Annotated in this window: 50 protein-coding genes and 1 riboswitch (1 of these 51 running past the window's edge); of the genes, 29 read left to right on the top strand and 21 right to left on the bottom strand. The window is 64.2% G+C overall.

Translation table 11 applies throughout. The annotated features are described in order from the left end of the window. Positions 1-172: 172 nt before the first annotated feature. The gene (gene acs, locus C7451_RS15180; RefSeq protein ID WP_110299815.1) at positions 173-2,131 is read left to right on the top strand and encodes an acetate--CoA ligase; all 1,959 of its coding nucleotides are present in this window, start codon (positions 173-175) and stop codon (positions 2,129-2,131) included. A 106-nt stretch (positions 2,132-2,237) separates the two neighbouring features. Beyond that, entirely contained in the window at positions 2,238-2,462 is a 225-nt protein-coding gene (locus tag C7451_RS15185) for a hypothetical protein (RefSeq protein WP_110299816.1), read from the top strand. 3 nt (positions 2,463-2,465) lie between these two features. On the opposite strand, the gene C7451_RS15190 is transcribed toward C7451_RS15185, so the two are convergent. Beyond that, the gene (locus C7451_RS15190) at positions 2,466-3,230 is read right to left on the bottom strand and encodes a prepilin peptidase (protein WP_208625230.1); all 765 of its coding nucleotides are present in this window, start codon (positions 3,228-3,230) and stop codon (positions 2,466-2,468) included. 152 nt (positions 3,231-3,382) lie between these two features. On the opposite strand from C7451_RS15190, the gene C7451_RS15195 reads away from it, so the two are divergent. From C7451_RS15195 to C7451_RS15215, 5 genes are all read left to right on the top strand, one after another. Beyond that, complete coding sequence (locus C7451_RS15195) at positions 3,383-4,579, top strand: thiolase family protein (RefSeq protein ID WP_110299817.1); 1,197 nt, start codon at positions 3,383-3,385, stop codon at positions 4,577-4,579. Between the two features lie 77 nt (positions 4,580-4,656). Beyond that, positions 4,657-4,846: riboswitch (cobalamin riboswitch) on the top strand. Between the two features lie 150 nt (positions 4,847-4,996). Next, complete coding sequence (locus tag C7451_RS15200) at positions 4,997-6,889, top strand: TonB-dependent receptor plug domain-containing protein (protein WP_167398571.1); 1,893 nt, start codon at positions 4,997-4,999, stop codon at positions 6,887-6,889. 86 nt (positions 6,890-6,975) lie between these two features. Then, the gene (locus tag C7451_RS15205) at positions 6,976-7,998 is read left to right on the top strand and encodes an ABC transporter substrate-binding protein (protein ID WP_244181949.1); all 1,023 of its coding nucleotides are present in this window, start codon (positions 6,976-6,978) and stop codon (positions 7,996-7,998) included. Next, a complete protein-coding gene (locus tag C7451_RS15210; RefSeq protein WP_110299819.1) occupies positions 7,995-8,984 on the top strand; it encodes a FecCD family ABC transporter permease in 990 nt (329 codons plus the stop codon). Before C7451_RS15205 ends, C7451_RS15210 begins: the two co-directional genes overlap by 4 nt. Next, positions 8,981-9,754, top strand: coding sequence for an ABC transporter ATP-binding protein (locus C7451_RS15215; protein ID WP_110299820.1), 774 nt, complete (start codon positions 8,981-8,983; stop codon positions 9,752-9,754). Before C7451_RS15210 ends, C7451_RS15215 begins: the two co-directional genes overlap by 4 nt. Before the next feature lie 6 nt (positions 9,755-9,760). Here C7451_RS15215 and C7451_RS15220 read toward each other — a convergent pair whose 3' ends face one another. The 7 genes from C7451_RS15220 to hisG all read right to left on the bottom strand — a co-directional run bounded on the left by C7451_RS15220 (position 9,761) and on the right by hisG (position 17,785). Next, a complete protein-coding gene (locus tag C7451_RS15220) occupies positions 9,761-10,648 on the bottom strand; it encodes a cupin-like domain-containing protein (RefSeq protein WP_110299898.1) in 888 nt (295 codons plus the stop codon). Next, the gene (locus C7451_RS15225; protein WP_208625231.1) at positions 10,641-11,843 is read right to left on the bottom strand and encodes a GNAT family N-acetyltransferase; all 1,203 of its coding nucleotides are present in this window, start codon (positions 11,841-11,843) and stop codon (positions 10,641-10,643) included. Before C7451_RS15225 ends, C7451_RS15220 begins: the two co-directional genes overlap by 8 nt. 203 nt (positions 11,844-12,046) lie before the next feature. Further along, a complete protein-coding gene (locus C7451_RS15230; RefSeq protein ID WP_110299822.1) occupies positions 12,047-14,179 on the bottom strand; it encodes a sodium-translocating pyrophosphatase in 2,133 nt (710 codons plus the stop codon). Between the two features lie 143 nt (positions 14,180-14,322). Further along, positions 14,323-15,246: a thiamine-phosphate kinase gene (gene thiL / locus C7451_RS15235; RefSeq protein WP_110299823.1), complete on the bottom strand. Its 924-nt coding sequence runs from the start codon at positions 15,244-15,246 to the stop codon at positions 14,323-14,325. A gap of 130 nt (positions 15,247-15,376) precedes the next feature. Further along, positions 15,377-15,823: a transcription antitermination factor NusB gene (gene nusB / locus C7451_RS15240; RefSeq protein ID WP_110299824.1), complete on the bottom strand. Its 447-nt coding sequence runs from the start codon at positions 15,821-15,823 to the stop codon at positions 15,377-15,379. A 10-nt stretch (positions 15,824-15,833) separates the two neighbouring features. Further along, positions 15,834-17,123 (bottom strand): histidinol dehydrogenase, encoded by a 1,290-nt coding sequence (gene hisD / locus C7451_RS15245; RefSeq protein ID WP_110299825.1) that lies wholly within the window; start codon positions 17,121-17,123, stop codon positions 15,834-15,836. Next, positions 17,120-17,785, bottom strand: a complete 666-nt coding sequence (hisG, locus tag C7451_RS15250; protein WP_023836982.1) for an ATP phosphoribosyltransferase — start codon at positions 17,783-17,785, stop codon at positions 17,120-17,122. The genes hisD and hisG overlap by 4 nt, the downstream gene beginning before the upstream one ends. 38 nt (positions 17,786-17,823) lie before the next feature. Between hisG and C7451_RS15255 the strand changes: the two genes are divergently transcribed. Beyond that, the gene (locus C7451_RS15255) at positions 17,824-18,870 is read left to right on the top strand and encodes a DUF2332 domain-containing protein (RefSeq protein WP_110299826.1); all 1,047 of its coding nucleotides are present in this window, start codon (positions 17,824-17,826) and stop codon (positions 18,868-18,870) included. 85 nt (positions 18,871-18,955) lie between these two features. Here C7451_RS15255 and C7451_RS15260 read toward each other — a convergent pair whose 3' ends face one another. Both C7451_RS15260 and C7451_RS15265 read right to left on the bottom strand, forming a co-directional pair. Beyond that, positions 18,956-19,579 (bottom strand): hypothetical protein, encoded by a 624-nt coding sequence (locus C7451_RS15260; RefSeq protein WP_146215388.1) that lies wholly within the window; start codon positions 19,577-19,579, stop codon positions 18,956-18,958. A 271-nt stretch (positions 19,580-19,850) separates the two neighbouring features. Continuing rightward, a complete protein-coding gene (locus tag C7451_RS15265) occupies positions 19,851-20,231 on the bottom strand; it encodes a VOC family protein (protein WP_110299828.1) in 381 nt (126 codons plus the stop codon). A gap of 157 nt (positions 20,232-20,388) precedes the next feature. Here C7451_RS15265 and C7451_RS15270 point away from each other — a divergent pair, with 157 nt between their 5' ends. Next, on the top strand, positions 20,389-21,522 hold the full coding sequence (locus C7451_RS15270) for a hypothetical protein (RefSeq protein ID WP_110299829.1): 1,134 nt from the start codon (positions 20,389-20,391) through the stop codon (positions 21,520-21,522). Here C7451_RS15270 and C7451_RS15275 read toward each other — a convergent pair. The 3 genes from C7451_RS15275 to C7451_RS15285 all read right to left on the bottom strand — a co-directional run bounded on the left by C7451_RS15275 (position 21,519) and on the right by C7451_RS15285 (position 23,750). Further along, the gene (locus tag C7451_RS15275; RefSeq protein WP_110299830.1) at positions 21,519-22,409 is read right to left on the bottom strand and encodes an alpha/beta fold hydrolase; all 891 of its coding nucleotides are present in this window, start codon (positions 22,407-22,409) and stop codon (positions 21,519-21,521) included. The genes C7451_RS15270 and C7451_RS15275 overlap by 4 nt on opposite strands. Before the next feature lie 160 nt (positions 22,410-22,569). Then, on the bottom strand, positions 22,570-23,466 hold the full coding sequence (locus C7451_RS15280) for a pirin family protein (RefSeq protein WP_110299831.1): 897 nt from the start codon (positions 23,464-23,466) through the stop codon (positions 22,570-22,572). Then, the gene (locus C7451_RS15285; RefSeq protein WP_110299832.1) at positions 23,463-23,750 is read right to left on the bottom strand and encodes a BolA family protein; all 288 of its coding nucleotides are present in this window, start codon (positions 23,748-23,750) and stop codon (positions 23,463-23,465) included. The genes C7451_RS15280 and C7451_RS15285 overlap by 4 nt, the downstream gene beginning before the upstream one ends. 66 nt (positions 23,751-23,816) lie before the next feature. Between C7451_RS15285 and C7451_RS15290 the strand changes: the two genes are divergently transcribed. From C7451_RS15290 to C7451_RS15340, 11 genes are all read left to right on the top strand, one after another. After that, positions 23,817-24,467, top strand: a complete 651-nt coding sequence (locus tag C7451_RS15290) for a DnaJ domain-containing protein (RefSeq protein ID WP_110299833.1) — start codon at positions 23,817-23,819, stop codon at positions 24,465-24,467. A gap of 44 nt (positions 24,468-24,511) precedes the next feature. After that, positions 24,512-25,504 carry a cobaltochelatase subunit CobS gene (gene cobS, locus C7451_RS15295; RefSeq protein ID WP_110299834.1) on the top strand — a complete coding sequence of 331 codons (993 nt, stop codon included), beginning with the start codon at positions 24,512-24,514 and terminating at the stop codon, positions 25,502-25,504. Positions 25,505-25,518: 14 nt separating this feature from the next. Further along, positions 25,519-25,815, top strand: a complete 297-nt coding sequence (locus C7451_RS15300; RefSeq protein ID WP_110299835.1) for a nucleotidyltransferase family protein — start codon at positions 25,519-25,521, stop codon at positions 25,813-25,815. A gap of 192 nt (positions 25,816-26,007) precedes the next feature. After that, the gene (locus C7451_RS20430; protein ID WP_279629502.1) at positions 26,008-26,145 is read left to right on the top strand and encodes a HepT-like ribonuclease domain-containing protein; all 138 of its coding nucleotides are present in this window, start codon (positions 26,008-26,010) and stop codon (positions 26,143-26,145) included. Positions 26,146-26,201: 56 nt separating this feature from the next. After that, positions 26,202-28,298, top strand: coding sequence for a transglycosylase domain-containing protein (locus C7451_RS15310; RefSeq protein ID WP_110299899.1), 2,097 nt, complete (start codon positions 26,202-26,204; stop codon positions 28,296-28,298). A 47-nt stretch (positions 28,299-28,345) separates the two neighbouring features. Then, positions 28,346-30,169: a cobaltochelatase subunit CobT gene (gene cobT, locus C7451_RS15315; protein ID WP_110299836.1), complete on the top strand. Its 1,824-nt coding sequence runs from the start codon at positions 28,346-28,348 to the stop codon at positions 30,167-30,169. A 307-nt stretch (positions 30,170-30,476) separates the two neighbouring features. After that, the gene (locus C7451_RS15320) at positions 30,477-31,148 is read left to right on the top strand and encodes a nitroreductase (protein WP_110299837.1); all 672 of its coding nucleotides are present in this window, start codon (positions 30,477-30,479) and stop codon (positions 31,146-31,148) included. Positions 31,149-31,466: 318 nt separating this feature from the next. After that, positions 31,467-33,503: an adenylate/guanylate cyclase domain-containing protein gene (locus tag C7451_RS15325; RefSeq protein WP_110299838.1), complete on the top strand. Its 2,037-nt coding sequence runs from the start codon at positions 31,467-31,469 to the stop codon at positions 33,501-33,503. Then, positions 33,490-34,278 (top strand): hypothetical protein, encoded by a 789-nt coding sequence (locus C7451_RS15330; protein ID WP_146215389.1) that lies wholly within the window; start codon positions 33,490-33,492, stop codon positions 34,276-34,278. Before C7451_RS15325 ends, C7451_RS15330 begins: the two co-directional genes overlap by 14 nt. A 115-nt stretch (positions 34,279-34,393) precedes the next feature. Beyond that, positions 34,394-35,845, top strand: a complete 1,452-nt coding sequence (cysS, locus tag C7451_RS15335) for a cysteine--tRNA ligase (protein WP_110299840.1) — start codon at positions 34,394-34,396, stop codon at positions 35,843-35,845. 275 nt (positions 35,846-36,120) lie between these two features. Continuing rightward, positions 36,121-37,065 carry a D-2-hydroxyacid dehydrogenase gene (locus tag C7451_RS15340; RefSeq protein WP_110299900.1) on the top strand — a complete coding sequence of 315 codons (945 nt, stop codon included), beginning with the start codon at positions 36,121-36,123 and terminating at the stop codon, positions 37,063-37,065. Positions 37,066-37,077: 12 nt separating this feature from the next. Here C7451_RS15340 and C7451_RS15345 read toward each other — a convergent pair whose 3' ends face one another. After that, positions 37,078-37,845: an N-acetylmuramidase family protein gene (locus C7451_RS15345; RefSeq protein WP_110299841.1), complete on the bottom strand. Its 768-nt coding sequence runs from the start codon at positions 37,843-37,845 to the stop codon at positions 37,078-37,080. A 385-nt stretch (positions 37,846-38,230) separates the two neighbouring features. Here C7451_RS15345 and C7451_RS15350 point away from each other — a divergent pair, with 385 nt between their 5' ends. Both C7451_RS15350 and C7451_RS15355 read left to right on the top strand, forming a co-directional pair. Further along, positions 38,231-39,877 (top strand): acetolactate synthase large subunit, encoded by a 1,647-nt coding sequence (locus tag C7451_RS15350; protein WP_110299842.1) that lies wholly within the window; start codon positions 38,231-38,233, stop codon positions 39,875-39,877. A gap of 108 nt (positions 39,878-39,985) precedes the next feature. Next, the gene (locus tag C7451_RS15355; protein ID WP_110299843.1) at positions 39,986-41,419 is read left to right on the top strand and encodes an aldehyde dehydrogenase family protein; all 1,434 of its coding nucleotides are present in this window, start codon (positions 39,986-39,988) and stop codon (positions 41,417-41,419) included. A 10-nt stretch (positions 41,420-41,429) separates the two neighbouring features. On the opposite strand, the gene C7451_RS15360 is transcribed toward C7451_RS15355, so the two are convergent. The 3 genes from C7451_RS15360 to C7451_RS15370 form a co-directional block, all read right to left on the bottom strand. Beyond that, positions 41,430-42,128: a hypothetical protein gene (locus C7451_RS15360; protein ID WP_110299844.1), complete on the bottom strand. Its 699-nt coding sequence runs from the start codon at positions 42,126-42,128 to the stop codon at positions 41,430-41,432. Positions 42,129-42,202: 74 nt separating this feature from the next. Continuing rightward, positions 42,203-42,682: a GreA/GreB family elongation factor gene (locus C7451_RS15365; protein ID WP_110299845.1), complete on the bottom strand. Its 480-nt coding sequence runs from the start codon at positions 42,680-42,682 to the stop codon at positions 42,203-42,205. A 155-nt stretch (positions 42,683-42,837) separates the two neighbouring features. Beyond that, positions 42,838-44,883, bottom strand: coding sequence for a lytic transglycosylase domain-containing protein (locus tag C7451_RS15370; protein WP_425266498.1), 2,046 nt, complete (start codon positions 44,881-44,883; stop codon positions 42,838-42,840). A gap of 106 nt (positions 44,884-44,989) precedes the next feature. On the opposite strand from C7451_RS15370, the gene dapA reads away from it, so the two are divergent. From dapA to alaS, 7 genes are all read left to right on the top strand, one after another. Continuing rightward, complete coding sequence (dapA, locus tag C7451_RS15375) at positions 44,990-45,865, top strand: 4-hydroxy-tetrahydrodipicolinate synthase (protein WP_110299847.1); 876 nt, start codon at positions 44,990-44,992, stop codon at positions 45,863-45,865. Continuing rightward, complete coding sequence (gene smpB / locus C7451_RS15380) at positions 45,865-46,347, top strand: SsrA-binding protein SmpB (protein ID WP_060978456.1); 483 nt, start codon at positions 45,865-45,867, stop codon at positions 46,345-46,347. Before dapA ends, smpB begins: the two co-directional genes overlap by 1 nt. 270 nt (positions 46,348-46,617) lie before the next feature. After that, positions 46,618-47,133, top strand: coding sequence for a DUF2062 domain-containing protein (locus tag C7451_RS15385; RefSeq protein WP_110299848.1), 516 nt, complete (start codon positions 46,618-46,620; stop codon positions 47,131-47,133). Between the two features lie 145 nt (positions 47,134-47,278). Further along, positions 47,279-49,699 carry a hybrid sensor histidine kinase/response regulator gene (locus tag C7451_RS15390; RefSeq protein ID WP_208625233.1) on the top strand — a complete coding sequence of 807 codons (2,421 nt, stop codon included), beginning with the start codon at positions 47,279-47,281 and terminating at the stop codon, positions 49,697-49,699. 15 nt (positions 49,700-49,714) lie between these two features. After that, entirely contained in the window at positions 49,715-50,059 is a 345-nt protein-coding gene (locus C7451_RS15395; RefSeq protein WP_110299849.1) for a response regulator, read from the top strand. 122 nt (positions 50,060-50,181) lie between these two features. Beyond that, on the top strand, positions 50,182-51,267 hold the full coding sequence (gene recA / locus C7451_RS15400; protein WP_110299850.1) for a recombinase RecA: 1,086 nt from the start codon (positions 50,182-50,184) through the stop codon (positions 51,265-51,267). Positions 51,268-51,422: 155 nt separating this feature from the next. Further along, the gene (gene alaS, locus C7451_RS15405) at positions 51,423-54,083 is read left to right on the top strand and encodes an alanine--tRNA ligase (RefSeq protein ID WP_110299851.1); all 2,661 of its coding nucleotides are present in this window, start codon (positions 51,423-51,425) and stop codon (positions 54,081-54,083) included. Positions 54,084-54,392: 309 nt separating this feature from the next. Here the strand turns inward: alaS and rpmE are convergent, their stop codons facing one another. From rpmE to bamA, 4 genes are all read right to left on the bottom strand, one after another. Then, on the bottom strand, positions 54,393-54,623 hold the full coding sequence (rpmE, locus tag C7451_RS15410) for a 50S ribosomal protein L31 (RefSeq protein ID WP_110299852.1): 231 nt from the start codon (positions 54,621-54,623) through the stop codon (positions 54,393-54,395). Positions 54,624-54,732: 109 nt separating this feature from the next. Further along, positions 54,733-55,191 (bottom strand): 3-hydroxyacyl-ACP dehydratase FabZ, encoded by a 459-nt coding sequence (gene fabZ / locus C7451_RS15415; protein WP_023836949.1) that lies wholly within the window; start codon positions 55,189-55,191, stop codon positions 54,733-54,735. 9 nt (positions 55,192-55,200) lie between these two features. Then, a complete protein-coding gene (locus tag C7451_RS15420) occupies positions 55,201-55,887 on the bottom strand; it encodes an OmpH family outer membrane protein (protein WP_110299853.1) in 687 nt (228 codons plus the stop codon). After that, positions 55,887-57,671: the 3' portion of an outer membrane protein assembly factor BamA gene (gene bamA, locus C7451_RS15425; RefSeq protein ID WP_110299854.1), read on the bottom strand. It continues 897 nt past the right edge of the window; the window shows 1,785 of its 2,682 coding nt (coding positions 898-2,682); its start codon lies off the right edge, out of view; the stop codon is at positions 55,887-55,889. The genes C7451_RS15420 and bamA overlap by 1 nt, the downstream gene beginning before the upstream one ends.

The raw sequence follows: 57,671 nt of genomic DNA on the forward strand, positions 1-57,671 counted from the left end.
CACCGAGATCGAAATCGCGCGGGGTGGGGCATGCCCCACCCCGCGCGATCACCTCAATCTACACCAGAAATTACACCACGAGCGCGGACGCTAACTTGCTCCGCAACGCCTGGTGCGGCACAACAGACGGACGAAATAGCTGACAAAGCCAAGTTTTTCGAGGATGCGAACAATGAGCCAAGATGCCGCGACCGATGCTCAGGCCGAGCCCCTGATCGCACCTCCCGAAGATGCCCAGACCTGGTGCACGCCGACCCAATATGCGGAGCTTTATGCGGCATCGCTACGTGATCCCGACGGCTTCTGGGCGCTGCAGGCAGACCGGATCGACTGGAGCTCAAAGCCAACCCATGTCGACCGATCGAGCTTCGACCCGGTCAATATCCGCTGGTATGACGATGGCGAACTGAACCTCTGCCATAATTGCGTCGACCGGCATGTGCTGGCCGGTCACGGTGGGGACACGGCGTTCATCTGGGAGGGCGATGCGCCCGGCGACGTCCGGTCGCTGACCTATGATGCGCTGCTGGCCGAGGTGCAGCGTTTTGCCAGCACGCTGGTCGAGATGGGCGTCAGGAAGGGTGATCGGGTCACCATCTACATGCCGATGGTGCTGGAAGGCGCGATCGCCATGCTCGCCTGCGCGCGGATCGGCGCGATCCATTCGGTGGTGTTCGGCGGCTTTTCTCCCGAAGCGCTCGCAGGGCGGATCGAGGATTGCGCCAGCCGTTTCATCGTCACCGCCGATGCCGGAATGCGCGGAGGCAAGACGGTGCCGCTCAAGGCCAATGTCGATGCGGCGCTGGATCAGCATGGCATCAGCGTCGATGCGGTGCTGGTCGTGCGGCATACCGGCGCGGACATCGCGATGACGCAAGGCCGCGACCATTGGTATCACGAGCTGGCCCAAACGGTCCCCGCGACCTGCCCGTGCGAGCCAATGGGCGCAGAGGACCCGCTGTTCATCCTCTACACCTCTGGCTCGACCGGCAAGCCCAAGGGCGTGCTGCACACCACCGGCGGCTATGCGGTCTGGGTCGCGACGACCTTCCATTACGCCTTCGATTACCGGCCTGGTGAGGTCTATTGGTGCACCGCCGATATCGGATGGGTTACCGGGCACAGCTATTCGGTCTATGGCCCGCTGCTCAACCGCGCGACCAGCCTGCTGTTCGAAGGCGTGCCCAACCATCCCGACCATAGCCGATTCTGGGACATGTGCGAGCGACATGGTGTGAACATCTTCTACACCGCGCCGACCGCAATCCGCGCGCTGATGCGCGAAGGCGAGGCGCCGGTCGAGAAGCACGACCTCAGCGCGCTGCGGCTGATCGGGTCGGTGGGCGAGCCGATCAATCCCGAAGCCTGGCGCTGGTACCGGCGCACCGTCGGCAAGGACGCCATTCCGGTGATCGACACCTGGTGGCAGACCGAGACTGGCGGCATCATGATCACCACGCTGCCTTATGCCCATGCGATGCGCCCGGGCAGCGCGGGCATGCCGTTCTTCGGCATCCAGCCCGAACTGGTCGATGCCGATGGCAACATCCTGGATGGCGCGACCGAGGGCAATCTTTGCATTGCAGCCTCCTGGCCTGGCCAGGCGCGCACCGTCTATGGCGATCACGACCGCTTCGTGCAGACCTATTTCAGCACCTACAAGGGCAAGTATTTCACCGGCGATGGCTGCAAGCGCGACGAGCAGGGCTATTATCGCATTACCGGCCGGGTCGATGACGTGATCAACGTATCGGGGCATCGCATGGGCACGGCGGAGGTGGAAAGCGCACTCGTCCTGCACCCCCGGGTTGCTGAAGCCGCAGTGGTCGGCTTCCCGCACGATATCAAGGGGCAGGGCATCTACTGCTATGTCACGCTCAATGTCGGCGAAGCGGCGGACCAGGCGCTTGCGGGCGAGCTGAAGGCGCTGGTGCGCAAGGAGATCGGCCCGATCGCGACGCCCGACCATCTCCACTTCACGCCTGCACTGCCCAAGACGCGCAGCGGCAAGATCATGCGGCGGATATTGCGCAAGATTGCGGAGAATGATTTCGGTTCGCTCGGCGATACCAGCACGCTGGCTGATCCTTCGGTGGTCGATGCGCTGATCGCGGGACGGCGGGCGGTCTGAAACTGCTGGTCAACGGGCCAGCATGCTGCCATGGTGAGCCATCGGCTTGGCTATTTCGTCGTTCGATTTCTGCGCGACCGCAGCCTTGACCGAAAGCATTCCCATCATGTTGCATCACTTCAAGGCGACTCTGGTCGTCGCTGGCCTGTTCGGCCTCGTTGCCTTGCCCTTCGTCGGGGTGATGCTCATCCTGCTCGCCGTCGGCGCGTCGTCCGGGCTCGTGATCGGTCTGGGTTTCATGACGCTGCTCGCCAGCTGCGCGATCGCCGTCTCACAGCGCGGACAGACTTTTCTGGGCGACAATATGCGCAGGGCCACGCAGCGCCGTTGATCCTCAGGCGAGCGGCCCGGCCAGCGCTACGGGCCATGCTGCGAGTGCCAGCAGGGTGCCGAGCGGAAAGCGTGTGGCGCTGTCGATCGCAAGGCCGCGCCGTTGCATGACCAGCGCGGCTGCCAGGCCAAGACCGCTGGCGATCATCAGCACAATGGGCAGCGCCTGCCAGCCGAGCCACAAGCCGATAGCGCCAAGCAGCAACGGATCGCCGCCGCCCAGCCCTTCGCGTCCGCGCATCAGCCGGTAGAGCAGGGCGACCAGCGACAGTCCGCCAAGGCCCGCACCGGCACCAATGATCCGGCTGGTCCAGTCGGGCGGCAGGCCAAGCGCTGCACTGGCGAGGCCGCCCAGCGCCAGCGCAGCCGTGAGCGGGTGCGGCAGCCAGTAATGCTGCCAGTCGAGCAGCGCGAGCGGGAGCAGCAGCCAGCCGAGGAACGCGATCGCCAGCCCCTCGATGCCTGGATGCAGGGCCAGCGAAACCGCTCCGATCAACGCAGCAGCCAGCTCGATCAGCAGGCTGGAGCGTCCGATTGCAGCACCGCATGCTGCACATCTTCCGCGCAGCACAATGTAGGATACGAGTGGAATCAGCTGCCAGGCTTTCAGCACGGTACCGCAGCTGTCGCATTGCGATCGCCCGGTCGAAATCGGTCGCCCTGCGGGCCAGCGCACCACAAGCGCACCGATGAAGCTGCCGAAGATCGCACCCAGCATCGCCGCTGCGATGGGCGCGATCACGGGATGCTGGAGCAGAGGCGCATACATGGCAAAACGGGCCCGTTGCCGGGGATCGGCACAGCGTCTGCGCATAACCGCTGGTCGTGCATCAGGCCAAGCGCTTTGTCGCCCGATTGCCTTGCCAGCGCAGGGGCACTAGGGGAGGGCGCATATATCACTGCTGACAAGGGATTTATGCCATGACCGCATTTTCCGCTTCCGATCCTGTCGTTATCGTTTCGTACGCGCGTACGCCGATGGGCAGCTTCCAGGGTTCGCTTTCGGGCGCCAGCGCCACCGATCTCGGCGCGACTGCCGTCAAGGCTGCGGTCGAGCGTGCCGGAGTTGCCGGCGAAGCCATCGAGCGGATCTATATGGGCTGCGTACTGCCTGCAGGTCTTGGTCAGGCACCTGCGCGCCAGGCGGCCTTGAAGGCCGGCCTGCCGCAATCGGTCGAGGCGACCACCGTCAACAAGATGTGCGGCAGCGGCATGCAGGCAGCGATCATGGGGGCGGAGGCACTGGCCTCGGGCTCGGTCGACCTGCTGGTAGCAGGTGGCATGGAAAGCATGACCAACGCACCGTACCTCCTCACCAAGCATCGCGGCGGGGCGCGCATCGGCCATGACCGCGTGATGGATCACATGTTCCTTGATGGCCTGGAAGACGCCTATGAGCCGGGCCGCGCGATGGGCAGCTTTGCCGAGGAAACGGCAGGCGAATATCAGTTCACTCGCCAGGATCAGGACGATTACGCGATCGCCTCGCTGACCCGCGCGCAAAAGGCGCAGAGTTCTGGCGGCTTCGACCGTGAGATCGTTCCCGTCGAGATCACCGGACGCAAGGGCACGGAGACGATCGACAAGGACGAACAGCCGCTCAAGGGCGATGCCTCCAAGATTCCCAGCCTGAAGCCCGCGTTCGCCAAGGATGGCACGATCACGGCGGCGAACGCCTCGTCAATCTCCGACGGCGCGGCGGCTCTGGTGCTGACCCGGCAGAGCGTCGCCGACAAGATGGGCCTCAAGCCCGTCGCGCGGATCGTCTCGCATGCCGCGCACGCGCATGCACCGGCCAGGTTCACCACCGCGCCGGTCGATGCCAGCCGCAAGGCACTCGAAAAGGCGGGCTGGAGCGTCGATGATGTCGATCTGTTCGAGGTCAACGAGGCTTTCGCCTGCGTCTCGATGATCGCGATGCGTGATCTCGGCATCCCGCACGAGAAGATCAACGTGCATGGGGGGGCCACAGCGCTGGGTCACCCGATCGGTGCGAGCGGCGCGCGAATCATCGCGACTCTGGTTTCCGCGTTGCAGACACATGGCGGAAAGCGCGGCCTCGCTTCGCTGTGCATCGGCGGCGGCGAGGCAACGGCCGTCGCGGTCGAGCTGGTCTGATGCAACATTCCCCCGGTCTGTCAGCACGGCAGGCCGGGGCACTTGTCAGGCCGGATTGACAAGCCTGGCCAAATCCAGCAATTGCCCAACCAGATGGTTCCTCCCTTGACCGGGGGGCGAAGAGGGAAGCCGGTGAAAATCCGGCGCTGTGCCCGCAACTGTCAGTCGGGAGCCGACGGCCACTCAAGTCACTGGGAGAAATCCCGGGAAGACGGCCCGGGGCGATGATCGACGAGCCAGGAGACCTGCCATCGCGTCGTTCATCCGGGGGCCGGGTCCAGCCTGTTCGGATGGGAAAGTCCTTTCCTTCGTAACGACATGCCACAGGCCGCAGTCGCGCCAGGAATGTTCCTGGGGGGCCTTGATGTCGTTCATCTGCCTTCCCGCTTCGGCAGCGGCAAGGGCCGGGGGAAAACCGTGTCCAGAATTCTGCGCTCCATCGCCATTTCTGCGCTCGCGCTGGCAGCGGCGACGCCGCTCCATGCCCAAATCACCAGCGACGATGATCTCGACAATATCGTCGTCTCTGCCAGCCGCATCATCCAGAAGCGCTACGAGACCGGCCAGTCGATCACCGTTGTCGAAAAGGAAGAGCTCGACCGCCGCCAGAACCAGGTGTTGAGCGACGTGCTGCAGACGCTGCCCGGCGTCAGCGTGGCGCGCAATGGCGGCCCCGGCGGCACGACCAGCGTGTTCATCCGCGGCGGCGACAGCTCGCAGACGCTGGTGCTGGTCGACGGCGTGCGCATCAACGATCCCAGCTCGCCCTCGGGCGCGTTCGACTTCAGCTCTATCCTCACCGGCAATGTCGGCTCGGTCGAACTGCTGCGCGGGCCCAATTCGGTGATCTGGGGCAGCCAGGCGATCGGCGGCGTCATCAATATAACAACGATCGAGCCGAAAGAGCATTTCCGCGCCAATGTTCGCGGCGAATATGGCTATCGCGATACCGGGCAGCTGGTCGCCAATGTCTCGGGGATGAGCGGCATCGTCTCGGGCGGTGTCGGCGCAAGCTGGTTCCGCAGCGACGGCATCAGCGCCTGGGATGAGCGCAGCGGCGCCACCGAGACGGACGGGTTCGAGAACCTGACCCTGAATGGCAAGCTGCAGGTGCAGTTCAGCGACGCAATCATGCTCGACCTGCGCGGCTTCTATACCGATGGCGAGACCGAGTTCGACAATCCGCCTGCGGACACGCTGCCAGTGACGGACAACCGACAGTTCGTCGGCTATGTGGGGGTGAATGTCTTCCTGTTCGATGGCCGTCTCAACAACCGCATCGCTTATACCCGCACCGACGTCAGGCGGATCACCACCGACCCGACCCCTGGATCGTTCAACCCCGCGCGCGCCAGGGGCACGATCGACCGGTTCGAATATCAGGGCACGGCGGAAATCGCCGATCCGCTGACCCTGGTTTTCGGGGTGGAGCACGAGCAGAGCGAGGCGAGCACTTTCTTCCCCTCGTTCAACACCGAGCCGGATGTCAGCGATGTGCACATGACCAGCTATTACGGTCAGGCGATCGTGCGTCCGCTCAGGGGGCTGACGGTCACCGGCGGCGTCCGCGTCGACGACCAGCAGGTCTTCGGCAGCAAGACCAGCCTGGGCGGCAATATCGCCTATACGCCCAATGGCGGTGGGACGGTGTTTCGCGCGACCTATGCCGAAGGGTTCCGTGCTCCGGCGCTCAGCGAGCAGCTTGCGGCGTTCGGCAATCCGAACCTGCGCCCGGAAACTGCACGCAGCTATGATGCCGGGGTCGAGCATTCGCTGATCGAAGGCAAATTGCGGGCGCAGGCGACCTGGTTCCGGCGCAATACCGAGGACCTGATCGTGTTCTCCTCCGCGACATTCAGCCTCGAGAACATCGCGGCTGCACGGGCCGAGGGCGTCGAACTGGGTCTCTGGATCCAGCCTGCGCGCAATTTCACCGTGCAGGCGCAATACAGCCTGGTCGATACCGAGAACCGCTCGCGCGAGCTCGACTTCTTCGGTCGCTCCAATTTCGGCAACCGGCTGGCGCGGCGCGCCAAGGACAGTGCCTCGGTGCTGGTCGACTGGACATCGCCCTGGGGGCCGGCGCTGGGCGCGACCTTCCTGATGCAGGGTGACACGTTCGACGATGTCGCCAACACCATCCGGCTTGACGGCCATGTCCGCGTCGATCTGCGCGCGAGCTGGAGCCTTTCGGACACTCTGGAAGTCTATGGCCGGGTCGAAAACCTGTTTGACGAGGCCTATCAGACCGCGTTCAACTATGGCGTGCCGGGCCGGGCGGGCTATGCGGGGATCAGGTTGAAGATGTGACCGACAGCAGCTCTTCTCGTCATTCCCGCGAAGGCGGGAATCCCGCTTGCTTTTTTGCAGGTAGCGGGACCCCCGCGTTCGCGGGGGTGACGGGATGGCTGCGCAAATCGTTCCTCGTGCTTCCGCTGGCTCTCGCCGCCTGCTCGCTTGGCAAGGCGGCCACCCCCGCACCACTCGAAACCCCGGTGCGGGCGATGCGGATCGTCAGCCTCGATTATTGCGCGGACCAATATGTGCTCAAGCTGGTGGACAAGAGCCGCATCCTCGCGCTGTCCCCCGATGCGACGCGCAGCTTTTCGTACATGCGCGGTGCAGCCAGCGGCATGCCCAAGGTCGCCCCGCGTGCCGAGGACGTGCTGGTGCTCAAGCCCGATCTGGTATTGCGCAGCTATGGTGGCGGCGCGGATGCAGGTGCGTTCTTTGCGCGCGCCGGGGTGCCGGTGCTGCAGCTGGGCTATGCCGAGGATCTGGCAGGGGTGCGGCGCGTGCTGGTCGAGACGGCAGATGCGCTGGGCGAGCGGGTGCGCGGGGAGCGGATCGCGCGCGAGATGGATGCGCGGGTGGCGAGGCTGTCGGAAAGCAAATTTTCTCCGTTTGTCCCGAGCGTGTCGAGGGACCTTGCACAACCGCTGCGAACACGTCCCTCGACTTCCCGGCATGGCCGGGAAGTTTATCCCGAGCGGCTGGCTTACCAGCCAGACGAGGGGCTCGGGACAAACCGGGGGGAGAGCGATACTGGCTTGGTGTCCACAAACGCCAGCAAGCCAACCCTTCTTTACGCCACCCCCGGCGGGGTCACTTCCGGGCCAGGATCGCTGATCCACGAACTGATCGAGCTGGCCGGATACCGCAACTTCCAGACTGCGCCCGGCTGGCAACCCCTGCCGCTCGAGCGGCTGGCTTATGAGAAGCCCGATCGCGTTGCCATGGCATGGTTCGGGCGGCGTGATTACAATCCCGATCAGTGGAGCGCGGCACGGCATCCGCTGATGCGCAGCGCCAGCGAGCATCCGGTGATCGGCCTGGAAGGCGCCTGGACCGCCTGTGGCGGCTGGTTCGTGCTCGATGCCGCCGAGGCCATGGCGCGGGCCAGGGGCACGCAGCCGTGACGCGCGCCCGCTGGCTGATCCCGGGATTGTGCCTCGGCATCCTGGTCGCGCTGGTTGCGGCCTGCCTACTGGGATCGGTTCCGCTGCCGCCCGCGCGCATGGCGGCGGCGCTGCTGGGTCAGGGTGAGCCGGGCGACATGCTGGTCGTGTGGCAGGTGCGTCTGCCCCGGGCGCTCGCGGCGATGGTCGCCGGTGCAGCCCTTGGTATCAGCGGTGCAGCGCTGCAGGGTCTGCTCCGCAATCCGCTGGCAGAGCCGGGCGTGCTCGGCGTGTCTGCCATGTCGGCTCTGTTCGCCACGGTGGCGCTCTTCTATGGCTTTGCGGCTGCGATTCCGTTCGCACTGCCGCTGGCGGCGATTGCGGGCGCGCTGGCGGCGACCGCGATCATTGCCTGGGCCGCGCCGCGCACGCGGTCGGTGGTGACCCTGATCCTGGTCGGCGTCGGAATTTCCAGCTTCTCAGGCGCTATCATGGCGCTGCTCATGAACCTCGCACCGAACCCGTTCACGCTCGCCGATATGGTCACCTGGATGATGGGGTCGGTCGCCAACCGCAGCCTCGACGATCTCGCGCTCAGTGCTCCGTTCATTGGCGCCGGTGCAGTTCTGCTGGTCGCGGCGCGGCGGGGCCTTACGGCACTCGCCCTGGGTGAGGAAGCGGCGGCAGGCGTCGGGCTCGACGTTGCGCGACAGCGGGTGCTGGTGGTCCTCGGTGCTGGCTTCGCGACCGGCGGCGCTGTGGCGCTGGCAGGGGCGATCGGCTTTGTCGGGATCGTGGCGCCACATCTGGTACGTCCCTGGGTCGGCTATGATCCGGCACGCGTCCTCGTGCCGAGCGCCCTGCTTTCTGGTCTCATCCTCGTGCTGGCCGATATCGCGGTCCGGATCATTCCCGGCGATACCGAGCTGAAGCTGGGCGTGGTCGCCGCACTGATCGGTGCGCCGATCTTCGTCATGATCGCCATCCGGCGAGGATCGGCACGATGAGCGAGGCGGGGTTGCTGGTTGAGGCCGCGAGCCTCTCGATCAAGCGGGCGGTGCTGCTCGACCGTGCGTCGCTGAACCTGCGGCCCGGCGAACTGGTGGTGCTGCTTGGCCCCAATGGTGCAGGCAAGACCAGCCTGCTGCGTGTTGCGCTGGGGCTGGCCAGGCCTGACATCGGCACGGCGCTGCTCGATGGCGCGGACCCTGCCACAATGACCGCCGGTCAGCGGGCCCGGCTCGTCACTTACCTTCCCCAGATGCGCGATCTCGCCTGGCCGATCCGGGTGCGCGATGTCGTGGCGCTGGGGCGGTTCGCGTTCGGGGCTGCCCCAGCGCGGCTGGCCGATGCGGACCAGCTGGCGGTCGCCCACGCCCTGGCTGCCTGCGACCTTGGCGATCTGGCCGACCGGGCCACCGACACGCTGTCAGGCGGCGAACTCGCTCGGGTGCATATTGCCCGCGCGCTGGCATCGCAGGCACCGCTGATCGTTGCGGACGAGCCCGTCGCTTCGCTCGACCCTCGGCATCAGCACCAGGTCATGCGGCTGATCCGGAGCTTCGTGAATCGCGGAGGCGGCGCGCTTGTCGTGCTGCACGATCTCGATCTGGCCGCGCTTTATGCGGACCGACTGGTCTGGATGAACGAGGGGCGCACCCTCGTCGGTGGCAGCGTTGCCGAGACGATGACGCCGCACTGGATCGAGGCGGTCTATGGCATCGAGGCGAGCGTCACCCGGACCAATGGTGCAACCCGCGTGCTGGTCGGCCGCTGACCCCGTTCAGTCAAGGCCGAGCTTGCGCAGGGCGCGATAGCCGTAGGATTTTACCAGGTTGTTGACCGGATATCGGCGCGGCGGCGAGGGGCGCAAGCCGTATTTGCGCAGCACGCTGTTCATCGCATGGGCGTCGGTCTCGGCATAGCTCCATTCCGAGCGCCATGTGATCGACAGCGAGATCGATGGCTTGTCGCCGTTGCGCACATAATGCGGCGCCATCACCGGCACGAAGATAGCTTGGCCAGGTTCGAGCCTGTAGCCGGTGCCGTGCAACGCGAACGCGTCGTCCCAGGGCAGGTTGCGCGGACCGCCGCCCGAATGATAGGCCTCATGCGCTTCCGGAGCGGCAAAGCGGGGATCGCCAGCCGGAAACACGGTCATCGTCTTGGTTCCACGCAGCTGCAGCAGGATGTTGTGTTCGGGATCGAAATGATAGGGCGTCATCGAGCCCGGCGAGGACACGAAGATGAAGCCTTCGGGGCGCAACATCGCGCCGGTGGTCTTGGCCGTGACATCCTGCAGCTCGGCGAGCAGGCTCATCAGCAGGTCGCGATAGGCGGGGACCTGCTCGATATTCTTGAGCACGCACCAGCTGTTGGCGCTGTCGATGTTCCGGATGGTTTCGCCGATGGTGAGGCCGGTCTTGGGCACATCCTCGGGGCGGATACCGATCGGCAGGTCGCCGCGATTATACTCCAGCGACTTTTCCGGCAGGCTCTCGCCCAATTGCGCAAGCGCTTCCAGTTCGATCAGCGGATGCCGCAGGAGACCGTGGGTCAGGATATGCGCCGTTTCCGGATAGCACAGGGCAAAGCGCGCCTTGGCATCGGCGGTGAACGTGTCGCTCTTGCCGGGCCGGGAAAAGTCGGTGCGGTGGGGCTGGTCAGTCATCATCGGTCTCCAGGGGAGCAGAAGGTAGCAGGCCGGGGGAGCGCCTCGCGCGACGGCGGTCCATGAATCGCTCGCCCTGACGAAAGGCGGCAAACAGCGCTGGGCGGCCGAAGCCCTTGAGCCCGACCGAAACGCGGCCGACATGGCGCCGCTCGGCCCACAGGCTGTCGATCATCGGATGTCCTTCGGCGGCGCAGCTGTCCATCCAGGCAAGACCATGTTCGCGCAATATGCCGAGATTGTCGATCTGGAGCAGGACGCCGGGCGAAAAGCGCGCATAGGCCTCGTCAAATGCGGTCTTGAACGAGAAGCCACCGGGCGGACTGAGAAAATTGACCAGCATCGCCAGCGGCTTGCCATCGAGGCGCATCGCCACAAGGTGCAGCTTGCCCGAGGCGTACGCCTGATGCGTCGCGGCGAGGAAGAGGGCGCGCGTTTCCGCATGATCTGCGAGCGCGGATCCGTTTCGGCCTTTCCAGCCGGCCTGTTCCAGCGCAAGGAATTCGGCCAGCCAGGCATCAAGGCCCGCATCGCCAAAGCCGTGTAAGGTCTCGATCGTGCCCAGGTCGGCAAGACGGTTGCGAAGCCGGGCGATTTCCTTGCGCTTCTTCTTCCGCACCACGGCTTCGTAATAGGCCTGCCCTGCCATCGTCGTGGCCAGCATCGCGCGTTCTTCGGCCAGGACGATGTCGCAGACCCGGCGCTGGTCGGTACACAACTGGGCTAGCGCGGCAAAGACCGGCCCGTCCGTTGCGATGCCGTACAGATGCAGAAACACGCCGCTGTCCATCCGGCGGTCGAGATCGGCCAGAAGCGCCTGCCAGAAGGCGCGTTCGTGCCCGGCCTTGATCAGTGGCGTGCCCAGAAAGCAGTTGGGATGTCGCCAGTTCTGGCTGTGCGAAACCGGCCAGCGCCCGTAATATCGCTCGACGGCCATCGGCATCAACCCGACAAGCGTTGATCCGTCGGATACGGTGATCAGGCGTGCCCGCTGCAACGGGTCGCAATGATCGATGGCGGGCGCGAGATATTCGGGGGCATGGAAGACATTGGGTTCGCTGGCGTGATCGGCCAGCCGATGCCAGGCGGCCATGAAGGCGGCGTCGAGCCTTTTCGGGTCGAGCAGAGCGAGTCGCATGGCATCTGCCACCTGCGCGGTGGCGTTCGATCCAGCCATGAGCAGGCCCTGATCCATGCCGTATCTGCGTCCTGCCTTTGCCCGCGACATTCGCGGCCCCCCGCAGGTTTTATAGGGGCGGAATGCAAAACAACAGCTTAAGTGGAATGGTTAACCCGTTAAGTGCGCCGGTTCTGCAGGATTTTGCGCAAGAAAATGCCCCGCCAGGCGCAAGGTCGGCGGGGCAAGTTGTCGTTCAAGCCGCGAGGCTATCGCATAGGTCAGCCTGCTGCAAGCGCCGCGAGCAGCAACAGCGCAACAATATTGGTGATCTTGATCATCGGATTGACCGCCGGGCCTGCGGTATCCTTGTACGGATCGCCCACGGTATCGCCGGTCACTGCCGCCTTGTGTGCGTCTGAACCCTTGCCGCCATGGTGTCCGTCCTCGATATATTTCTTGGCATTGTCCCACGCGCCGCCGCCGCTGGTCATCGACAGCGCGACGAACAGGCCCGAGACGATCACGCCCAGCAGCAGCGCGCCAAGCGCGGCAAAGCCATTGGCCTGGCCCGCCACCGCCGTGATGACGAAATAGACCACGATCGGTGCCAGCACCGGCAGCAGTGAGGGGATGATCATTTCCTTGATCGCGGCCTTGGTGACGAGATCGACCGTCCGGGCGTAATTCGGCTTTGACGTGCCTGCCATGATGCCGGGATTGGTGCGGAACTGCTCGCGCACTTCTTCCACAACCGACCCTGCGGCACGACCGACAGCGGTCATGCCCATCGCGCCGAACAGATAGGGCAGCAGCGCCCCGAGCAGCAGGCCGACGATGACATATGGGTTGGACAGCGAGAAATCGACCGGCACGTCAGGGAAGAACTCCTTGAGGTCGGTCGTGTACGCACCGAACAGCACCAGCGCGGCAAGCCCCGCCGAACCGATGGCATAGCCCTTGGTCACCGCCTTGGTGGTGTTGCCCACCGCATCGAGCGCATCGGTCTTCTCGCGCACGCTGTCGTCCAGCCCCGCCATTTCGGCGATGCCGCCCGCATTGTCGGTGACCGGACCATAAGCGTCCAGCGCCACGACCATGCCGGCCAGCGCCAGCATCGCGGTCGCCGCAAAGGCGATGCCGACGATCCCGGCGAGCTGATAGGCGATGATCACCGCAACCACGATCAGCAGCGTCGGCAGCGCGGTCGCCTCGAGGCTGATCGCCAGACCCTGGATGACGTTGGTGCCATGCCCGGTTTCCGACGCCTTGGCGATGGACTTGACCGGACGATAGTTGGTGCCGGTATAATATTCGGTGATCCAGATGATGATGCCGGTCACCGCCAGTCCGATCAGCATGGTGAGATACAGGTCCATGCCGGTAAAGGTTTCCGGTCCCGCCGCGTCAGCGGTCTTCATCGCATAGGCGGTGTTCATGCCGACCACGGCATCGGTGACGAAATACAGGCCGATGGCAGAGAGGATCGCGGTCACCGCAAAGCCCTTGTACATTGCACCCATGATCGAGCCGCCCGAGCCGAGCCGGACGAAATAGGTGCCGATGATCGAAGTGATGATGCAGAGGCCACACAGGCCGAGCGGCAGCCCGACCAGCGGAAGCAGCGCGGCATCATCGCCCGCCACCAGTAGCGCGATGGCCACCATGGTCACGCCGATGGTGACGACATAGGTTTCGAACAGGTCGGCGGCCATGCCGGCGCAATCGCCGACATTGTCGCCCACGTTATCCGCGATCACCGCCGGATTGCGTGGGTCATCCTCGGGAATGCCTGCCTCGACCTTGCCGACCAGGTCCGCGCCGACATCGGCCGCCTTGGTGAAGATGCCGCCGCCCAGGCGCGCGAAGATCGAGATCAGCGACGCCCCGAAGGCCAGCGCGACCAGGCCGTTGACGATGTTGCGGTCCTCGGGGTCGCTGAGGCCATGGCCCGCTATGGCGTAGAGATAATAGAAATAGCCCGCGGTCGCGAGCAGGCCGAGGCCCGCCACCAGCATGCCGGTGATGGCCCCTGCGCGAAAGGCGAGGGTGAGGCCCGCCTGAAGCGAGGTGCTGGCCGCCTGCGCGGTGCGCATGTTCGCGCGCACAGAGATGTTCATGCCGATATAGCCCGCCACGCCCGAAAGCACCGCGCCGAGCACGAAGCCGATGGCGGACACGGGGTTGCCGAACTTGTCGAGAAGCGCCCAGACGAGTGCCAGCATCACGATGCCGACAATGGCGATGGTACGATATTGGCGGCCGAGATAGGCCTGTGCCCCCTCCTGGATTGCCGCGCCGATTTCCTGCATCCGGGCATTGCCGGGCGATTGGCTCAAAACCTGTCTGCTGGTGAATATGCCATAAAGGACTGCAACCACCCCGCAAAGGATGGCAATCAAGACCACGTTCATGCGTCGCTCTCCCAAAAAGCGATGGCCTCTCGGCCGAACAGGCGATCACCGCGCCCTTCATGAACGTCAGCGTCCCCCGCGCATAGGTATAAGCGGGTGTTGCAAGCGTGCAACTTAATAAAGTTAGGGGGTGTGGCAGCCCCTCAGCCGTGCAGCCAGCCGAGTTTTTCTGGGGTTTCGATCGGCATGCCGTTCCAGCTGAGCGTAAGCCCTTCGCCTTGGGTAAAGCCGCCAATGCGGCGCGCAGGCACGGGCAGATGCGCCTCGGCATCGGCGGCGAACAGCAGCTGATAATCGTCGCCACCGGTGGCCGCAGCGATCGCTGCGGCCTGGTCGCTGCCGATCGTGGCGACGAAATCGGGCGAGAGCGGAACCTGCGCCAGGTCGATCCGCACCGCCAGGCCCGAGGCCCGCGCCATGCGGGCGGCATCGATCAGCAAACCGTCGGACACGTCCATCACCGCGTGCGCGACCTGCGCCAGCGCTGCGCCGTCGGCGATCCGCGCCTTTGGGCGGCGATAGGCCGCGATCAGCGTTGCAGGCTCGGTCTTGCCGGTCTGCAGCAGCGTCAGCCCCGCCCAGCCATCGCCGATCGTGCCGGTGACGAACAGCCCGTCGGTAACCAGCGCGCCTGAGCGCGAGGGCGGGACGGGCACCGAGGGCAGGCCGATCGCGGTCAGCGACAGCACCCTCGCCTGGCCGGGCGGAACGCTGACTGTATCGCCGCCGATCAGCAGCAGGCCATGATGGTCGAGCGCAGCTTTGAGTCCTTGCACGAAAGCCGCGTCCCAGTCGGCATCGCGCGACAGGCTGTGCCCGGTGAGGCAGGCGAGCGGAGTCGCGCCCTTGGCGGCGAGATCGGACGCGTTCACCGCGACCAGCTTCCACGCGATGTCTGCGGGTGGATCATCGGGCAGGAAATGCACGCCTTCGACCAGCATGTCCTTGGTCAGGACCAGCGTCTGCTTGTCGATCGTCAGCACCGCCGCATCGTCATCGAGCCCGCGCGCCGACGGATCGGTGGCGATGGTGCGGAGCAGGTCGATAAAGGCGGGTTCGGTGGTCATCCTGCATTGGCCCTTGCGCCTTACGTCCCTCGACTGCGCTCGGGACAAACGGGAGAAGTTAACAGCGAGTCGCACCCCTATCCGTTTGTCCCGAGCGAAGTCGAGGGACGTTTTCGCGACCTGGCCTCAATTAGCGCCGCACATCCTTGGCGATCCCGTCGAGCAGACCGTTGGCAAAGCGCGTGTCCTTGGCATCGAAGAACGCGTGCGCGACATCGAGATATTCGTTGATCACGCTACCCACCGGCACGTCGGGCCGCGCGAGCAACTCGTAAGTCCCTGCGCGCAGAATCTGGTGCAGCGTGCGGTCGATCCGGCCCAGCGACCAGCCATCGGCCAGCTTGGCCTCGATCAGCCCGTCGATTTCCTCGAGCCGCGCCGCCGTGCCCTTCACGACATCGTCGAAGAACGCGACGTCGGCTTCGGCATATTGCTCGTCCTCGATTTCCGCGCCCAGCCGGTGCTGGTGGAATTCGTGGAGCAGCTGCGCGACCGGAGTCTTTTCCATCGCGTGCTGGTAGAGCGCCTGGACGGCGGCGAGCCGTGCGGCGGAGCGGGAGCGGGATTTCTCGTTCATGTCGTTTCCATCAGGTCAGCCGGCGCCGGACGCTCTCGGCATGGGCGGGCAGGCCCTCCATCTCGGCGAGCGCGACGGCGGCGGGGCCGATCGCGGCAAGGCTGTCGGGATCGAGCTGGATGAAGCTGGTGCGCTTCATGAAGTCGAGCACCGAAAGGCCCGAGGAGAAGCGCGCGCGTCGTCCTGTGGGGAGCACGTGGTTCGGCCCGGCAACATAGTCGCCCACAGCCTCGGGCGTGTGGCGACCGAGGAACACCGAGCCTGCGTGGCGCACCCTGGCGAACAGCGCTTCAGGATCATCGACCGCAAGCTCGAGATGCTCGGCGGCGAGGCGGTTCACCAGCGGCATCGCGTCTTCGAGGCTGTCGACCACGATGATCGCGCCATTGTCTTCCCACGCCTTGGTCGCGACCTTGCGCGTCGAGAGCGCGGCGAGCTGCACGCCGACCGTGTCTGCGACAATATCGGCAAAGCTCGCGTCGTCGGTGAACAGGATCGACTGGCTGGTCGGGTCATGCTCGGACTGGCTGAGCAGATCGGCGGCGATCCATTCGGGATCGTTCTTGCCGTCCGCAACGACGACGATCTCCGACGGTCCGGCAACCATGTCGATGCCGACCACGCCATAGAGCTGGCGCTTGGCCTCTGCGACCCAGGCGTTGCCGGGGCCGGTGATGACATCGACCGCGCGGATCTTCTGCGTGCCATAAGCGAGCGCGGCGACTGCGTGCGCGCCGCCTATGCGCCAGATCTCGTCGACACCGGCAAGATGCGCGGCGGCGAGCACCAGCGGATTGACCTGGCCCTTGGGCGTCGGCGTCACCACGACCAGCCGCTCGACCCCTGCGACCTTGGCGGGGATCGCGTTCATCAGCAGCGAGGAGGGATAGGCTGCGCGGCCACCGGGCACGTACAGCCCCGCCGCATCGACCGCGCTCCAGCGCGCGCCGAGGCGTACGCCCGCAGCGTCGGTATAGTCGCGATCCTCGGGCAGCTGCGCTTCGTGATAGGTGCGGATGCGGCTTGCTGCGAGATCGAGCGCGGCGCGCAGATCATCGGAGAGCGCGGCATAGGCGGCGGCGCACGCGTCCTTGCCGATGCTCCAGCCATTGCCGTCGAGGCTGTGGTCGTCGAAGCGCGCGGTATAGTCGGCCAACGCCGCATCGCCGCGCGCCTTCACATCGGCGATGATCGCGGTGACGTCGCGGCTGACCTCGATATCGCTCTCGCGCCGACCGCGCACCAGCCTGTCGAAGGCCTGGGCGAAATCCTTGTCGCTTGTGGAAAGACGGTGGGTCATGCGGCCTGCCTGCGTTCTGCGGCCAGATCGCGGAAAGCGGACATCAGCGGTCCCAGCCGCGCATGATCCTTTTTGAGCGCGGCGCGGTTGACGATGAGGCGCGCCGAGACCTGGGTGATGACTTCGGTTTCCACGAGGCCGTTGTCCTTCAATGTGCGACCCGATTCCACCAGATCGACGATCCGCCGCGACAGGCCGAGCGAGGGGGCCAGTTCCATCGCACCGTTCAGCTTCACGCATTCGGCCTGCACGCCCTGGCGCTCGAAATAGCGGCGGGTGATGTTGGGATATTTGGTTGCGACGCGGATATGCGACGGGCGCGGCTGGTTGCTCGCGGCCTCGTCTGCAGGCTCTGCGACCGACAGACGGCAATGGCCGAAATTGAGGTCGACCGGCGCGTAGAGGTCCGAATAATCGAACTCGTCGATCACGTCGGAACCGACAATACCGATCTGCGCTGCGCCATGCGCCACGAACGTCGCGACATCGAACGCGCGCACGCGGATGATGTCCATGTCCGCGCGGTTGGTGCCGAAACGCAGCGAACGGTTCTTCGGATCGTGAAATTCGGCGGCCGGCATGATACCCACCCGTTCGAGCACGGGCAGGGCATCGTCGAGGATGCGCCCCTTGGGCACGGCAAAGATCAGCGTATCGGCCATGGCCGCGGCATGTAGGGCCAAGCAGGGCAAAGGGCAATATGAACCGGACAGAGGGAATCATCAGCGGTATCGCGGTTCAGGCCGAACATGCCGAACAGAACGGCGCACCCGCCACTGCCCGGCTGTGCCGCGCGCAGATTGCGCTGATGCAGGGGGACAGCGCCTGCGGTCGCCGGATCGCGGCCTGGCCGGGCCATGTGCTGACCGATGCCATGCCGCTCAGGTTCACCGGCGGGCTGCACCATCTGTTCCGCAAGGGGGAGGCGCCCGAACTCGGGCCGGTCTATGCCTGCGAGGAGACCCGGCAGGACGCGGTGGACGCGATCGTCGCTTGTGTCGTCGCGCGCCACGATGCCGAATTGCTCCCCTGGTTCGATGGCCCGCCGCAGACCAACGAGGCGGGGCGCTCGGCAAGCTTCGTCGCGGCGCTGCACTGGCTGGCGAGCCGCACCACGGACCGGTTCGAGCTCAACGAGATCGGATCGAGCGCGGGGATGAACCTGCTGATCGACCGCTATGGCTATGATCTGGGCGGGGTGTGTTCCGGCCCCGCTGACGCGCCGTGCGTGATCGCGCCCGAATGGCAGGGACCGCCGCCGCCCGCAACGCCCTTCAGCATCGAGGCGGTGCGCGGGTGCGACGTTAACCCCATCGACGTGCGCGATGCCGCAGCCGCCGACCGGCTGATGGCCTTTATCTGGCCCGAAGCGGAGGCCCGTTTCGCGCGGATGGAAGCAGGCATCGCGATGATCCGGACGCGCGGCGTCGATCTTGTCCAGGCCGACGCCGCCGACTGGATCGCCGCACGCCTCGCCGAACCGCAAGAGTCGGGCGTCACCCGCGTGCTGATGCACTCGATCGTCTGGCAATATATCCTGCAGGGTCGCCAGGCGATCATCGAAGCCGCGATGGAGGAAGCGGGGGCGAAGGCGACCCCCGAGCGTCCGCTGGCATGGATTTCGCTGGAAACCAACCGGGCGACCTTCCGGCACGAGCTGAAGGTGCGGTTCTGGCCCGGGGGCGGGGAGGCGCAGCTGCTCGGCGAGGCGCAGGCGCACGGGGCCTGGGTGCGGTGGCTGGGGTGAGGGGGGCAGAATGTTTGGTACTTGGTCCTGTAATCATTTTTAGGCGGCTAGCAGTCGGTCAATTGCCTCTGTCGCGAGCCATACATCACCTGCGCCAACCGAAACCGTTCGTCCGAAGAACGAGACTCATGACGAGGACAAGAAGCGTTATAAAAGCGAATGCCAGCCCTATAGTCAGATCCAAATCGTCGACAAAGGTCGCGCAAGGGGCTCGATCATCGAAGCCAGTGGGAGGAAGGTTGGTGTTGGGTATGCCACGGATGCGACAAGCGAATTCTTGGACTGATACCTGCGAGAGGATCTCATGAATAATCATCCGAAACCCATAAACGGCCATGGCTATCGCCAATAAAATATTGGCACGCTTGATATGCAAAAATTCTTTAGTTCCAGCTATTGCGGCAATTCCCCAGTAAACAGCAAATATTGTTGCCAAATAAGTGATGGTTTCAATCAAGTCGTTCACTATGTTATTTATTTTAATCGTATGAATTAAATTGTCTCCTTTAAAGAATAGGATTGTGCTGCCCGCATAGGTAGTAAAATAGATGAAAACGAATGTAACAATGGGCGCCATGCTATAACCGAAGCCCATAATGGCGGGTTTAACACGATTCTTTAGCTCTCTCGCAATCATAGGCAGGCTTTCCATTGATGCATTGAAGCTGGTATTGGCAATATCTGCAATGGGATTTTTGTAATGAGCCATTCTTTAGGAATAGGCTTTCATTCGCCCCACATCCGCTCAGCCTGAACTTGTCGAAGGCCCGGCGGCCAAGCGTCCGGCATCAACCGTTTGCCGGCGAAAGCCGGAGTCCAGAGGTGGGAGCCATCTCGCTGTGGATTCCGGCTTTCGCCGGAAAGCGGCTGAGGGTGGGGAAACCGGTTGCCCGGGGCTTTAGACAGGCCCAGGCTGAGCGGGGTTTGGCGTAAGTGCGCTGATTCTTCGCGATCAGCGCGGATTACACCATGCACCACGCCTATTGCGTCGCCACCCACCAGATCGTGCCGGAAGGATCGCGGAAGCCGCCGCGCAGGTCGTCGTCATAGGCCTTGCGTTCGGGTTCGCGCACCGCCTCGGCACCAGCGGCGAGCGCGCGGTCGTAGACCGCCTGCGCGTCGGGCACGTACAAGTGCAGGTGCACCTCGCCCGATCGATATTCGGTCGCGCCGCCGCCGACCATGACGATGCTGTCGTCGATCCGCAGTTCGGCATGCATCAGCGATCCGTCCGGTCTGTCGAAGCGCCGCTCGACGCTTGCGCCGAACACCGTGGCGAGAAAGGCGATCAGCGCGTCCGGATCGGCACAGATCAGATAGGGGCTGAGGCTGGGATAGGAGGCGGGTTTCCAGTCGGGCATGGCGAGCTCCCTTGCGTTGACGTCAGTTTACACGCCCATCGGAACGCGCACCATAGACAAGCGCGGCTGTCACCATAAAGACGCCGATGCGCGCTAGTCGGCAATCTGAGGGATGCGATGGACCTTCATCGCGCTGCCATGAGGATGTCGCAGACCGATGAACAGCCTGCCGCCCGCAGCGCAGTTTTCGCCCGATGCCCTGGCGCTCCGCGATCCCGATGCGGTGCTGTTCGGGGATCGCTTGCAGGCCCTGGGCAGCCGCGCGCTCGTCGCCAATGTCGAGGCCGAGGCGTTTGTCGAACGCGCGGGCGGCCACGCGCTGCCGGTGATCGTCACCCATGGCGCGATCGGCACCAGCTATGTTGCCGCCCCGCATAGCGCCTATGCGCTCTATCCGCGCGCCGAGCTCGATCTGGTCGATCTCGGCTGGATGCGCGGGCCTGCCTCGCTCGCCATTGCGGCGGCAGACGGCGTGCTGCGCGCGCTCGCGATCAACCGCGCGGTGCAGATCGACAACTGGCTGCTGTCGACCTGCCTGCATGGGCACTGGAAAGGCGAGGGACTGGCCGATCTGCGGCAGCGACTGGCGGCGCGCTTTCCCGACCATTATCTGCTGATCCGCTCGGTCGACGACTGGTCGTGCCCCGAGCTGACCGCCGCACTGCGCGACGATGGCTGGATGCTGCTGCCATGCCGCCAGATCTGGGTGACCGATGATCTTCAGCGTGACTGGGCAGTGCGCAAGAGCGTGAAGAACGACGGACGCAAGCTGGCGCAATCGGGTCTGGCGATCGAGGATGTCGCCGTGCTGGGCGATGCCGATGCTGCGCGGGTCGCCGAGCTTTATGCGATGCTCTACATCGCCAAATACTCCGCGCTGAACCCGCAATATAGCCCGCGCTGGATGCAGCTGGCGGTCGAATGCGGGCTTTTCCATTTGCGGGTCGCGCGGGATGCCAGCGGGCAGATCATGGCGGCAGTGGGGATCGTCGCGCGCGGCGGCATCGCGACCAACCCCATGATGGGATACGACATGGGGCGTCCGCAGTCGGACGGCCTGTATCGCATCGCATCCTGGCTGGTCGGCGATTTCGCGCTGCGCCATGGCCTGAGGTTGCACGGATCGGCCGGCGCGGGGCATTTCAAGCAGCAGCGCGGCGCGCGCAGCGAGATCGATTACATGGCGATCCATGCCGGGCATCTCGCGATGGCGCGACGCCTGCCGTTGAAGGGCATCGCTTCGGCGCTCGAAACCCTGGCGGTGCCGCAACTCAAGCGGCGGATGCTCTAGGCGGCGAGAAAGTCTTCCATCGCCGCGATCAGCGTCTCTGGCGATTCCCAAGGGACGAAATGGCCACCGGAGGCCTTGACCAGCGTGAGATCGGACACCAGCGTTTCGATGCCGTCGAGCAGCGAGGGTCGCAGAGCATAATCGTCCATCGCCCAGTAGAGCAAAGTCGGCTGCGTGACCGGCGGGAAGGGGCGCGAGAGATAGGCCGGGCGTTCGACCTCTACGCCTGCCGGCGGCACGATCAGCGGACTGGCGCGGTACCAGTTCACCATCGCGGTGAACGCGCCGGGGGTCAGCCATTGCTGTAGATAGATCGCGCGCTCCTCCGGGGTGATGTGCACCGCGGCGCTGGGCTCGGCAAAGCGCGAATCGAAATAGGCGTCCCAGCCCATGGCGCGCACCTTGTCCTCGAAATCGGGCGCGCGCATCTCGGTGATGTATTGCGCGGACATGCGCTGGTCGGGATCGTCGAACAGTGCCTTCTGATAGGTGAAGGGGTGCGCGGCATTGGCCATGACGAGCCGTGTCACCCGGTCCGGATGGTTGAGCGCCGCCATCCAGGCGATCGCGCCGCCCCAGTCGTGCCCGACCAGGGTAAACGTCTCGATGCCAAGATGATCGGCCAAGGCCAGAAGATCGGCGACCATGTGCTTGGGCTGATAGTTCTCGACCCCTTCGGGCTTGGAAGAGTTGCAGAAACCGCGCTGGTCGGGTGCGATCAGCCGGTAGCGATCCTGAAAATGCCGCATGACATGGCGCCATGTCCGATGCGATTCGGGAAAGCCGTGGAGCAGGATGAGCGGCGGGGCATCTTCCGGCCCGGTGATCGCGACATCGAGCTCGACCCCGGTCGGCAGCGCGATGCGGGTAAGGGGGAAGTCGGTCATTCGGCGGCTCTCCGTTCTTTGGTTGCGCGCCAACCTTAAGTAATCGCTTAAACCTCGTCACCCCCGCGCAGGCGGGGGTCTCGCTTGTTCTCCAGCGCTTAGCAGGCAAGCGGGATTCCCGCGTTCGCGGGAATGACGCGAGATTCAAGGGAATGGCGGGTTACGTCCGGCCCCTGGTGAGCGGCACTTCGGGAATGGGGATGAACTCCTGTTCGTCGCCCGGCACTTTCGGAAACGCGCCCCGGTTCCAGCGCTCCGCCGCATCGCGGATGCGCTCGTTCGATGAGCCGACGAAATTCCACCAGATATGCCGTTCCGAGGCGAAATCCGCGCCGCCGAGCAGCATCGCGCGGCCACCGCCCAGGCTTTCGAGCTTGGGCTTGGCCCCCGGCGCGATCAGATAGAGCAGATAGGGTTCGAGCGGCAGGCCATCGAGCGACGCATCGCCATCGACCAGCATTACCGCGCGCTCGTCCGCTTCGCTGTCGATGGGGAGCGAACCGCCCGCCTGCAGCACCATGTCCGCATAGATGGTCGGGCTGTGGCACGTCGTCGGCGCGGTCTCGCCCCAGAGCGAGCCCATGATCACCCTTGCACCGACCTTGCCGTCGTCGATCATCGGCAGTGCGTCGCAGCCGATATTCTCGAAGGCGGGGTCGGTGTCCTCCAGCGCATCGGGCAGCGCCAGCCAGGTCTGCATGCCAAACAGCTTCGCGCCGCTCGCCATCTCGGCTTCCGGGCTGCGCTCCGAATGGACGATGCCGCGTCCGGCGGTCATCAGGTTCACCTCGCCTGGATGGATGGTCTGGAAGGTGCCGAGCGAATCGCGATGATCGATCCCGCCGGTGAACAGATAGGTGACGGTGGCGAGGCCGATATGCGGATGCGGGCGGACGCCCAGATCGCGCCCGATATCGAGCTGTGCCGGGCCGAATTCGTCGACGAAGATGAACGGTCCCACCATCGCGCGCTTCTTCTGCGGCAGCACGCGGCGCACGGTGAAGCCGCCCAGATCATGGCTGGTCGGCAGCAGGGTGAGGGCGAGGGGGGACGTCATGCCTCCCCTGGCGCCATGGCCTTGATCGCCAGGGCATGCACCTTCTGCCCCGGCAGGTCGCCCAGTGCGCGGTTGACCATGCGCTGGCGTTCGAGCCGCGATTTGCCTTCAAACGCCGCGCTCTCGATCTCGACGGTGAAATGCGATTCGCCGCTGCCGTCATCGCCCATATGGCCCGAATGCTTGGCGCTGTCGTTGGTCACGTCGAGCCGGACGGGCGAGAGCGCCGCGATCAGCCGGGTTTCGATTTCGCTGGCCATCGGCCCCTTGGTTTTCATCGTCATGCGCACCTATATAGGCCGCTTTCCGCCCATTGGCGAGGCGGCGCACTCAGGGATTGGCAGCAGGTTTTGGCAGATAGCGGCAACTCGAGCCAGGATGGCGGCAGCGCGCGGCGGCGTACCCGGTTTCATGGCCGGGTCGAGGGCACGGGGCGGCGGTGCGACTGGGCGGGGTGCCAGGAAGATGGCGAATTTCGCGCCCCGCCAGCCGAAGAATCGCGCCACGGATCGCGGTTCGACGGGCCGGGTCGCTATCGCTGGTTCTGCCTGGAGCATATTCGCGAGTTCAACGAACGCTACAATTTCTTCGCCGGGATGAGCGCGGAGGAAATCTATCAGGCGCAGCGGCCGACAGCGGGATGGGACCGCGAGACGCGCGCCTTTGCGGCGGGTGCGGGCCAGACCCCGCGCTGGGGCGACTTTGCCGATCCGCTCGATGCCATCGGCGCGCGCTTCCGCCAGAACATGGCCGATCGTGCGCGGGCTGCGGCAGATAATGCGCGCGCGCAGCAGCGGGGCCTGTCTGCGGCAGACCAGAATGCGCTGCGGACGCTAGGGCTTGGCGCCGATGCGACGCGTGCGACGATCCGCAAGGCCTATTCGCAGCTTGTCAGGACCTATCACCCCGATCGCAATGGCGGCGACCGCAGCCACGAGAAAGCCTTGCAGGAGGTCATTGCCGCCTATACGCACTTGCGCAAACTTGCCGCCTTCGCCTGATTGGGCGGAGAGCCCTTCGACGACTCAGACCACCGGATGAAGCCATGACCGATATTTCGAACACCCAGCCCGACAGCCGCGATGGCACCCTGCTCGATGCACCCGACAAGATGGTCGATGCGCGGGAGGTCTTCGGTGTCGATATCGACATGCAGGTGCCTGCGTTCAGCGAGGCGGACGAGCGCGTCCCCGATCTCGACCCCAGCTATGTGTTCGACCCGGAAACCACGCTCGCGGTGCTGGCAGGGTTCGCGCACAATCGCCGCGTGATGGTGCAGGGCTATCACGGTACGGGCAAGTCGACGCATATCGAGCAGATTGCCGCGCGCCTGAACTGGCCGTGCATCCGCATCAACCTCGATGCGCATATCAGCCGTATCGACCTGGTCGGCCGCGATGCCATCGTGCTGCGCGACGGCAAGCAGGTGACCGAATTCCGCGAAGGCCTGCTGCCCTGGGCGCTGCAGACGCCGACCGCGCTGGTGTTCGACGAATATGACGCTGGCCGCCCCGACGTCATGTTCGTGATCCAGCGCGTGCTCGAGACCGAGGGCAAGCTGACGCTGCTCGACCAGAACCGCGTGATCCGCCCCAACCCCTATTTCCGCCTGTTCGCGACCGCCAACACCGTGGGCCTGGGCGATACCAGCGGCCTGTATCACGGTACGCAGCAGATCAACCAGGGCCAGATGGATCGCTGGAATATCGTGTGTACCTTGAACTATCTGCCTGCGGAGACCGAGGCCAAGGTCGTGCTCGCCAAGGTTGGCGAGACCGATCCCAAGGTGGTCAAGAACATGGTCAAGGTCGCGGACCTCACGCGCCAGGGCTTTATCAACGGCGACATCTCGACCGTGATGAGCCCGCGCACCGTGATCAGCTGGGCACAGAATGCCGCGATCTTCCACAATATCGGCTTCGCCTTCCGCCTGTCTTTCCTCAACAAGTGCGATGAGGCCGAACGGATGCTGGTCGCGGAATATTACCAGCGCGTGTTCGGCGAGGACCTTCCGGAGAGCATCGTCGGCCGGGGATAAATGACGGGGAAGCCATGGACAAGGCAACAGCGATTGCACGACTGAAGGCGCATGAGGCCGAACTGCGCAACCTCGGCGTTGAGCGATTGTCACTGTTTGGTTCGACCGCGCGTGGCGAGGAAGGGCCGGACTCGGATATCGACCTCGCAGCGCGTTTCGCGCCGGAGGCCATGGTCGATGGCTTGGAGTTTGTTGCCATAAACGACCGGATAGAAGCGATTTTGCGCACCAGGGTCGACCTGGTGGCCGAGCCTTCGAGAAAGGCGCGAATGCAGCAGAATATTGATCGGGACCGTGTTCGCGTCTTCTGATCGCGAACAGCAGCGCCTTAGAGATATCATCGAGAATGGCGAAGCGGCGCAGGCTTACCTCGCGGACCTTACGGTGGTTGAGTTTGCGCGAAACCAGATGCTTATCGATGCTGTCGAGCGCTGCCTGCAAAGAATTACAGAAGCCGTTGTCAAGATTGGTGAGGAGCGGTTTGCCGTAGTTGCGCCAGACGTATCGTTTCATCAGATAAGGGGCTCGGCAATCGACTCAGACACGAATACGACGCCCTCGACGAGGCGGTAGTCTATAATACCGTCCACAAAAGTTTGCCTGTTCTACTCGCCCGCTGTCGCGCCGCCCTTGCTGCGTGACAGTGCTCTCGCCATCACTGTCATAATTCGCTAATACACCCCCTGTGTTCAAGAAGATGCGATTCGGGTCGGGGCGTTTTGGGGCGGGCGGGGCGACTGCGTCTGCCGATGCGTCCTGGCCGCCGCCGGGGCTGGGCGAGGCGCGCAATCCCTGGGCCGAGCCTGCCGACTTCGCACCGATCGCGCCCGAGCCGATCAAGCCGCCGCGCACCCGCTGGTGGTGGGCCAAACGGGGGCTCGCCGCACTGGCCGTGCTGTTCCTGATCCTGCTCGCATGGCTGGCGATCACCGCGCCGCTTTCCAAGTCGCTCGAGCCGATCGCGCCGCCCGAAATAACCCTGCTTGCCGCCGACGGCTCGCCGATCGCGCGCAGCGGCGCGGTGGTGGAAGAGCCGGTGGCGGTAGACAGGCTCCCGCCGCATGTGGTCGAAGCGTTCCTCGCGATCGAGGACCGGCGCTTCTATTCGCATTGGGGCATCGATCCGCGCGGGCTGGCGCGGGCGCTCTGGGCCAACATCTCTGGCAGCAGCGTGCAGGGCGGCAGCACCATAACCCAGCAGCTCGCCAAGATCAGCTTTCTCACGCCGGAGCGCAGCCTGACGCGAAAGCTGCGCGAGATGCTGATCGCGTTCTGGCTGGAAGCCTGGCTCACCAAGGACGAAATTCTGGGCCGCTATCTGTCCAACGCCTATTTCGGCGACAATGTCTATGGACTGCGTGCTGCCTCGCTGCACTATTTCTATCGCCAGCCCGAAAAGCTGAAGCCCGAGCAGGCGATTCTGCTGGCGGGGCTGGTCCAGGCGCCGTCACGCTTTGCCCCGACGCGCAACTGGCAGGGCGCGAGCCGGCGAGCCGCAATGGTGCGCGCGGCGATGGTCGATGCGGGCTATCTGACACAGGAAGAGGCCGACGCGCTGCCGCAGCCGCGGCTTGATGTTCACGAACGGCCCAAGATCGCCAATGGCACGTATTTTGCCGACTGGGCGATGCCGCAGGCGCGTGAACTGACCGAAATGTCGCACAGCCGCCTGACGCTGACGACGACGCTCGATGCGCGGCTGCAGCGAGCCGCAGAGCGGATTGTGGCGCGCGCAGGCCTCGGCAAGGCTCAGGTCGCGCTGGTGGCGATGCGCACCAATGGTGAGGTCGTCGCGATGGTCGGCGGCAAGAGCCACGCGCAATCGCCGTTCAACCGCGCCACGCAGGCCAAGCGCCAGCCGGGCTCGACCTTCAAGCTGTTCGTCTGGCTCGCCGCGCTCGAAGCGGGGATGGAGCCGGATTCGGTGGTCGAGGACACGCCGATCACCACCGGAAGCTATCGCCCGCGTAACGCCGGAGACCGGTATCGCGGTGTCATCAGCCTGGAGGAGGCGTTCGTTCATTCGAGCAATGTCGCTGCCGTCCGGCTGTTCCAGAAGGTGGGCAGCGAAAAGGTGATCAGGCAGGCGACGCAGCTTGGCCTGAAAGGGCCGTTCACCGAGGGCGACCCCAGCCTGGCGCTGGGCAGCGGCAGTGCGACGCTGTTGGAGATGACCGCCGCCTTTGCCGGGGTCGCAGGCAATCAGTGGCCGGTCGAGCCGCACGCGTTCAGGCGCGAGGAGCAAGGTTGGCTCGAATGGCTGGTCGACGGGCCGGATCGCTATTCGACCCGCGTTCACGAACAGATGCAGGACATGCTGCGTGCGGCGGTCAATCGTGGAACCGGGCGCGCCGCGAGCCTGAACATCGCGAATTTCGGCAAGACCGGCACCAGCCAGGACAATCGCGATGCGCTGTTCATCGGCTATGCCGGCGATCTGGTCGTCGGCGTGTGGATCGGCAATGACGACAACAGCCCGATGCAGGGCATTCGCGGCGGAGGCTTGCCTGCCCGAATCTGGCGGCAGTTCATGGGCGAGGCGCTTCCCGGTGCGGTTCCGGCGCGCAAGGCTGCCCCGGTTGCGCCTCCCGAAGAGATCGATCCCGATCCGGTGATCGGCCCGCTGCTCGAGGGCGGGATAGAAGGCCAGGTCGGCGGCGCCAATGTCCGCGTGAGCCCTGAGGGGCTGACTATTTCGGGCGATGTCGGCGGTGCGCCGGTCGAGGTGATCGTTGATGGCAATGGCGCGAATGTCCAGCGCCAGCGCCCGCCGCCATCCGATCCGCCGCAATAGCTGTGCGCTTGCTTGACATCAGCGGCGCGCCCCTTCAGCGATAGCGCATGACCAACCGCACTCCGCTTGATGACCTGAAGAACGTGCTGGCCGGAACCGCGCGTGCCATTGCCAGCCAGCCCGAGATCGAGGTGGCGTTCACCGCCGATCCGCCGTCGCAATCGGGAACCAAGCTGCGCGTGCCGATGCCGGGGCGCAAGCTGCCCGCCGATCAGGTAGCGGAGGCACGCGGTTTTGCGGATCTGTATGCGCTTCGGTTGAAATACCACAATGCGGCGCAACATGCCGCCAATGCGCCGCGCGAAGCGGTGGCCCGCGCAGCATTTGATGCGGTCGAGCAGGTGCGGATCGAGGCGCTTGGCACCCGATCGATGCGGGGCCTCGGCGCGAACCTTGATGCGGCGCTGGAAATGCGGATGCGCTCGGACCCGATCAGCCGCGCAACGCGCGTCGACGAGGTGCCGCTTTCCACCGCCCTTGGCCTGATCGTTCGCGAACGCCTCACCGGCAAGCCGATGCCCGCAGACAGCGTCGCCGGGGTCGATCTGGTCCGCGAATGGATCGAGACCAAGGGCGGCGAGGATATCGACAATCTGGCACTGGCGCTCGACGACCAGGCGGGCTTTGCCGCGCTCGCCACCCGGCTGCTCGAGCATCTGGAACTGACCGAGGGCCAGATGGACGAGGAGGACAGCCAGGACGACGGCAGCGAGGACGATTCTTCCGAACAGGGCGAGCCCGAGGACCAGGAAGGCGAGCAGGACGGCACCGATCAGGGCCAGACCGAGGCACGCGGCGAGGAGCAGACGGGCGAGAACGAGGAAGGCGATTCCTCGGAAACCGAAGGCGAGATGGAGCAGGGGGACGACGGCGATCCCGGCGAGATGGGCGATGACGGCATGATGCCGACGCGGCCCAATCGCCCCTGGACCGACCTGCCCAATGATTTCGAGTACAAGGCCTGGACGACCCGCTTCGACGAAGTGATCGAGGCGACCGACCTGTGCGACGAGGACGAGCTGCTGCGCCTGCGCGCCTATCTCGACCAGCAGCTTGCGCATCTGCAGGGCGCGGTGACCAAGCTCGCCAACCGGCTGCAGCGCCGCCTGATGGCGCAGCAGAGCCGCAGCTGGGATTTCGACCAGGAAGAGGGCATGCTAGACGCCGCGCGGCTGGCCCGCGTCGTCGTCGCTCCCGGCCATTCGCTGTCGTACAAGATCGAGCGCGATACCGAGTTTCGCGATACCGTCGTCACGCTGCTGATCGACAATTCCGGCTCGATGCGCGGTCGCCCGATCAGCATCGCGGCGATCAGCGCCGACATCATGGCGCGCACGCTCGAGCGGTGCGGGGTCAAGACCGAGATCCTGGGCTTCACGACCAAGGCGTGGAAGGGCGGGCAGTGCCGCGAGGACTGGCTGGCACACGGTCGCTCGCCGCTGCCCGGCCGTCTCAACGACCTGCGCCACATCATCTACAAGAAGGCCGACGAACCCTGGCGGCGCGCGCGCAAGAATCTTGGGCTGATGATGCGCGAAGGCCTGCTCAAGGAGAATATCGACGGCGAGGCCCTGCTCTGGGCGCACAACCGGTTGATCGCCCGTCCCGAAGAGCGCCGCGTGCTGATGGTGATCTCGGACGGCGCGCCGGTCGATGACTCGACGCTTTCGGTCAACCACGGCGCCTATCTGGAACAGCATCTGCGCAAGGTTATCGACTGGATCGAGAAGATGTCGCCGGTGCAGCTGATCGCGATCGGCATCGGCCATGACGTGACCCGCTATTACCGGCGCGCGGTGACGATCATGGATGCCGAGCAACTGGGCGGCACGATGGTCGAGCAGCTGGCGGGATTGTTCGACGACGAGTGATCGCGAGTTGAGGGCGGAGCGCAACGTCCCTCGACTTCGCTCGGGACAAACGGGCGTGGGGCCTCAGGCGGCGGGCGCGACTTGCTTCGACCGGGCTTGAGGCAAACGGATGTGAGCGCGATCTACTGCGCACCCAGTTTGGCCCGCGCACTCGCTTCGAACGAGGGTCCAGCTTATCCCATTGCCGTTTGTCCCGAGCGAAGTCGAGGGACCTATTCGCAACGCGGACGGGATAGGGAAATTCGCATGGTTGCCATTCCGGGCACTCCCGTTTAATCAGGCGATTAAACACCCGAGGAGCCTTGCCTTGATCGTATCCGAAGCCGTTGCCAGCCGCCGCTCCGTGCGCGATTTTCTGCCCGATCCGGTGCCGTTGGATACGCTGCGCGAAATTCTGACCAAGGCGCAGCGATCGCCGTCGGGCGGCAATACCCAGCCGTGGAACGCGGTGGTGCTCACCGGCGAGCCGCTCGCTGACCTCACTGCGAAGATCAAGGCGAAGGCACAAGGCGCGCCGATGGGCGAGGGGATGGAATATGCGATCTATCCGGCAGAGCTTGAAGGACGCTACGAGCAGCAGCGCCGCGCTGTCGGTCAGGCAATGTTCGATGCGCTGGGCATCGCGCGCGAAGATGGTGCCGGGCGGGTGCGCCAGATGTTGCGCAACTGGGACAGCTTTGGCGCTCCGGTGCAGATCTTCACCTATTGCCGCACCTATATGGGGCCGCCGCAATGGTCGGACATGGGCATGTGGCTGCAGACGGTGATGCTGCTGCTGCGCGAGGCAGGGCTGGACAGCTGCCCGCAGGAAATCTGGGCTATGTACGGCAGCTATATGCGCGAGCTGCTGGGCATCGGCGACGACTATATCTTCTTCACCGGCATGGCGGTCGGCTATCGCAATCCGGATGCACCGGTGAATGCCTTTGCGGTTCCTCGCGTCGATATCGACGATGCCATCCAGTTTCGCGGGTTCTGATCAGGGCCCCAGCGCGCTTCGCGCAGATTACTTGACCGGTCAATAATGATCGGTATGTCGTGGCGACAACTGGTCAGCCGGTGATGGACAGGCTATACCCCACAGCATGAAGCCTGACCGGGTCGCACCGAGGGCAGTGATCTTGATCGGCATTCTGCAAAGGGGGCAGGGTGCCAGGGGGTGCGATGATGCGACGGACCATTTGGTGCAGTACCGGCCGAGCGAAAGCCCCGTTCCCGTACGCCGTCCGGGTCGGCACTCTGCTACGCCTCCAAGCCCTTGCTCGCCGCCGGGCGCCCATGGCGGTCCGCTGACAGCATGGCAAGCCAGCCAGATCCCGCCGCAGCGGCAACGAGCCGCGAAGAGGTTGGCCGTTCGGCCACGCGTCTTGTCCGCCAGCTGGGGCTCGTGCGCCTGCTGGCAACCTTGAGCTTTCTGATCTTTGCCATCGCAGTGGCCCGCTACAGCACCGAAATGCCGCTTCTCGGCGATGCCGAGAACGCGATGTACGACATGCGCGCCGCCAATTTCGCCAGGAAGGTCGATCAGGATCCGCGTATCCTGATGGTCGTCTATACCGACGATACACTGATCGATACCGGACAACGATCGCCGGTCGATCGCACCATCCTGGCCAATGCACTGACCAATATTGACCGGATGGGCGCCAAGTCGATCGGGATCGATATCCTGTTCGACCAGCCGCAGGACGATGACGAGGCGCTGAAGACCGCGCTGCGGGGCATGCAGACGCCGACGCATGTCGCTTATGCCAGCAACGCCACCAACAACGAGGCGATCCAGTTCCGGCAGCAGGAATTTCTCGAACAGTTCCTCAAGGACGTCACCACCGACAAGACCAGGCCGACGAGCATCCGGCTGGTCACCGATTCCGACGGGGTCGCGCGGCGCTGGCCCGACCAGCCCAAGAACCTGCCGCCGATCATGGTGCGCGCAATGACGCCGCCAGACGCGAGCTTCGCCGATTATCGCGGCGCTATCCGCTTCCGCCTGCCGCTGTCTTCCGACCGCCCGGTGATCAACAAGCTGCCCATCGATCTTTTCGCCGATCCGGCCAGCGCCGAATTCGTCGCCAGCGAGGTCAAGGGGCGGCACATCCTGATCGGCGGCGATTTCGTCGATTTCGACAAGTTCGATACGCCGCTGACCCGGATCGGCGATGTCGTTACCGGCGAATCCCAGATGATCGGGCTGGAAGTGCACGCCCACATGATGTCGCAGTTGCTCGACAAGGATCGGCCCTTTGCCTTTCCGAACTGGTCGCTCTGGGCGATGGCATTCGCCGTGGTCGTCGCGGGCTGCCTGACCGCGATCAGCCAGGCGCGCGCCTGGATCATGGGGCTGCTGCTGGGTTCGCAGATCCTGTTCTTCATGACGGTGCCGTTCATCCTGCAGTATCAGGGCTTCGACACGCTGGGTCTGCCTAGCTTCGGCTGGGCGACCGGCTGGCTGCTTGCCTATACCTCGGTCGGAGCGGCGGCGCGCGTCGTCGGCTCAAAGCAGCGCGCGTTCGCGCAGAATGCGCTGGGCAAATATCTGCCCCGCTCGGTCGCAGCGGAAATCCTGAAGGACCCCGACAAGCTGGCGCTGCACGGCGAGAAGCGCGAGATCTTCTGCGTGTTCACCGATCTGGAGGGCTTCACCAAGCTCACCCATGCCATCGAACCGGAAATGGTGGCGTTGCTGCTCAACGATTATCTCGACCGTCTGGCAGACGTCGTGCTGCAATATGGCGGTACGCTTGACAAGTTCGTCGGCGATGCCGTGGTCGCCTTCTGGGGTGCGCCGATCAGCTATCCCGATGATGGCGAGCGCGCGGTCCGCGCTGCCTGGGCCATGTACGAGGCAGGCGAGGATTTCCGCAGAAACGCGCCCGAAGGCGTGCCGCCGATCGGTCGCACCCGGGTCGGTGTGCATTTCGGCGAGGCGATCGTCGGCAATTTCGGCGGCGAGGGGCGCATCCAGTATACCGCGTTCGGCGACAGCATGAACACCGCAGCCCGGCTGGAGGCGGCGAACAAGAATCTCGACACGCGCGTGCTTGTAAGCCGGGAGGCAGCAGAGCGGTCCGGGCTGGACTGGTATCGTCCGATGGGCCGGATCGTGCTAAGGGGAAGGGCGAAACCGGTCGACATTTTCGAGCCCGCACCCGACCGACCGGAAAGCGAGCGCGCAAGTATTGCGGAGCTCGTCGCAGCGCATGCGACAGGAAATGATGCGGCTGTGGCTCAACTCACATCGCGGCTTGCGGAACTGGGGCAGGAAGATGCCATCGCCAATCTGTTCAAGCGACTTGGTCAGACACAAAAAGGAGAAAGCTATGTTCTCGGTTGAAAGGAAGTCCGTACTTCGCCGGGCACTTGCATTGGGTGCCGTATTCACGCTCGGCCTGGGCGCCAGCGGTGCTGCCGTGGCGCAGTCCATGGTCGTGCGGTCGGTCGGACCGTCGGCAGCGCAATATCCCGCCGGCAAGAAGCTGCCCGCCAATACGAAGATCGTGCTCAAGGCCAGCGACAAGGTGACCGTGCTCGACAAGGCGGGTACCCGCGTTCTCTCCGGCCCCGGCTCGTTCACGCTCGATGGTGCGGTCAAGCGCGACCAGACGCAGAGCACCCAGATCGCCAGCCTGCTCTCGACGGGTGGCCCCGCTACCCGCAGCCGCACCGGAGCGGTGCGCGGTGCCCCTGCCAAGGTGGCGCCCGCCACGCCGCGCAGTCCCAGCCTGTGGTTCATCGATGCCAGCCAGTCGGGCAAGTTCTGCGTGGCAGAGCCGGCGCGGCTCATGTTCTGGCGCGCCAATGTTGCCGAGGATGCCGAACTGAAGCTGGCGGGCACCGGCGCTGCCGCCACCATCGCGTGGAAAAAGGGTTCGGGCAACCGGCTGTGGCCGATGGCGGAAGTGCCCGTGACCAGCGGCACCAGCTACACGATCACTGGCACGGACGGCGTCGCGCGCAAGATCGATCTGGTGGTGCTGCCCAGCGTGCCGACCGAAGTCGACGAGATCGCGGGGACTCTGATCGAGAACGGCTGCGAGAACCAGCTTGGCCTGCTGGTGGAAACCATGGCTGCCGTTGCGCAGGATAGCGAAACCAGCGGCGACCGCTGAACAGCGCCTGCGCGCTCAGGCCCCGCTCGTGCCGCTGCGACCGGCCTGAGCGGGGCTTTCTCGTGTGCGCCAAGCGGCTTGACGGCCCGCGCGCTTTGCAGGCAAGGGCAGCGGCATGACGAGCGCACCCGATACCGCCCCGCTGATGCTGTTCAACAGCCTCACCCGTTCGCTTGAACCGTTCCAGCCGGTCCATGCAGGCGAAGCTCGGGTCTATAGCTGCGGACCCACGGTGTACAACTACGCGCATCTGGGCAACATGCGCGCTTATGTCTTCGCCGATACGCTGGGCCGCGTGCTCAGCTTCAAGGGCTACAAGCTCCGGCATATCATCAACATCACCGATGTCGGGCACCTGACCGACGATGCCGATGATGGCGAGGACAAGCTGGAAAAGGCGGCGGCGGAACGCGCGCAATCGATCTGGGACATCGCGCGGCATTATACCGAGGCGTTCTGGGAGGATGTCAGGGCCCTCAACATCCGTCAGCCCGCCGAATGGTCGATCGCGACCGACTATGTGCCGAAGATGATCGAGTTCGCCAAATCGATTGCGGACCGGCATTGCTACGAGCTGCCCAGCGGCCTGTATTTCGACGTGTCGACCGTCAGCGATTACGGATCGCTGGCGCGTGCGGCGACCGAGGCAGGCGAGGGGCGGATCGAGGCGGTCGAGGGCAAGCGCAACGCGCAGGATTTCGCCATCTGGCGCAAGACGCCCGAGGGCGAGACGCGGCAGATGGAATGGGATTCACCCTGGGGCAAGGGTGCGCCCGGCTGGCATCTGGAATGCTCGGTGATGAGCGAGGCGCTGCTGGGCTTTCCGTTCGACATCCATACCGGCGGCATCGACCATCGCGAGATTCACCACCCCAACGAGATCGCCCAGAACCAGGCTTTTGCCTGCTCGCATGGCAGCGGTGCGCGCTTCTGGATGCACAACAATTTCCTGATCGACCGGACGGGCAAGATGTCCAAGTCGAGCGGCGAGTTTTTGCGCCTGCCGCTGCTGATGGCCAAGGGCATCCATCCGCTCGCCTATCGGCTGATGTGCCTGCAGGCGCATTACCGCAGCGAGCTTGAATTCAGCTGGGACAATCTGCTCGCCGCGCTGACTCGGCTGAAGCGGTTGGTGATGGCGGTCGCGGCGCTGCGGGGGCAGGCAGAGATGGCAGGGACAGTGGAACATCCACGTCTGCAACAACTGCTCGGCGATTTTGCATCAGCCGTGTCCGACGATCTCAACACGGCCAAGGCGCTGACCGTGCTGGACGACGTTCTGGCGCAAAAGAAGGTCGATGCCGGGCAACGGTTGGCTGCCGTGGCGGCCATGGATGCGGTGCTGGGGCTCAATCTGCTGGCGCTGGAACGCGCCGACCTGCGCCTGCGTCCCTCCAGCGCGACGACCGACGAGGTTGCGATCGAGCATCGGCTCAAGCTGCGCAAGGAAGCGCGGGCGGACAAGAATTTCGCCGCGTCCGATGCCCTTCGCGACGAGCTGGTCGCGGCGGGTGTCGAGGTGATGGACGGCGATCCGCTCGGCTGGGAATGGCGGATCGAAGTCTAGAGTCCGTTGAGCCACAACCTCCGTTTGTTCCGAGCCCTTCGGCTGGCTGACAAGCCAGCCGCTTAAAGTAAACGATAGTCGAGGGACGAGTGCGCTACCGTTTGCGATCACGTCCCTCGACTTCGCTCGGGACAAACGGATAAAGGTGAGGAAACGCAAGCATCCCGTTCTCCGGCGAAAGCCGGAGTCCAGGAGCAACATTGCGCTGTAGCCGCTCTGGATTCCGGTTTTCGCCGGAAAACGAAACGAGGGCGCAGCATGAGAGGGGAATGAGCATGACCAAGGCCGTGATATCAGCGCTGGTGCGACCACTGATCGAGGGCGTGATTCCTGACGACATGCACGTCGTCTGGATCGGCTCTGCCGAAGAGGCGCAGCGAGAGGTCGCCGATGCCGACATCGCCTGGGTGGACATGCACGACAAGCAGGCGATGCGCGATATCATGCTGGCGGGGGAGCGGCTGCAATGGATTTCCACGCTCTATGCCGGGCTTGATCATTTTCCAGTCGAACAGCTGATCGCGCGCGGCACGCGCGTGACCAACGGGGTGGGCGTCAATACGATCGCGGTCGCAGAATATGCCGTGCTGGGCATGCTCAGCATGGCCAAGGGCTATGCCGATGTGGTCCGCGCGGCAGACAGGCGCGAGTGGCTCTGGGCCTCGCCGGGCACGGTCGAACTGGACGAGACGCGCGCGCTGATCATCGGCTATGGCGCAATCGGTTCGGCGATCGGGGACCGGCTCAGGGGCTTTGGTGTCGAGGTGACGGGTGTCGCCCGCACCGCGCGGCCCGAAAAAGGGATATTGGGGGCGGGCGAGTGGCGCGCGAGGATCGGCGAATATGACTGGGTGGTCATCGCCACGCCCTCGACGCGCGAAACCGATGCGCTGATCGGTGAAGCCGAATTGGCAGCGATGAAGGACAGCGCCATCCTAGTGAACATCGCGCGTGGGGAATGTGTCGATCAGGACGCGCTGATCGCGGCGCTGAAGGCGAAGACAATCGCCGGCGCATTTCTCGACGTGACCACGCCCGAGCCGCTGCCTGCCGACCATGAACTGTGGACCCTGCCCAATGTGCAGATCTCGATGCACCTGTCGGGCCGTGCGCAGACACGGATGTTCCAGCGATCGGCATCGCTGTTTGCGGAAAATCTGGGACGGTTCGTGCGGCAGGAGCCGCTGATTAACGAGGTCGATCTGGCGCTTGGCTACTGACCCGCAAATGGATCACGCATATTTGGCGTGTGCCTGCGCGATCTTCACATGATAGCTGTTCTTGGCATAGCCCGCGCCGTTATAGGCCTTGGCAAAAGCGATGCAGGCCGATGCAACGCTGCTGATCGCCTTCAGCGCGCTCACCAGCCCCCGGTTCCTGATGAAGCTGGCAAAGGCCTTGAGATGCGCGGCCTCTGATTCCTTCATCGCATCCCAGAAGGCCTCGACCGTGTCGAAGCCTGCCAGCTTGTGATTGAACCCCATAATCTGTGCGCCGCCGACCGAGGCAGAGAGGAGGGCAGCATTGCGATCGAGCTGCATGGCCTTCCAGAGCCGTACATACTCGCCCTGGCCGCCAACATAGAGCTTGCGGTTCCAGGCCGCGCTCGACAGGTTCGGGTGGCTGGCGCGAAATCTGCCGCCCGTATGGCGATCGAAAATGTGCGCCTCGAACAGGATTTTCGGGAGGTGAGGGCCATCCAGAAACCCGCCCGGCCCATCAATCGTCAGAATGTCGCCGCGCACGTCCCTGAACCAGCCTCCGCCGCTTTCGACCTCCCATACCGCACGGATCTGTGCGCTGGTACAGCCTAGCGACGTTGCTGCCGCCTCGAAGTCGGCCAGCGTCAGACCGATCTTGACCGATGCTGCCGCGCTCTCCGAATTGGCGGCAATGCCCAGCGAATCGAGCAGACTGTCGATGGCGACCACCTCGGCGGGAGCAAATGCCTTGCCCTGGCGGAGGGCCTTGATGGCAGAAAAGACGGGCGAACGATTCATGACATCTACTCTCCAACGGCGCCATTGCAGGCGAAGAGGGCAGCACATTTTCGCAGAGCTATTCGCCCGTGCAAAATTATGATGGGTTAATCAGAACTGCTACGCGTCACGATCCTACATTCCAAGCAAATGTTCATTTTTTGTTCTGAGGCTCCGGGCGAGCATCCTGATCGCCCGGACGGAGGGGAAGCCTGTGCTTTTGGCGGGTGACTCGGCGCGGGATTGTGGTTATGCCTTGCGTCACACCCTGCATGGCGCGCGGATGCCATGCCGGTAACGAGCGGTTCCGCCCGGGCGTATCAAGCAACAAGCGCCGCCCGGAACATCCTTTCGGTCGCACGATTGCAACGACGAGACCTATTCGGCTTCCGGGGGAGTAATATTCATGACCAAAGCATCCGATCTGTTCGTCCAATGCCTTGAGGCCGAGGGCGTCGAATATATTTTCGGCGTTCCGGGTGAGGAAAATCTGGACATGCTCGATTCGCTTAGCCGGTCGACCCAGATCAAGCTCATCCTCACCCGTCATGAACAGGGCGCTGGCTTCATGGCCGCGACCTATGGCCGCCATACCGGCAAGGCGGGCGTCTGCATGGCGACCTTGGGCCCCGGCGCCACCAATTTCGTCACCGCCGCCGCCTATGCGCAGCTGGGCGGCATGCCGATACTGATGGTCACCGGGCAGAAGCCGATCAAGAAGTCCAAGCAGGGCCGGTTCCAGATTCTCGACGTGGTCGACATGATGAAGCCGATCACCAAGTTCACCCACCAGCTTGCCAGCGCCGACAACATCCCCAGCCGCGTGCGTGAAGCCTTCCGCCTGGCCGAGGAGGAAAAGCCGGGCGCGGCGCATATCGAATTCCCCGAGGATATTGCCGAGGAAAAGACCGAGTCGGTGCCGCTGAAGCCCAGCTCCACCCGGCGACCCAATGCCGACAAGAAGTCGATCCGCGCCGCCGTCACCGCGCTCGAACAGGCCAGATCACCGATCCTGGTGATCGGGGCCGGGGCCAATCGCACGATGACCAGCCGCATGCTGCTGCAGTTCGTCGAGAAGACCGGCATCCCGTTCCTGACGACCCAGCTCGGCAAGGGCGTGATCGACGAACGCCACCCCAAGTTCCTGGGCTGCGCGGCGCTGTCGGCCGGCGATTTCGTTCATCGTGCGGTCGAGGCCGCGGACCTCATCGTCAATATCGGCCATGACGTGATCGAAAAGCCGCCCTTCTTCATGCAGCCGGGCGGCACGCCGGTCATCCATGTCTCGACCAAGACCGCCGAGGTCGATCCGGTCTATTTCCCCGAGATCGAGGTGATCGGCGATATCGCCAATGCGATCTGGCAGATGAAGGAAGACATCGTCCCCAATGGCGGATGGAAGTTCGATCATATGCTCGATTATCGCAAGGCGGAGCTCGAGCATACCAACAAGCTGGCCGAAGACGCGCGCTTCCCGATCTTCCCGCCCTATCTGGTGCAGCAGATCCGCAATGCGATGCCCGATGACGGCATTATCTGCCTCGACAATGGCGTCTACAAGATCTGGTTCGCGCGCGGCTATTGCGCCTATCGCCCCAATACCGTGCTGCTCGACAATGCGCTGGCGACGATGGGGGCGGGGCTGCCGAGCGCGATGATGTCGTCGATGGTCTATCCCGATCGCAAGGTGCTCGCCATCTGCGGCGATGGCGGCTTCATGATGAACAGCCAGGAGATGGAAACCGCCGTCCGGCTGGGGCTCAACATGACGGTGCTGATCCTCAACGACAACAGCTATGGCATGATCCGCTGGAAGCAGGCGAACATGGGCTTCAAGGATTGGGGCCTGACCTATGGGAACCCCGATTTCGTCAAATATGCCGAGGCCTATGGCGCGAACGGCTATCGCGTCGAAAGCGCCGAGCATCTGAAGCAGCTGCTCGCGCATACGCGCGACACGCCTGGCGTGCATCTCATCGATTGCCCGGTTGATTATTCGGAGAACGACCAGATCTTGAACATCGACATCAAGAAGATGGCGAAAGAGCTTTAGGCACCGCCTCGTTCCCCGGCGAAAGCCGGGGGCCAGAGCTACATTGCGCTTTAGCCGCTCTGGATTCCGGCTTTCGCCGGAAAACAGTCGGCGGCATGGGAGTAATCAATGACCACCCTCAAATCCGTCTATCCGCTTTATCTGAACAACGAGGCGCAGCAGCCGAACACCGATCTCGAAGTGACGGACAAGTTCACCGGCGAGGTTGCGTTCCGCGTGGCGCAGGCCGATGCGGCGACGATCGATGCTGGGATTGCGGGCGCTGTGGAGGCATCGGAAGCGATGGCCGCTATGCCGAGCTACGAGCGCCAGAACGTGCTCAACCATTGCGTGACGCGCTTCAAGGAGCGCGCCGACGAGCTCGCCTATGCGCTCTGCATCGAGGCGGGCAAGCCGATCAAGGATTCGGAGGGCGAGGTCAGCCGACTGATCGACACCTTCCGCATTGCCGCCGAGGAATCGGTGCGGATGACCGGCGAGGTCCAGACCATGGACATCAGCCCGCGCGCCAAGGGCTATCGCGGGATGTGGAAGCGCGTGCCGATCGGCCCGTGCTCGTTCATTTCGCCGTTCAATTTCCCGCTCAACCTCGCCGCGCACAAGATCGCGCCCGCGATCGCCGTTGGCTGCCCCTTCGTGATGAAGCCTGCCAGCCGCACGCCGCTGGGCGCGATCATCATGGGCGAGATCCTTTCAGAGACCGACCTGCCCAAGGGCGCGTTCTCGATCCTGCCCGCCAGCCGCGATGGCGCGGACCTGTTCACCACCGACGACCGGCTCAAGCTGCTGTCGTTCACCGGCTCGCCCGATGTGGGCTGGGACCTCAAGGCACGCTGCGCCAAGAAGAAGGTCGTGCTCGAACTCGGCGGCAACGCTGCGGTGATCGTCGATGCCGATGCCAATCTGGAAGACGCGATGGAGCGCGTGATCTTCGGGGCGTTCTATCAGTCGGGCCAAAGCTGCATCGGCGTGCAGCGCATCCTGATCCATGCCGATGTGTATGACAGGTTTCGCGACATGCTGGTCGCCAAGACCGCGACGCTGATCGCAGGCGACCCCAAGGATCGCGACACCTTCATCGGTCCGATGATCCACGAGAAGGAAGCCTCGCGGCTCGACGGCTGGATTCAGGAAGCGGTGGCCAAGGGCGGCACATTGCTGTGCGGCGGCAAGCGCGACGGTGCGATGCTCGAAGCCACGCTGCTCGAGAACGTGCCGCACGATGCCAAGATCGTCACCGAAGAAGCCTTCGGTCCGGTCGCAGTGCTTTCGAAATTCAGCGATTTCAAGGCGGCGATGGCCGAGGTCAACAACAGCAAGTTCGGCCTGCAGGCGGGCGTTTTCACCCGCGACCTGTTCAAGATGTTCGACTGCTGGGATCATCTCGATGTCGGCGGTGTCGTGATCAACGACGTGCCCAGCTTCCGCATCGACAACATGCCCTATGGCGGGGTCAAGGATTCCGGGCTCGGCCGCGAGGGCATCCGCTTCGCGATGGAGGATATGACCGAGATCCGCAATCTGCTGATCCGGGGCGGCTGATCCGCCGCAATCAGCCTGCCACGGCCATCACGATGGCAAAGGTGATGACGAAACCCAGCAGCACCGAGTAACTGGCGATCCAGGCGGCCTTCACCAACGATGTGCCAAGCTCCACGGCAAACCAGCGCGTCTGCAGATACATGTACCAGATCAGGGTCGCCGCAAAGACGGTAATTCCGATCTCGATGCCGCTGAAGCTGCTCCCGAGCAGCGTGTAATTATAGCTCCCTTCGCCCATGAGAGCCAATGCGACATAGTTGGCGAGGCCGAACGGCGCCGCGACGAAGCACTGGCTGTAGAATGGCGGTCGCAGCGATGCGCGCTCAATTGGCACCTTGCGATGGCGCAGCAGCGCGACGGCGAGCAGCAGCGGATAGACGCTGAAAATGGTCGCGGTGAACAGCAGATCGTTCTTCCAGTCGCGCAGGAATTCCGGCGTGTCCTGCATGGCCTGCTTGACCGCTTCAGGCCCCAGAATGGCATCGCTCACCGAGCTCGCCAGTGCGATCGTGATCATCAGGAAGACCGGCGGAGTGATCGTGCTTTCATAGCGGTCCTTGGCCTCGTCATCGATCTCGTCATCGGCATAGGCCATCATCTTCTGCGGTCGGAACAAGGTCAGCAGAAAGGTGCGGGGATAGAAATACAGCCAGCTGACGATCTCGAACAGGATGTCCTCGAACGAGCGCAGCAATCCCATGAAATCCATGCGGTAACCCCCCAATTCAGGTGTGCAGGATTATCATATGGGCCGGTCGGTGCAATGCGGGCGATGGTCTTCGGTCAGCCAGGATAGCGGATCGCCATCACCTCGTATTCCCTGGCGCCTGCAGGCAGTTGCACGGTACGCAGGTCCCCCACGCTTGCGCCCTTCAGCGCACGGGCGAGGGGGGAGCTCCAGCCGATGCGACCCGCGCCCGCGTCCTGCTCGTCATCGCCGACCAGAGTGAGCGTGCGCCAGTTGTCGTCTTCGTCGGCAATGTCGACCTCGGCACCGAACCAGACCCGGCTCTTGTCGTTCTGCGTCGCCGGGTCGATGACGCGCGCGGCCTTCATCTTGCGGGCGAGCCGATTGAGCTCGCGGTCGATCTCGCGCATCCGCTTGCGGCCATAAAGATAGTCGCCGTTCTCGCTGCGGTCGCCATTGCCTGCGGCCCAGCTGACGATCTCGACGATGGCCGGCCTTTCTACGCCGAGCAGCTGGTCATAGCGCGCCTTGAGCGCAGCATAGCCTTGCGGGGTGATGTAATTGGGGCGGTCCATGGCCGGGCTCTAGCGGGAACACACGATCCGTTGCACCTTTTTCGCGCAACCATGTTCGTCACCCCCGCGAAGGCGGAGGTCCCGCTTGGCTTCAACGGTCGGGATGAAGCGGGATTCCCGCTTTCGCGGGAATGACGAGGGAGGGCAGGCGAGCCTCAGCCTGGCGAGTTCTTGCCCAGATAGCGGCTGAGCTTATTGTTGCCCCGCATCGTGGCGCGTTCGGGGTGCATCACGTCATAGACCACGGCGTTCTCGAGCACCCGCTGGACATAGTTCTTGGTTTCGAAGATCGGGATCTTCTCGACCCATTCGACGATATCGATGCCGCCCATGCGCGGATCGCCATTGGCGCGCAGCCATTTGTTCACATTGCCGGGTCCGGCATTGTAGGCCGCGACGGCCAGCGGATAACTTCCACCAAAATAGTCCATCATGCGGCTGAAATATCCTGCGCCGAGCTGGATATTGTATCCGGTGTCATCGGTCAGCGCGCCCAGCGAATAGCTCAGCCCCATCTTGCCCGCCTGTTCGCGCGCGGTGCCGGGCATCAACTGCATCAGCCCCCGCGCCCCGGCATGGCTGACCGCATTGGGGGCATACTGGCTTTCCTGCCGGGTGATGGCATGGATCATGGTCCAGCTGCTCTGCGCGCCCGGCGGCACGGGCATCTGCGGAAAGGCGACCGATTGCAGATCATCGACGCCCTTGGATCGGGCCGCCTGGCCGACGATCACGGCAAGGTCGCGCCTGCCGATCTGACGGGCCAGCTCGGTGGCGAGAACATGCTCCTCCGGTGTCTTGGCTGCAGCCGCCACCGCGCCGAAGAACCGACGCTGGGTCGGCCAGTCGCCGCTGCGCGAGATCACCTGCGTCGCCTGCACGAGCGAACTGGCGTTGAACCGACCGCGATCGACGGCGCTGACCTGTACGCGCGGTGCCTCGGCAAAGGGCGGGATATCCCGGCCGAGCCGCTCGGTGGCAAGCTGGCCGTAATAATGGTCGGGATATTCGGCCGCCATTTCGAAATAGCGCGTCGCCTGGGCGGCATCGCCCGCGACCGCAGCGGCCCGGCCAGCCCAGTAAAAGCCCTTGGATCGCGTCTGCGGGGTGCGCGCACCGCCGCCGTAGCGCGCAAACATGCCGATCGCATCGCGCGGGCGGCCGAGATTCTGCAGCGCAACCGTACCCGCCAGCCAGGTCAGGCTGGTATAATCATCGCGCACGCCCAGGCTCTCGTCCGAGATGTCATGGCCTTGCGCAAAGGCATCGTCGACCTTGGAGGCAATATCGAACGCCAGCGCATATTGACCATCGTTGTTGGCGGCACGCGCCTGGGAGAGCAGCAGTTCATACCAGGCCTCTGCATTGACCGGGCGATATTGCAGCGCAGGCCGACTGGCGAGCATCTGCCGCGCCAGGGTCCAGTTGCCGGTATCGACCAGACGTCTGGCGCGCTGCGCGACATAGCCGGCATCGGCCATGGCTTCCGCGCCCAGCGAACCGGCCAGGGCATCGGCATCGGGCAGGCCCTTGAGCATCGCAAGGCGCGCCGCGAATATGGCGCGTCGTGCGGGCGACACATAGCCGAATTGCTCCTCGGCATCGGGTGTTGCCTTGGCCCAGAGCAGCGCATCCATCCGCGCGTCATGGTCCGCCAGCGTGAAATCGGTGGCAAAGCGGCCGAACAGCATCGCCTTGTCCTGGGGCATCATCGTGCCCCCCCGCCAGGCCGCCACCGCGATCCCGCGCGCAGCATCGCGCTGCCCCACCGCATCGAGCGCCATGGCATAGCGCGCGCGGCCGACATTGGTCAGCGGCGGAAACCGGTTGAAATAGGCAACGACCTCCTGCGGTGCGGCGGGGCCAGCGCCCAGCGCCTGTTCCGCGCTGCGGCGCATCTTGTCTTCATCGGGCCAGCCGGGATTCGAGATCAGAAAGCTGGCAAAGGTGGAAAATGTGTAGTTGTTGGGTGTCGTCGTGAGCGCGCGCCAGTTGGCGATGGTGCCGGACATGTCGGCGGGCATCGACTGCAGCAGGTTGGCGCGCGCGCGGTCCCAGTCGCTGCCATCGCCGCTGCGGCTGACCGGGGTTGCCGCAAAGCCGGCGCTCTGTTCGCTGGCAAGACAGGCGGCGGGTACACCGACAAGAGGCAGGGCGAGAAGCGCGACGGTGCTGCGCGCGATAGCAATTCGTGAAACCATGCTGGACATGATGCGCTTTCGATCCTTATCAGGCGCTGAACACGCAACCTTATGTGTGATTGGATTGTTCTCGCCTGAATTGCGGGCGAGGTAAAGGAGCTACCCGATGTTTTCCGGCTCAATTCCGGCCCTTGCGACACCGTTCCGCGACGGAGCGTTTGACGAGCCTGCCTTTCGCGCGCTGATCGACTGGCAGATCGACAATGGCAGTTCTGGCCTGGTCCCGTGTGGCACGACGGGCGAGGCGGCGACCATGTCGATCGAGGAACATGATTATATCGTGCGCGTGTGCGTCGAGCAGGCGGCTGGCCGTGTCCCCGTCATCGCGGGGTGCGGGTCGAACGATACCAAGGTCGCGATCGGCCATATGCTCAACGCCAAGGCCGCCGGAGCGAGCGCCGCCCTGGTCGTGCCGCCCTATTACAACCGTCCCGGTCAGGACGGCGTTCGCGCCCATTTCAAGGCGCTGACCGAGGCGTGCGACCTGCCGATCATGCTCTACAACGTGCCTGCGCGCACCGTGACCGACATCAAGGTCGAGACCATGGCCAAGCTCTCGCGCTTTCCCACGATCATCGGCGTCAAGGACGCGACCGGCGACCTGGAGCGCGTCAGCGCGCAGCGGGCGCAATGCGGCAAGAAGTTCTGCCAGATGTCGGGCAATGACGAGCTGGCTCTGGGTCATCGCGCGATGGGCGGCATGGGCTGCATCTCGGTGACTGCCAATGTCGCGCCTGCCTTGTGCGCCCAGTTCCAGGCAGCGATGGCCAAGGGCGACTACAAGACTGCGCTGGCGCTCAACGACCGGCTCTATCCGCTGCATTCGGCCATGTTCTCCGATGCCTCGCCCGGCCCGGTCAAATATGCGCTGCATCGTATCCGGCCCGATTTTCTGCCTGATCTGCGCCTGCCGATGACCCCGCCCGACAAGAAGAGCCGCAAGGCGGTCGACGCCGCGCTGGTTTATGCCGGGCTGATCTGATGGCGCGGCCCAAGCCCGAGACGTTCGACAAGAAGAAGATCGTCGCCGAGAACCGGCGCGCGCGCTACGACTATGCCATCGATCAGGTGTACGAGGCGGGGATCGCGCTGACCGGCACCGAGGTTAAATCACTGCGCTTCGGCGAGGGATCGATTGCGGAAAGCTATGCCGAGGTCAGCGACGAGCAGGTCTGGCTGATCAATTCGAACATCCCCGAATTCAGCCATGGCAACCGCTTCAACCACGAGCCCAAGCGCCCGCGCAAGCTGCTGCTCCATGCGCGCGAGATCGCCAAGCTGCACGGTGCGGTGGCGCGCCAGGGGATGACGCTCGTGCCGCTATCGATTTTCTTCAACGGCCGCGGCCGCGCCAAGGTCGAACTCGCGCTCGCAAAGGGCAAGAAGGCACCCGACAAGCGCGCTGCGACCAAGGAACGCGAATGGAAGCGCGAGCAGGGCCGGTTGCTGCGCGATCGCGGCTAGGGGCGAAATTCCGCCCGTCGAAAATTCATCTCGGTTCGTAAGTTCGTGTGCTCCAGATCATCGCGTGACGCTATGGGCGATGATCGAACGGGGTTGCGATCCGATTCGGTCCAGGTCGATTCGGGGTAAACGTCGTTTTAATCCGCATGCGGCTATGGCCTTTTGCGGCGGCGCTCCCACATGAGCCCTGCCGCTCGATGCGGGCAGCGAAAAGGGCACAAGGGATTGGAATTGACGGAGGGCCGTTTTAGCCGCTGGGTCGGGCGCAACATGCCGACGCGCGAGAGCATGGAGCAGAACCGCTTCATCCGGCCCTTTGCCGCGCGCGTGCTTCGCTCCGAGCTATGGCGCTTTACCCGGCGGTCGGTGCCGCGTGGTGTTGCGCTGGGCGTGCTGGTCGGCGTGATCCTGCCGATTGCGCAAATTTTTGGCGCGGCACTGCTTGCGTTGCCTTTTCGTGCCAATGTGCCGGTGGCGGCGCTTACCACCTTCATCACCAACCCCTTCACCACGCCTTTGCTTTGGGTCGCAGCCTATCATGTCGGCAGCTTCATCCTTCGCGTCGATGCCACAACCTTCGGTCAGCCGGTCGCGACCGCGCTCAACCAGCCGCATGTCGAAACCTGGATGGAATGGCTGACAGGCGCGGCATCGATCACCGCCTTTGGCCTCGTCGTGCTGGCGGTCGTGATGGCGGCAATCGGTTATGTCGTCAGTGCGATCGGTTGGCGTATCTGGATCGCAGGCAAGCGCCAGCGTCGGCTTGCGCGGGTGCGCCACCGCTGAACCGCGATCAGCGGATTTGTAACGCGCCCGAGATTGCGCTAGCGTCATCCCCTGCAACTGAGGCTGGCCGGACGCGCCACGCCAGGGGGATCCGACGACCTTGACCACCACCCGTGCCCGCCCCGACCATGACTGGCCGGAATGGATGCCTGCACTGCCCGACCCCGACAGCCCCGACGCCCGCATTACCGCGCTGATTATCATTGGCGGACTGGTGCTGAGCGGCGCGCTCATCTGGCTGGCCTTGGGTGACTGGGTGCCGCTGGCGTTGTTTGCCGGGGGACTGGTGGCGCTGGCGTCGCTGATCCTGCTCGTGCGGCAACAGTTTCCGCCCCGTGCCGCCGTCCAGAACACGATGGCGGACTGGTCGGTAACCTTTGCGGCGACGGATCATCCGACGATCGCCATTGCCATTACCGATGAGGCGGGGCGGATGATCTGCGCCAACCAGCGCTTCATCGACCAGTTCGGTGCCGAGATGGTGCCGCCAAAATTGACGCTTGCCGGCCAGGGCGGCGATATCCTGGCAGAGGCAGGCCGTGCGGCCTGGCGCGATGGGGAGGGCAAGGCGGGCGGTCTTGTGGCCGCAGGCGTGACGATCAAAGCCCATGTCCGCCGGGTCGGGCGGGGGCAGGATCATCTGTTGTGGAAATTCGAGCCCGTGCAGCGCCACGATCTTGCGGTCGAGGCCGACGCCATGCTGACCGGACGGCCGGGCCGTGCGCTGGGCGAGGGCGGCTTCATGGCTGCAGCGATCAGTGCCGAAGGGCGCATCCGCGCTGCGAACAGCGCATTTGCCGCGCGCGCCGCCGGGGCCGAGGCAGGCAATATCGTCGGGCGCGATCTGGCCAGCTTCCTGCGCGCGGACGAACGCAACCGCATCTATTTCGAGCGTGAGGGGCGCAAGGGCGTACCGCTCAGGCTTTTCCACCTGCCGCTGGTCGATCCGCTCCAGGTGACCGACCCGGGCGAACGCGAGAAGGCGCCTGCGCTGGTCGTCCTGATCGACGAGGATGCCAGCGGCGTCGACCGGAGCACCGCGCTCGGCTATGTCCAGACGCTGCTCGGGTTGCTGCCCGTCGGACTGGCTATGACCGATCGCGACGGTCGGTTCCTGTTTGCGAATGACGCGTTCCTGCGCGCGGCGGGGATCACCGAGGCCGAGCTTCCCCCCTATCCCGGGGATCTGGTGGTGCGCGAGGACAAGGGCGCGATCGCCGATGCGGTGCGCCGCCATGCCAGCGGCCAGGCGATGGCGGGCGATGTCGCGCTGCGCCTGCGCCACCAGCCCGATGAGCCGGTGACGCTGTCGCTTGCCAGTCTGCGTGGCGTGGGAGAGGCTGCGGTGCTGCTGTCGATCAAGGACAATAGCGAGGAAAGCCGCCTCAAGCGCCAGGTCGCGCAGGCGAGCAAGATGCAGGCGATCGGCCAGCTTGCAGGCGGGGTCGCGCATGATTTCAACAATGTGCTGACCGCGATCATCGGCCATTGCGACCTGATGCTGATGCGGCACAGCCCCGGCGACAGCGACTATGACGACATCCAGCAGATCCGCAGCAATTCCAATCGTGCGGCCTCGCTGACCCGGCACCTGCTCGCCTTTTCGCGGCAGCAGACGCTGCGGCCGCAGGTGCTGCAACTGCCCGATATCGTCTCTGATACATCCGAGCTGCTGAAGCGGCTGATCGGCGAGAAGATCGTGCTCGAGGTGCAGCACGACCGCGATCTCGGCCCGGTTCGCGCCGATCCCGGCCAGCTCGAACAGGTGATCGTCAACCTCGCGGTCAACGGCCGCGATGCGATGCTCGCCAAGCGCCCCCCCGGCGGCACGCTCACCATCCGCACACGCAAGGTGACGGCGGCCGATGTGCGTGCAATGAACAGCGATATCCTGCCGGTCGACGATTACAGCGCGATCCTGGTCGAGGATGGTGGCACCGGCATGCCGCCCGATGTGCAGGCGCGCATCTTCGAACCGTTCTTCACCACCAAGGAAGTGGGCAAGGGCACGGGGCTTGGCCTTTCGACCGTTTACGGCATCGTCAAGCAGTCCGGCGGCTATATCTTCGTCGACTCGGAGCCGGGCCAGGGCACGACCTTCTCGATCTATTTCCCGGTCTATCGCGGCGGTGCGGTCGAGCAGCGCAATCGCAAGGCGCCGGTCAAGGTGAGCAACGGTCAATGGGGCAATGCCCGGCTGCTGCTGGTCGAGGATGAAGACATGGTGCGCGCGGTAGCGGAGCGCGCGCTGACGCGGCAGGGCTTCACGGTGGTCACCGCGACCGATGGCGAGGATGGGCTCGAGCGGTTGAGCGATAGCGGGCCGTTCGATCTTGTCGTCAGCGATGTCGTCATGCCCAATCTCGACGGACCGGGCATGGCGGTGGAAATGCGCAAACGCATGCCCGGTCTGCCGATCCTGTTCATGTCGGGCTATGCCGAGGAAACGCTGCGCCAGAGCATCTCGATCGATCAGGTGCATTTCCTGCCCAAGCCCTTTTCCGTTGCGCAGATCGTCGACGCCGTTCATGGCGCGCTGGCCGCATCGGCTCCCCAAAGCGAGTGAAGGAAAGAGACTGCAGTGAGTGAAGCCAGGACTTTTCTGATCGCCGAGGATGAGGCGATGATCGCCATGCTGCTGGAGGATTTCATCGACCTGGCCGGTCACGGCATTGCTGCCATGGTTGCAAGCCTTTCCGATGGGCTTGAAGCGATCGAGGCGGGGGGCTTTGATGCAGCGATCCTCGACGTCAATCTGGGACGCGACAAATGCTGGCCGCTTGCTGATGCTTTGCGTTCGATGGGCATTCCCTATGTTTTCGCGACCGGCGGTGGCGACACGATTCCGCCCGAGCATGCGTCCGCCCCCACTCTCGCCAAGCCCTATACGCTGGCCTCGCTCGAAGCCGTGCTGGCGCGTATCTGATCGCGTTTTTGTCCTTGCGTTGCGCAACGATGTTCCCTACCTGTTCTATAAGAACAGATTGGGTACATCACTGAGTCGTTGCGCCGGAGGTCCGGAGCAATTACGCATGAAAGGGCAGGGCTATGGCCGGGCAGCTTAAACTCATCCAGACCGAAAAAGAGGCAAAATCCATGGACAGGCAAAAGGCGCTCGATGCGGCGCTGGCTCAGATCGACCGGGCCTTTGGCAAGGGGTCGGCGATGCGGCTGGGCTCCAAGGAGGCGATGCAGGTCGAGGCGATCTCGACCGGATCGCTGGGCCTCGATATCGCGCTCGGTGTCGGCGGCCTGCCGCGCGGCCGCGTGATCGAAATCTACGGTCCGGAAAGCTCGGGGAAAACCACGCTGGCGCTGCACGTGATCGCAGAAGCCCAGAAGAACGGCGGCACCGCCGCGTTCGTCGATGCCGAACACGCGCTCGATCCGGTCTATGCCAAGAAGCTCGGTGTCAATATCGACGAGCTGATCGTCTCGCAGCCCGATACCGGCGAGCAGGCGCTGGAGATCACCGATACGCTGGTGCGGTCGAACGCGATCGACGTGCTGGTGGTCGATTCGGTCGCGGCTTTGGTGCCGCGGGCGGAAATCGAGGGTGAGATGGGTGACAGCCATGTCGGCTTGCAGGCGCGCCTGATGAGCCAGTCGCTGCGCAAGCTGACCGGTTCGATCAGCCGCTCGCGCTGCATGGTGATCTTCATCAACCAGCTGCGCATGAAGATCGGTGTGATGTACGGGAATCCGGAAACGACCACCGGCGGCAATGCGCTGAAATTCTACGCTTCGGTGCGTCTCGACATCCGTCGCACCGGCCAGATCAAGGACCGCGACGATATCGTCGGCAACACCACGCGGGTGAAGGTCGTCAAGAACAAGGTCGCGCCGCCGTTCAAGCAGGTCGAATTCGACATCATGTATGGCGAGGGTATCTCGAAGATCGGCGAGATTCTCGATCTGGGCGTCAAGGCGGGCATTGTCGAGAAGGCCGGTAGCTGGTTCAGCCACGATTCGGTGCGCATCGGCCAGGGACGCGAGAATGCCAAGAATTTCCTCAAGGAGAATCCCGAGATGATGGCCAAGATCGAGGGCCTGATCCGCGGCCAGCAGGACAAGGTGGCCGAAGAGATGATGACCGGTCCCGATGCCGAGGACGATGTCGGCGACGACATGTAATCGGCCTGGGTCTCTCGCTCTGGCGTATCGCCGGAGCGGGCAGGCAATTGGTTGGAACGGTTCGAAGGGGCAGGGCAGCAGGCAAGCGGCTCTGTCCCTTCATTTTTGCGCATATATTGCTTCAATCTCGCTTCAACTCGCCTTATGTCGCAGCCATGACATCGACAAATGACATCCGGCGTTCGTTCCTCGAATATTTTGGGGGCAACGGCCATGACATCGTGCCCTCCGCGCCGCTGGTTCCGCACAACGACCCGACGCTGATGTTCGTCAATGCGGGCATGGTGCCGTTCAAGAACGTGTTCACCGGGCTGGAGACCCGCGCCAATGCGCGTGCCACTTCGTCGCAGAAATGCGTCCGCGCCGGCGGCAAGCACAACGATCTCGACAATGTCGGCTATACCGCGCGGCATCACACGTTTTTCGAGATGCTGGGCAATTTCTCGTTCGGCGACTATTTCAAGGAAGAGGCGATCCACCACGCCTGGACCCTGGTCAACAAGACCTGGGGCCTGGCTGCAGACAGGCTGACCGTCACCGTCTATCACACCGACGACGAAGCATTCGGGCTGTGGAAGAAGATCGCCGGGCTGCCCGACGAGCGGATCATCCGCATCGCCACTTCGGACAATTTCTGGTCGATGGGCGATACCGGCCCGTGTGGTCCATGCAGCGAGATCTTCTACGATCACGGTGACCATATCTTCGGCGGCCCGCCGGGATCGCCGGACGAGGACGGCGACCGGTTCATCGAGATCTGGAACCTGGTGTTCATGCAATATGAACAGCATGCCGATGGCAGCCGCACCAACCTGCCGCGGCCGTCGATCGATACCGGCATGGGCATCGAGCGCATCGCCGCAGTCATGCAGGGCGTCCACGACAATTACGACATCGACCTGTTCAAGGCGCTGATCGCCGCCTCGGGCCAGGCGACCGGCACTGCGACCACGGGCGACAATCAGGCGAGCCATCGCGTGATCGCCGATCACCTGCGCGCCACCTCGTTCCTGATCGCCGATGGCGTGCTGCCCGCCAACGAAGGGCGCGGCTATGTGCTGCGCCGGATCATGCGCCGCGCCATGCGCCATGCGCATATCCTGGGCGCGGCCGATCCGCTGATGCACCGGTTGGTGCCGACCCTCGTCGCCGAAATGGGCCAGGCCTTCCCCGAACTCGTCCGCGCGCAACCGTTGATCGAGGAAACGCTGGAGCGCGAGGAAACCCGCTTCCGCCAGACCCTCGACAAGGGATTGAGGCTGCTCGACGAGGCCACCGCGGACCTCGCTGAAGGCGCGGTGCTCTCGGGCGAGACCGCGTTCAAGCTCTACGACACCTATGGCTTCCCCTATGACCTGACCGAAGATGCCCTGCGCAGCCGCGGCCTGGGCGTCGATCGCGAAGGCTTCGACACCGCTATGGCCGCGCAGAAAGCCGCCGCGCGTGCCGCATGGAAGGGTTCGGGCGAGGCGGCGTCGGCCGAGATCTGGTATGATATTGCCGAGCGCGCCGGTGGCACCGAGTTCACCGGCTATACCGCCACCGAAGGCGAGGCCGAGGTTGTTGCGCTTGTCCGCGACGGTACCGAGATCGATAGCGCATCGGCAGGCGACACCGTCACCATCCTCGTGAACCAGACACCGTTCTATGGTGAGAGTGGCGGCCAGATGGGCGATGCCGGTGTCATCTCGTCGCTCGGCGGGCTCAAGGCTGTCGTTGACGATACCTCCAAGCCGCTTGGCCGGCTGCACGCGCACCAGGCGCGCGTCGAGGCTGGTACGATCAAGGTCGGCGATACCGTGCATCTCGCGGTCGATGTCGATCGGCGCGATGCGCTGCGCGCCAATCACAGCGCGACGCACCTGCTGCACGCGGCGCTGCGCAACCATCTGGGCGGTCATGTCACCCAAAAGGGATCGCTGGTCGCGCCCGATCGACTCCGGTTCGATTTCTCGCATCCCAAGGCCCTTACTGACGCGGAAATGGCTGCGATTGAGGCCGAGGTGAATGCCGAAATCCGCGCCAACGAGGCGGTGACGACGCGGCTGATGAGCCCCGATGACGCCGTTCAGGCGGGCGCGCTCGCCCTGTTTGGCGAGAAATACGGTGAGGAAGTGCGCGTTCTCTCGATGGGCCGTGCGACCGACAAGCATTATTCGGTCGAGCTGTGCGGCGGCACGCATGTGCGCGCGCTCGGCGATATCGGCATCTTCCGCATCGTCAGCGAAAGCGCGGTGTCGAGCGGCGTGCGCCGGATCGAGGCGCTGACCGGCGAAGGCGCTCGCCAGTGGCTGGTGGCACGCGACGAGCGGGTCAAGGCGATCGCGGCGTTGGTCAAGACATCGCCCGACGAGGTCGAGACGCGCATCGCCGCGCTGGTCGAGGAACGCCGCGCGCTCGAGCGCGAACTGGCCGAGGCGCGCAAGGCACTGGCGCTGGGCGGGGGTGGCGGCAAGGCCGGGCCTGCGGTCGAAACCGTCGGCGGGGTCAGCTTCCAGGCACAGGTGATCGATGGGCTCGATCCGAAGGAATTGCGCGGTCTGCTCGATCAGGCCAAGTCGGCGCTCGGATCGGGGGTTGCGGTGATGGTCGCCACCAATGACGGACGTGCCGCCTTTGCTGCGGCCGTGACCGACGATCTGACCGGACGCTTCAGCGCGGTCGATCTGGTCCGCGCCGGGGTCGAAGCGCTGGGCGGCAAGGGTGGCGGTGGCCGTCCCGACATGGCCCAGGGCGGTGGTCCGGACGCCAGCAAGGCGGATGACGCGGTGGCGGCCGTGCGCGCGCTGATCGAGAACGCAGCCGCGCCTGCGTAACGCTCGGCTCCCCTGCGCAGGCGGGACATCTTGTTGAAGTCTCTACAACAAACCGGTCCCCTGCGAAGGCAGGGGCCCATCACCTGCACTTGCCTGCTGTGCAGACGGTCAGTGGATTTGGTTAGTAGTCTGTTGGACGCTGGACCGGTGATGATAGCCTGAAAGCTCTGGAGATGGGCCGCTGCCTTCGCAGGGGATCTGAACCCGGTTTCACAGCCGAATACGCGTCCTCAATGAATCAAAAAAGGGCTGCGAAACCAGATGGTTCGCAGCCCTTTTTTATAGCGTCCCTCAGGCGAGGGGCGATGCTCAGCCCTTTTTGAGCGAGATGCCGCCGAAACGCTTGTTGAAGCGGGCGACCTGGCCGCCTGCATCCAGCATGCGCTGGTTGCCGCCGGTCCATGCCGGGTGCGAGGTCGGATCGATATCCAGCTGCAGCGTGTCGCCTTCCTTGCCCCAGGTCGAGCGGGTCTGGTACACGGTGCCGTCGGTCATCTTCACATTGATCATGTGGTAATCGGGATGGATATCGTTCTTCATCGTCTTTGTCCTTGAATATGGCTGGTTCCGACCAGCCCGCAGGATGAATGGGAAGCGGCGCGCATAACGCTGCGTGCCATCAAAAGCAAGAGCTTTACCGAAGTACCGATCAGGCCGGCGGGTCGGCAATCATTGCGGTAAAGCCGACTTCGCAGGCGAGCTTGCCGTTCATTTCGGCGCGTGCCCTGAACTTGCACACCTTGGCGCGCTTCTGCTCGAACTCGGCATGCAGGTCGAGCAGCACGCCGGGCTCGACCGGAACGCGGAACTTGGCACCGTCGATCGCCATGAAATACACGAGCTTGCCCGAGCCTGCGAGCCCCAGGGATTCGACCGCCAGGATGCCCGCAGCCTGCGCCAGCGCCTCGATGATGAGGACGCCGGGCATGATCGGGCGGGCAGGGAAGTGGCCCTGAAAGAACGGCTCGTTCATGCTGACCGCCTTGATCGCGTGGATCGACTGGTCGATGTCCAGCCGCGCCACGCGGTCGACGAGCAGCATGGGATAGCGGTGCGGAAGCGCCGCCATCACCTTCAGGATGTCATAGTTCACATCGCCTTCGGCCATGGAACGGACTTACCGGCCTTCGGGCTGCTGGGCAGCCGGTGCTGCCGGGCGGGCCTGGCCCTGCTGGGCAGCCTGCTGCGCGGCCTGCTGCTCACGCTGCTGACGCGGCAGCCAGCCCTGCGGTGGCACCAGCTGAGCCGAAGGGATCAGGGTATTGAGCTCTGCCGTGATGTCCTTGGTCAGGTCATAGGCATCGTTATGGGCCAGCGTCGCGCCGGTCTCGAACACGATCGTGATCTTGCGCTTGGTCATCGCCTGACGCACGGCCTGGTCGAACTTTTCGCTGATCTGTTCGAGCACATAGGCTTCCGACAGGGCGACGGGCTGCAGGATTTCCTGCACTTCCTGCGAACCCTGTTCACGCAGCTGCTGGATCTGGCCCAGCTGCTGCTGCAACGCAGCCTGATTGGCCTGCGCATTAGGTGCCTGAACGTCGGTGTTGAACTTGTTCACCAGCGGCTCGAGCTGCTGACGGATCTGGTTCGACTTGGCCTGCGCTGCATCATACTGCGCCTTGTACGTCGTCGGACGCGCGTTGTTGGCGTTGACGAAGGCCGACGATTCGACGACCGCACGGCGCTGATCGGCAATGCCGATGCCCGAAACGGCTTGGGCGGCGACGGGTGCGATCGCGCCCGAGGCCAGGGTGCCGGCGGCCATCAGGGCAGCGGCGGTGCATTTGAGCAGAAGTTTCATCAGAACTGGGTCCCTACGTTGAATGTGAATAGACGGGTGTCGTCGCCCGGCTCCTTGAGCAGGGCGCGGGCGATATCGATGCGGAAGGGTCCGAACGGCGAGTTCCAGTTGACGCCAAAGCCCACGGTGACGCGAGGTTTGGGTGAATCACCGAAGAACTGTTCGGTAAAGGCCAGGCTTGGAGTATTGGGCTGGCCTGCTGCATTGGTAGCATTGGTCACCGTGTTGATGACCTCGTTGCCAGCCGTGTCTCTGCCAACCTCCAGGAACAGCAGATTGCCGTTCTCGTCGCGGTTCTGGGGCGTCTGCAGCAGCGGACGAACCACGCCGAAGACCGCGCCGGCATCCACGAACACGGATGGGCGCAGGCCCAATTCTCTTGCGCCGCTGCCCAGCGGAATGTCGAGCTCGGCGCGGGCCAGATAGTAATAACGTCCACCCAGGGCGTCATCCACCCGGTTGCGTCGTTCCGTGATCGGCGTGTTGACCACGACGCCGTTGACGATCTCAGGTGTAAAGCCGGTACGGATCACGCGCGGACCCACACCTCGGATATCGAAGCCGCGGATCTGGGGCTGACCAAGGAAGAACCGATCGGTCAGACGGATATCGTCGATGCCCTGCGCCGGCGTGCCGCGATCCTCGAACGCGAGGATGTGGCCACCTTCGGCCGCGAGGGTGAAGATGAAATCGCTGCGGCCGATGCGCCAGTGCTTCGATGCGTTGAACCGCGTGCGCAAATAGCTGACCGCACCGCCAAGACCCGCGAAATCCTGGGACAGCGTGATATTCTGGCCACGGGTCGGTCGGATGCGGTTGTCGCGATTGTCGTAGATCAGCGAATAGCCGACCAGCGAGGTCGTGCGCTGGCCCAGGTTGTCGCACAGGAAGAAGCCGGCACGGACGGGATCGCATTCCAGTGTGCCATTATTGTCTAGGTCCGAGAAGAACTGGCTGCGATCCAGCGTCACGTCATCGACGGTCAGCGAGTAGCGCAGCAGCGCCGAAACATATTCGGTGATCGGCACGCCAAGCCGGAACGATGCCCCGGTGGTCAGCTGTTCGAACGTGGTGTTGCGCGAATTGCCGACAAAGTTGAAGCTGTTGAGGTCGCGGCGGAAGATGTCGGCGCCGAACGAGATGTTCTTGTCGAAGACATAGGGTTCGGTGAAGCTGAGGTTGATGCCTTGCGAGAACTGCGAATAGTTGATGCTGGCGCCGACCGTCTGACCCTTGCCGCGGAAGTTGCGCTGGCGGATCGAGGCCTGGAGGATGAAGTTCTCGATCGACGAGAAACCGGCGGAAAGCTGAAGTTCGCCGGTGGCCTTTTCCTCGACATTCGCCTCGAGAATGATGCGGTCGGGCGCGCTGCCCTGCTTCTGCTCAATCTCGAACTTTTCCTGGAAATAGCCGAGCGAGTTGATGCGGTTTTCCGAGCGCTTGACCAGGAAGCTGTTGAACGCGTCACCCTCGTTCAGACGGAATTCGCGGCGGACGATCTTGTCCAGGGTCAGCGTGTTGCCGTTGATGTCGATCCGCTCGACATAGACGCGTGCCGATTCCGCCAGCTCGAACGTGATGTCCATGGTGAGCGTTTCGCGGTTGCGGTTGAAGTTGGGCCGCACATCGGCAAACGCATAGCCGAACAGACCAGCGGTTTCGCTGAGCTGCTCGACCGTGTCTTCGACCTGCTTGGCATTGTACCAGTCGCCGGTCTTCATCGGCAGCTGCGCCTTCAGGCCATCTTCCGAAAAGTCGCGGATCTGGCTGTCAACGGCGACATC

This window comes from Blastomonas natatoria (assembly GCF_003201955.1).
GTDB lineage: Bacteria > Pseudomonadota > Alphaproteobacteria > Sphingomonadales > Sphingomonadaceae > Blastomonas > Blastomonas natatoria.

Coding starts and splice junctions, on each gene's coding strand:
- C7451_RS15310 (WP_110299899.1), top strand. CDS start 26,202: ATGCGATTCGGGTCGGGGCGTTTTGGGGCGGGCGGGGCGACTGCGTCT.
- nusB (WP_110299824.1), bottom strand. CDS start 15,823: ATGAACGAGAAATCCCGCTCCCGCTCCGCCGCACGGCTCGCCGCCGTC.
- smpB (WP_060978456.1), top strand. CDS start 45,865: ATGGCGCGGCCCAAGCCCGAGACGTTCGACAAGAAGAAGATCGTCGCC.
- cysS (WP_110299840.1), top strand. CDS start 34,394: ATGACGAGCGCACCCGATACCGCCCCGCTGATGCTGTTCAACAGCCTC.
- recA (WP_110299850.1), top strand. CDS start 50,182: ATGGCCGGGCAGCTTAAACTCATCCAGACCGAAAAAGAGGCAAAATCC.
- C7451_RS15230 (WP_110299822.1), bottom strand. CDS start 14,179: ATGAACGTGGTCTTGATTGCCATCCTTTGCGGGGTGGTTGCAGTCCTT.
- C7451_RS15195 (WP_110299817.1), top strand. CDS start 3,383: ATGACCGCATTTTCCGCTTCCGATCCTGTCGTTATCGTTTCGTACGCG.
- C7451_RS15365 (WP_110299845.1), bottom strand. CDS start 42,682: ATGGACCGCCCCAATTACATCACCCCGCAAGGCTATGCTGCGCTCAAG.
- thiL (WP_110299823.1), bottom strand. CDS start 15,246: ATGACCACCGAACCCGCCTTTATCGACCTGCTCCGCACCATCGCCACC.
- hisG (WP_023836982.1), bottom strand. CDS start 17,785: ATGGCCGATACGCTGATCTTTGCCGTGCCCAAGGGGCGCATCCTCGAC.
- C7451_RS15265 (WP_110299828.1), bottom strand. CDS start 20,231: ATGCCCGACTGGAAACCCGCCTCCTATCCCAGCCTCAGCCCCTATCTG.
- C7451_RS15355 (WP_110299843.1), top strand. CDS start 39,986: ATGACCACCCTCAAATCCGTCTATCCGCTTTATCTGAACAACGAGGCG.
- C7451_RS15345 (WP_110299841.1), bottom strand. CDS start 37,845: ATGAATCGTTCGCCCGTCTTTTCTGCCATCAAGGCCCTCCGCCAGGGC.
- C7451_RS15280 (WP_110299831.1), bottom strand. CDS start 23,466: ATGACGTCCCCCCTCGCCCTCACCCTGCTGCCGACCAGCCATGATCTG.
- C7451_RS15350 (WP_110299842.1), top strand. CDS start 38,231: ATGACCAAAGCATCCGATCTGTTCGTCCAATGCCTTGAGGCCGAGGGC.
- hisD (WP_110299825.1), bottom strand. CDS start 17,123: ATGACCCACCGTCTTTCCACAAGCGACAAGGATTTCGCCCAGGCCTTC.
- alaS (WP_110299851.1), top strand. CDS start 51,423: ATGACATCGACAAATGACATCCGGCGTTCGTTCCTCGAATATTTTGGG.
- C7451_RS15185 (WP_110299816.1), top strand. CDS start 2,238: ATGTTGCATCACTTCAAGGCGACTCTGGTCGTCGCTGGCCTGTTCGGC.
- C7451_RS15325 (WP_110299838.1), top strand. CDS start 31,467: ATGGCAAGCCAGCCAGATCCCGCCGCAGCGGCAACGAGCCGCGAAGAG.
- C7451_RS15385 (WP_110299848.1), top strand. CDS start 46,618: ATGCCGACGCGCGAGAGCATGGAGCAGAACCGCTTCATCCGGCCCTTT.
- C7451_RS15370 (WP_425266498.1), bottom strand. CDS start 44,883: ATGGTTTCACGAATTGCTATCGCGCGCAGCACCGTCGCGCTTCTCGCC.
- C7451_RS15270 (WP_110299829.1), top strand. CDS start 20,389: ATGAACAGCCTGCCGCCCGCAGCGCAGTTTTCGCCCGATGCCCTGGCG.
- C7451_RS15300 (WP_110299835.1), top strand. CDS start 25,519: ATGGACAAGGCAACAGCGATTGCACGACTGAAGGCGCATGAGGCCGAA.
- C7451_RS15360 (WP_110299844.1), bottom strand. CDS start 42,128: ATGGATTTCATGGGATTGCTGCGCTCGTTCGAGGACATCCTGTTCGAG.
- cobT (WP_110299836.1), top strand. CDS start 28,346: ATGACCAACCGCACTCCGCTTGATGACCTGAAGAACGTGCTGGCCGGA.
- dapA (WP_110299847.1), top strand. CDS start 44,990: ATGTTTTCCGGCTCAATTCCGGCCCTTGCGACACCGTTCCGCGACGGA.
- C7451_RS15340 (WP_110299900.1), top strand. CDS start 36,121: ATGACCAAGGCCGTGATATCAGCGCTGGTGCGACCACTGATCGAGGGC.
- C7451_RS15420 (WP_110299853.1), bottom strand. CDS start 55,887: ATGAAACTTCTGCTCAAATGCACCGCCGCTGCCCTGATGGCCGCCGGC.
- C7451_RS15215 (WP_110299820.1), top strand. CDS start 8,981: ATGAGCGAGGCGGGGTTGCTGGTTGAGGCCGCGAGCCTCTCGATCAAG.
- C7451_RS15390 (WP_208625233.1), top strand. CDS start 47,279: ATGCCTGCACTGCCCGACCCCGACAGCCCCGACGCCCGCATTACCGCG.
- C7451_RS15330 (WP_146215389.1), top strand. CDS start 33,490: ATGTTCTCGGTTGAAAGGAAGTCCGTACTTCGCCGGGCACTTGCATTG.
- C7451_RS15285 (WP_110299832.1), bottom strand. CDS start 23,750: ATGACGATGAAAACCAAGGGGCCGATGGCCAGCGAAATCGAAACCCGG.
- C7451_RS15225 (WP_208625231.1), bottom strand. CDS start 11,843: ATGGATCAGGGCCTGCTCATGGCTGGATCGAACGCCACCGCGCAGGTG.
- cobS (WP_110299834.1), top strand. CDS start 24,512: ATGACCGATATTTCGAACACCCAGCCCGACAGCCGCGATGGCACCCTG.
- C7451_RS15260 (WP_146215388.1), bottom strand. CDS start 19,579: ATGGCTCATTACAAAAATCCCATTGCAGATATTGCCAATACCAGCTTC.
- acs (WP_110299815.1), top strand. CDS start 173: ATGAGCCAAGATGCCGCGACCGATGCTCAGGCCGAGCCCCTGATCGCA.
- C7451_RS15190 (WP_208625230.1), bottom strand. CDS start 3,230: ATGTATGCGCCTCTGCTCCAGCATCCCGTGATCGCGCCCATCGCAGCG.
- fabZ (WP_023836949.1), bottom strand. CDS start 55,191: ATGGCCGAAGGCGATGTGAACTATGACATCCTGAAGGTGATGGCGGCG.
- C7451_RS15275 (WP_110299830.1), bottom strand. CDS start 22,409: ATGACCGACTTCCCCCTTACCCGCATCGCGCTGCCGACCGGGGTCGAG.
- rpmE (WP_110299852.1), bottom strand. CDS start 54,623: ATGAAGAACGATATCCATCCCGATTACCACATGATCAATGTGAAGATG.
- C7451_RS15255 (WP_110299826.1), top strand. CDS start 17,824: ATGAACCGGACAGAGGGAATCATCAGCGGTATCGCGGTTCAGGCCGAA.
- C7451_RS15220 (WP_110299898.1), bottom strand. CDS start 10,648: ATGACTGACCAGCCCCACCGCACCGACTTTTCCCGGCCCGGCAAGAGC.